The following is a 55845-nucleotide window of genomic DNA, read 5'->3' as shown; positions in this document are numbered from 1 at the left end:
TGCCGGGCCATACGCAGCCGCGCCGAATCCTCATAAGGTGAGAAGCATTGGAAGCCGGCGGCAGTCAGGGCCGCCGGTGGTCGCGAGGAGGACTGCGGTGAGCGAGACGAGCCCGAAGCTGCGCGCCGAGCTGGAGGGGATCCCCACCTACAAGCCGGGCAAGCCGGCCGCGGCCGGCGGCCCCGTGGCCTACAAGCTGTCCTCCAACGAGAACCCCTATCCGCCGCTGCCCGGCGTGATGGAGGCCGTGACGGCGGCGGCCTCGTCCTTCAACCGCTACCCGGACCTGGCCTGCACGGACCTGATGAACGAGCTGTCCGACCGGTTCGGCGTCCCTGTCTCGCATCTGGCCACCGGCACCGGCTCGGTCGGTGTCGCCCAGCAGTTGATCCAGGCCACCAGCGGCCCCGGTGACGAGGTGATCTATGCGTGGCGCTCCTTCGAGGCGTACCCGATCATCACGCAGATCAGCGGTGCGACGTCCGTGCAGGTACCGCTGACGCCGGGCGCGGTGCACGACCTGGACGCGATGGCGGACGCGATCACGGACCGGACCCGTCTGGTCATCGTCTGCAACCCCAACAACCCCACGGGCACCGTCGTCCGACGGGCCGAGCTCGAGCGCTTCCTCGACCGGGTGCCGAGCGACGTGGTCGTCGTGCTCGACGAGGCGTACCGCGAGTTCATCCGCGACCCCGAGGTGCCGGACGGTGTCGAGCTGTACCGGAACCGGCCCAATGTCTGTGTCCTGCGGACGTTCTCGAAGGCGTACGGGCTGGCCGGCCTGCGCGTCGGCTTCGCCATCGCCCACGAGCCGGTCGCGGCTGCGCTGCGCAAGACGGCCGTGCCGTTCGGGGTGAGCCGGATTGCCCAGGAGGCGGCGATCGCCTCGCTGCGCGCCGAGGACGAGCTGTTCGGACGGGTCGGTTCGCTGGTCGGCGAGCGCAACCGCGTGGTCGACGGGCTGCGCGGCCAGGGCTGGACGCTGCCCGAGTCCCAGGCCAACTTCGTGTGGCTGCCGCTGGGGGAGCGCGCGGTCGCCTTCACGGAGGCGTGTGAGGCGGCAGGTGTGGTCGTACGGCCGTTTCCCGGCGAGGGTGTGCGGGTGACGGTCGGGGAGACCGAGGCGAACGACATTCTCCTGAAGGTGGCGGAAGGGTTCCGCAAGGAGTTCTAGGCGGTCGCCGACGGCGTGGAACGGGCTCGCGAGGTGGCTCTCGCCGCTTCGCGAGCCCGGCGTAGGCCCGTGGGGGACCCCCCTTCGAGGCATCGAAAGCCAGTGCGCCATAATTGCTTGTGAATGTGAACGCGTTCACAAGCGCCCCCACGGCGACGTAAGGAGAGACGACGTGGACTTGGCTTTGGCGCCGGAGACGCTGGCGCGCTGGCAGTTCGGCATCACCACCGTCTACCACTTCCTGTTCGTCCCCCTGACGATCTCGCTCGCTGCCCTCACGGCCGGCCTGCAGACCGCGTGGGTGCGTACGGAGAAGGAGAAGTACCTCAAGGCGACCAAGTTCTGGGGCAAGCTCTTCCTGATCAACATCGCGATGGGTGTCGTCACCGGCATCGTGCAGGAGTTCCAGTTCGGCATGAACTGGTCCGCCTACTCGCGCTTCGTCGGCGATGTCTTCGGTGCTCCCCTCGCCTTCGAGGCCCTGATCGCCTTCTTCTTCGAGTCCACCTTCATCGGGCTGTGGATCTTCGGCTGGGACAAGCTGCCGAAGAAGATCCACCTGGCCTGCATCTGGATGGTCTCGATCGGCACGCTTCTGTCGGCGTACTTCATCCTCGCGGCGAACTCCTGGATGCAGCACCCGGTCGGCTACCGGATCAACGAGGAGAAGGGCCGCGCCGAGCTCACCGACTTCTGGCTGGTCCTCACCCAGAACACGACACTCAACCAGGTCTTCCACAGCTTCTCGGCCGCCTTCCTGACGGGTGGCGCCTTCATGGTGGGCATCGCCGCCTTCCACCTGATGCGCAAGAAGCACATCCCGGTGATGCGGACGTCGCTCCGGCTCGGCCTGGTCACCCTGGCGGTCGGCGGTCTGTTCACCGCGGTCAGCGGGGACACCCTCGGCAAGGTCATGTACGAGCAGCAGCCGATGAAGATGGCCGCCGCCGAGGCCCTGTGGGAGGGCGAGAGCCCGGCGCCGTTCTCCGTCTTCGCGTACGGGGACGTCGACAAGGGGCACAACAAGGTCGCCCTGGAGATACCCGGGCTGCTGTCCTTCCTGGCCCACAGCGACTTCGAGTCGTATGTGCCCGGCATCCACGACACCAACAAGGCCCTGCAGGAGAAGTTCGGGCCGGGTGACTACAAGCCCATCGTCCCCGTCGCCTACTGGGGCTTCCGGTGGATGATCGGCTTCGGCATGGCGTCCCTCTCCCTGGGCCTGCTGGGGCTGTGGCTCACGCGGAAGAAGTTCCTGCTGCCGGCTGCCCTGCGGACCGGGGAGGACGAGATGCCGCATCTGGTGCTGCTGAGGAAGCCACTAGGGTCGAGGCTCAGCCGGCTGTACTGGCTGCTCGCGCTCTGGACGATGGCGTTTCCGCTGATCGCCAACGCCTGGGGCTGGATCTTCACCGAGATGGGCCGTCAGCCGTGGGTCGTCTACGGCCTGTTCCAGACCCGCGACGCGGTCTCCCCGGGTGTCTCCACGGGCGAAGTGCTCACCTCGATGATCGTCTTCACGACGCTCTACGCGATCCTCGCCGTGATCGAGGTCAAGCTGCTCGCGAAGTACGTCAAGGCCGGCCCGCCCGAACTGACCGAGGCCGACCTCAACCCGCCCACGAAGATCGGCGGCGACTCCCGTGACGCCGACAAGCCGATGGCCTTCTCTTACTAGGCCGAGGGAGCTGCACAGTCATGGAACTGCACGACGTCTGGTTCGTCCTGATCGCCGTCCTGTGGATCGGCTACTTCTTCCTCGAGGGCTTCGACTTCGGGGTCGGCGTCCTCACCAAGCTGCTCGCCCGCAACCGGCCCGAGAAGCGGGTGCTGATCAACACGATCGGCCCGGTCTGGGACGGCAACGAGGTGTGGTTGATCTCGGCCGGCGGCGCGACCTTCGCCGCCTTTCCGGAGTGGTACGCCACGCTCTTCTCGGGCTTCTACCTGCCATTGCTGCTCATCCTGGTCTGCTTGATCGTCCGGGGTGTCGCCTTCGAGTACCGGCACAAGCGACCCGAGGAGAACTGGCAGCGCAACTGGGAGAACGCGATCTTCTGGTGCTCGCTCATCCCGGCGTTCCTGTGGGGCGTGGCCTTCGGCAACATCGTTCGCGGCGTGAAGATCGACCAGAACTTCGAGTACGTCGGAAACCTCTGGGACCTGCTCAACCCGTACGCGCTTCTCGGTGGCCTCGTGACGCTGACGCTGTTCACCTTCCACGGTGCGGTGTTCACGGCACTCAAGACCGTCGGGGAGATTCGGGAGCGGGCACGGAAGCTGGCGCTCCAGGTCGGTCTGCTCACGGCCGGGCTGGCCCTGGTCTTCCTGCTCTGGACCCAGGCCGACAGCGGGGACGGCAAGAGCCTTGTCGCGATGATCGTGGCGGTCGCCGCCCTGGTCGCGGCGCTGGTGGCGAACCAGGCCGGGCGTGAGGGCTGGGCGTTCGCGCTGTCCGGCGTCACCATCGTGGCCGCCGTCGCGATGCTCTTCCTGTCGCTCTTCCCCGACGTCATGCCGTCTTCGCTCAATGAGGAGTGGAGTCTCACGGTCACCAACGCCTCGTCGAGCCCGTACACCCTGAAGATCATGACCTGGTGCGCGGGCATCGCCGCGCCGATCATCGTGCTGTACCAGTCGTGGACCTACTGGGTGTTCCGCAAGCGGATCGGAACGCAGCACATCGCCGCGGATGCTGCCGCCGGCTCCGCACACTGAGTCCGAGAGAGGCATGTTTCATGTGAAACATGCCTCTTCAGGCCCCTTCAAGCTTCTTGAGAAGAGGGTGTGTTTCACGTGAAACCGATCGACCCGCGACTGCTCCGATACGCCCGCGCCACCCGGTTCTTCCTGGTGGCGGTCGTCGGCCTGGGTGCCGTCGGTGCCGGGTTGGTCATCGCGCAGGCGATGCTGATCGCCGAGACGGTGGTCGGTGCGTTCCAGCACGGGATGTCCGTCGCCGAACTGCGCACTCCCCTGCTGCTGTTGGTGGCCGTCGCCGGTGGCCGCGCGCTGGTCTCCTGGCTCACGGAGCTCGCCGCACACCGGGCGAGCGCGGCGGTGAAGTCGGAGCTTCGGAGGCGGCTGCTGGAGCGCTCCGCCCAACTGGGGCCGGGATGGCTGAGCGGGCAGCGCACCGGATCGCTGGTCGCCCTCGCCACGCGCGGAGTCGACGCCCTCGACGACTACTTCTCACGCTATCTGCCGCAGTTGGGGCTCGCGGTGGTCGTTCCCGTGGCGGTGCTCGCCCGGATCGTCACCGAGGACTGGGTCTCCGCCGCCATCATCGTCGGCACGCTGCCGCTCATCCCCGTTTTCATGATGCTGATCGGCTGGGCCACCGAGTCCCGGATGGACCGTCAGTGGCGGCTGCTGTCCCGGTTGTCCGGGCACTTCCTGGATGTGGTCGCCGGGCTTCCGACCCTGAAGGTGTTCGGAAGGGCCAAGGCGCAGGCCGAGTCGATCCGGCGTATCACCGGCGAGTACCGGCAGGCGACGATGCGAACGCTGCGGATCGCGTTCCTGTCGTCGTTCGCGCTGGAGCTGCTCGCCACGATCTCGGTCGCGCTGGTCGCCGTGACCATCGGCATGCGGCTCGTGCACGGCGACATGGATCTGTACATCGGCCTGGTCATCCTGATCCTCGCGCCGGAGGCGTATCTGCCGTTGCGGCAGGTGGGCGCGCAGTACCACGCGGCGGCCGAGGGGCTGGCCGCGGCCGAGGAGATCTTCTCGGTTCTGGAGACTCCGGTACCGGCGTCGGGAACCAGGGCCGTGCCGACGGGCGCGGTGGCCTTCGAGGGCGTGACGGTCCGGTATCCGGGCCGCACCGCCGAGGCCGTGTCCGATGCGACCTTCACCGTCGAGCCCGGGGAGACCGTCGCGCTCGTCGGGCCGAGCGGCGTGGGCAAGTCGACGCTGCTGAACGTACTGCTGGGGTTTGTGCGGCCGACCGAGGGCCGGGTGTGGGTCGGGGGAGTCGATCTCACCGAGGCCGACCTGGAGCAGTGGCGGTCGCGCATCGCGTGGGTGCCGCAGCGGCCGCACCTGTACGCCGGGACGATCGCCGAGAACGTACAGCTCGCCCGTCCCGACGCGGACGACGCAGCCGTACGGCAGGCGCTTCAGGACGCGGGAGCGCTCACGTTCGTGGACGCCCTCCCCCAGGGTGTCGAGACCGTACTGGGCGAGGACGGGGCCGGGCTGTCCGCCGGGCAGCGGCAGCGGCTCGCGCTGGCGCGGGCCTTCCTCGCCGACCGGCCTGTGCTGCTGCTCGACGAACCGACCGCCGCGCTCGACGGAGCGACCGAGGCCGAGGTGGTCGAGGCGGTGCGGCGACTGGCGGCAGGCCGGACCGTTCTGCTGGTGGTGCACCGGCCGGCGCTGCTGGACGTGGCGGACCGGGTGGTGCGGCTCGAGGAACCCGCACTCGCCTCGCGCGGGGAAACCGGGCCCCGGGCGTCCACGGCGCGTCCGATCGAGTCCACCCCAACACCCGAGGCCGTGCAGGAGGAGCCCGCGTCCGAACCCGCGGCGCACAGCGGCGGCGTACTCGCCCGCGTCCGGGCCATGTCCGGGGCCCGGCGCGGCCGGCTCGGACTCGCCCTCCTGCTCGGCAGCCTCGCGCTGGGCAGCGCCGTCGGGCTGATGGCCACGTCCGGATGGCTCATCTCCCGGGCCTCGCAGCACCCGCCCGTGCTGTATCTGATGGTCGCCGTGACGGCCACGCGGGCCTTCGGAATCGGTCGGGCGGTGTTCCGGTACGCGGAGCGGCTCGTGTCGCACGACGCCGTGCTGCGGATGCTGGCCGACACCCGGGTCGCCGTGTACCGCCGACTGGAGCGGCTCGCGCCCGCCGGGCTGCGCCGGGCCCGACGGGGCGACCTGCTGTCGCGGCTCGTGTCCGATGTGGACGCCCTGCAGGACTACTGGCTGCGGTGGCTGCTCCCGGCCGGCGCTGCGGTCGCCGTCTCCGCGGCCTCCGTCGGCTTCACCGCCTGGCTGCTGCCCGAGGCCGGGGCGGTGCTCGCCGTCGGGCTGCTCGCGGCCGGGGCCGGCGTCCCGCTGGTCACCGGTGCCGTGGCGCGGCGGGCGGAGCGCAGGCTGGCCCCCGCCCGAGGGGTGCTCGCGACCCGCGTGGCCGACCTGCTCACCGGCACCGCGGAGCTCACCGTCGCCGGGGCGCTGCCCGCCCGTACCGCCGAGACCCGGCGGGCCGACGCGACACTCACCCGGATCGCCTCGCGCGCCGCCACCGCCACTGCTCTGGGCGACGGACTCACCGCGCTGATCTCCGGCCTGACCGTCGCCGGAGCCGCCCTGGTGGGCGTCCAGGCGGTCGCCGACGCACGGCTGAGCGGCGTGACGCTGGCCGTGGTCGTCCTCACCCCGCTGGCCGCCTTCGAGGCCGTGCTCGGGATGCCGCTCGCCGTGCAGTTCCGGCAGCGGGTGTGCAGGAGCGCCGAGCGTGTCCACGAGGTGCTGGACGCCCCCGAGCCGGTACGCGAACCGGAGCAGCCCCGGCAGGCGCCCGTGTCGCCGTTCCCGCTCGTCCTCAAGGGCCTGGCCGCCCGGCACGCGGGACAGGACCGGGACGCACTCGCGGGGCTCGACCTGACGCTCGACAAGGGGCGCCGCATCGCGGTGGTCGGCCCGTCCGGGGCCGGCAAGACGACGCTGGCGCAGGTCCTGCTGCGGTTCCTGGACGCGCACGCAGGCTCGTACACGCTGGCCGGCGTGGACGCGTACGCCCTGGACAGCGACGACGTACGGCGACTGGTCGGACTGTGCGCGCAGGACGCGCACCTCTTCGACAGCTCGGTGCGGGAGAACCTGCTCCTCGCGAAGCGGGACGCGACCGAGGGCGAGCTGCGTGACGCGCTCACGCGGGCCCGACTGCTCGACTGGGCCGACGCACTGCCCGAGGGGCTCGACACGCTGGTCGGTGAGTACGGAGCGCGGCTGTCCGGCGGGCAGCGACAGCGGCTCGCACTGGCCCGGGCGCTGCTGGCGGACTTCCCCGTCCTCGTCCTCGACGAGCCCGCCGAGCACCTCGACCTGCCGACGGCGGACGCGCTCACCGCCGATCTGCTGGCCGCCACCGAGGGCCGTACGACGCTGCTCATCACACACCGGCTGGCCGGGCTGGAGACCGTGGACGAAGTGATCGTGCTCGACGAGGGGCGGGTGGTGCAGCGCGGTTCCTACGCGGAGCTGGTCGCCGTGGACGGGCCGCTGCGGGCGATGGCGACGCGGGAGGCGCAGTCCGAGCTGACCGAAGCAGCGTCGATCCTGTAGCCATTCGCCATATTTGCGCTGCTCCATCCGTAGGCGTTTGCGCGCCATGCGTACGACTGGAACGGGATCGGGCTGCCCGCGCGGGCCACGATCGCTGTCATGCGTTCATCTCGCCGCTGTCCGCTGCTTGTTTCGGTGCTGCTCTGTGCGTTCGCCTTGCTCGCGGCCCGGCCCGCCGAGGAGTCCCGGCACGGCCCGGAGGACGGCCGCGGGAACGTCGGCGTCGGCACCGAGGTGGCGCAGCTGTACGAGGAGACGGCCGTGGCCACGCAGCAGTACGAGGAGGGGCGGCGCGAGGCGAGGGTGCAGCGGGCACGGGCCCGGCGGCTCGAAGGGCTCCTCGACCGTGAGCGGCGGGAGATCGCAGTACTGCGTGAGGACCTGGGCCGGCTTGCGCGCGCCCAGTACCGCACCGGCGGGGACCTTCCCCTCACCGCGCGCATGATCCTCGCGGACGACCCGGAAAAACTGATGGAGCGTGAGCATGCCGTGAGGAAGGCGGATCTCGTCGTCGACAACGCGATCGACAAGAGCCGCCGCGCGGAGACCCGGCTCGCGGCGGACGAGGCGAGGGCCGCGGCGGCGTGGCAGGACCTGGAGAAACGGAACGCTGAACTAGCCAAGCTGAAGAAGAGCATCGAGCAGAAGCTCGAAGAGGCGCGGTGGCGGCTGCAGGGGCAGGCGAACGCCTCCGCCAGGGCGGGCGCCTGTCGTGGTGCGGTGCGGCTCGACCAGCCGAAGCTGTCCTTCACACGCGACTGGGTCGCGCCGCTGAAGACGTACGTGCTGTCCGCCGGGTTCGGCACTGGTGGTGCGCGATGGGCGAACCGGCACACGGGGCAGGATTTCGCGGTGCCGATCGGTACGCCGGTGCGGGCGGTCGGCGAGGGCAGGGTGATGAGGGTGTCGTGCGGGGGCGCCTTCGGGATCGAGATCGTGATCGAGCATCCGGGCGGCTACTACACGCAGTACGCGCATCTCGCCTCGGTCGCCGTCGACCAAGGGGATCGTGTGCTGCCGGGGCAGTGGATCGGGCAGTCGGGCACCACCGGCAACTCGACCGGCCCGCACCTGCACTTCGAGGTACGAGTTGCCCCCGAACTGGGTTCAGGGGTGGATCCGGTGCGGTGGCTGGCTGCACGGGGTGTGGAACTGTGACCCGGTGAAGGCACCGCCGGGGATGCCGACGGTGCGGGACGGCTACTGCACCCGCTCCGCCAGCAGCTGCTCGATCACGACCGCGACCCCGTCCTCGTTGTTCGCGACCGTCCGCCCCGAGGCCGCGGCAATCACGTCCGGGTGCGCGTTGCCCATGGCGTACGACTGGCCCGCCCAGGTGAGCATCTCGACGTCGTTGGGCATGTCACCGAAGGCGACGACCTCCTCGTGCGAGATGCCGCGCTCGGCACAGCACAAGGCGAGTGTGCTGGCCTTGGAGACACCAGGCCCACTGATCTCCAGCAGGGCGCTGGGACTGGAGCGGGTGACGTTGGCGCGATCGCCGATGGCGAGCCGGGCGAGGGTGAGGAAGGCGTCCGGGTCGATCTCGGGGTGATAGGCGAGGATCTTGAGCACCGGCTCGTCGGCGCCGGGCGCGTCGGGCGCCAGGAGCTGCTCGGCCGGAGCGAGCATGTCCGGCGTCTCCATGTGCAGCTTCGGATAGGCGGGCTCCTGGTAGAAGCCGTACGTCTGCTCGACGGCGTACACCGTGCCCGGGGCCGCGTCGCGCAGCAGCCGTACGGCGTCCAGGGCGTTCTCCCGTGCAAGCTCCCGGACCTTCACGAACCGGTGGGTGCCGGGGCCGCCGTGCAGGTCGACCACCGCGGCACCGTTGCCGCAGATCGCCAGGCCATGTCCATGGACATGGTCGCTGACGACGTCCATCCAGCGGGCCGGGCGGCCGGTGACGAAGAAGACCTCGATGCCCGCGTCCTCGGCGGCCGCGAGGGCGGCGACCGTGCGCGGCGACACCGACTTGTCGTCCCGCAGCAGCGTGCCGTCGAGGTCGGTGGCGATCAGCCGGGGCGGAACCATGGGGGAGGCCGGGGTCTCGGGCTGTCGAGTCGCTGAGGTCACCGCGCCATTCTCGCGCATATGCCTGCACTGGCGTGCAGGAGTCCGCACAGGTGAGTGGATACCGCCCTCACCTGTGCCGTTGCGTTTCGCGGGCTCAACCCAGCTGAGCCGGTGCCTCCATGGCGATCTGCTCGAAGACCTTGTCCTCCGCGGCGAAGTCCGAGTCGGGGATGGGCCAGTGGATCACGATCTCGGTGAAGCCCAGTTCCTGGTGCCGTCCCGCGAAGTCCACGAACGCCTCGAGGGACTGCAACGGCCGGCCACGGTCCGGGGTGAAACCGGTGAGCAGGATCTTGTCCATCGCCGAGGCGTCGCGGCCGATCTCGGCGCACGCAGCGGCGAGCTTCTCGGCCTGCCTGCGAATGGCCTGGACCGACTGCTCGGGGGTGCCGTTCTCGTACAGCTTGGGATCGCCGGTGGTCACCCACGCCTGCCCGTAGCGTGCCGCGAGCCGCAGCCCGCGCGGGCCGGTGGCGGCCACCGCGAAGGGCAGCCGGGGACGCTGTACACAGCCCGGGATGTTGCGTGCCTCGTGCGCCGAGTAGAAGTCGCCCTCGTACGACACCGCGTCCTCGGTCAGCAGCCGGTCCAGCAGCGGCACGAACTCGCCGAACCGGTCGGCACGCTCCCGCGGGGTCCAGGCCTCCTGCCCCAGGGCCGTGGCGTCGTAGCCGGTGCCGCCCGCGCCGATGCCGAGCGTGATCCGCCCGCCGGAGATGTCGTCGAGGGAGATCAGCTCCTTGGCGAGGGTCACCGGGTGGCGGAAGTTCGGTGAGGTGACCAGGGTGCCCAGACGCAGCCGGTCGGTGACGGCTGCGGCGGCGGTCAGCGTCGGCACGGCACCGAACCACGGGCCGTCCCGGAAGCTGCGCCAGGACAGGTGGTCGTAGGTGAAGGCGCCGTGGAAGCCGAGCTGCTCCGCGCGCTGCCATGTCGTACGGCCTCCCTCGTGCCAGCGGCGGTACGGGAGGATCACGGTGCTCAGGCGCAAGGTCATGCCATCGAGCCTAAGCGGCCCGAGCTGTTTCACGTGAAACAGCTCGACGTACGCGGCTGCTCAGCCGCGGGGTGAGCGTGATCATCGGGATCCACTCCTTGTGGGTGCGGTCGCCGGGCATCCGGTACGACCAGGGCGGTTCAGTGCGGCTCGGGGAAGTGCAGGTACTGCGGGGGGACGGCCTGCGTCAGCCACACCCCGTTCGCGCTGACCCTGAAGATGTGGCCGTCTCGGTGCATCGCACCGGCGTCCACCGACAGCACGACGGGACGGCCGCGGCGGGCGCCGACCCGGGTCGCGGTCTCGCGGTCGGCCGAGAGGTGCACGTCGTGGCGGTTCATGGGCCGGAGTCCGTCGGCGCGGATCGCGCCCAGGTTGCCGGCCACCGTGCCGTGGTAGAGGTACGGCGGCGGGGTCGCCGGGGGCAGCCCGAGGTCCACCTCGACGCTGTGCCCCTGGCTGGCGCGGATCCGCGGGCCCTCGATCGCGAAGCGCTTCTTGTCGTTGGTGGCGACCACGTGGTCGAGTTCCTCCCGGGTGAACCGGAAGCCGTGCGCGGCGGCCGCCGCGATCAGCGTGTCGATCTCGACCCAGCCGCCCTCGTCGAGCGTGAGCCCGATCAGCTCGGGCTGGTGGCGCAGATGCTTCGAGAGGTACTTCGACACCTTCACGGTGCGTCTTTCATCCATCCCACCAGCGTGCCGGGCGAGACGTGGATCACGCACATGATTTTGCTCATGATGTTTGATCCACAACCAAGTGGAGTTATCCACAGGAGAATGGGCGATGCTGTGGACAACTGGCCCTCAGCTTCACAGCCACTCACAACGGCGGTTCCACCCGCGCGATCCCCCGCAACGCCCGAGGCATGAACCGAGCGAGCAGATAGGCGCCGCGTGCCTCGGGCGTCACCGGAACGACCGCCTCGTTGCGGACCACCGCCCGCAGGATGGCGTCGGCGACCTTCTCCGGCGGGTAGTTCCGCAGCCCGTACAGGCGCGCGGCCCTCTTCTGGCGCCGCTTCTCCTCCTCCGCGTCCACGCCCGCGAACCGAGCCGTGGACGTGATGTTGGTGTTGACGAAGCCGGGGCATATCGCCGTGACGCCGATGCCCTGCCCGGCGAGTTCGGCGCGCAGGCACTCGCTCAGCATCAGCACGGCGGCCTTGGAGGTGCTGTACGCGGGCAGCGCCCTGGAGGGCTGGTACGCCGCCGCCGAGGCGACGTTGACGATGTGGCCGCCCTGTCCGCGCGCGGCCATCTGCCGGCCGAACAGCCGGCAGCCGTGGATCACGCCCCACAGATTGACGTCGAGGACCTTGCGCCAGTCCTCCGGTGTGGTGTCGAGGAAGGGGCCGGCCAGCCCGATTCCGGCGTTGTTCACCAGGACGTCCACCACGCCGTACTCGGTCGCGACTTTCTCCGTGAGCTTCTCCATGGCCTGCTCGTCGGAGACGTCGACGGTCTCCGCCCAGGCCGCCGGAGACCCGATCCGCCGGGACATCTCCGCCGTGCGGGCCGCGCCCTCCGCGTCCCGGTCGACGGCGATCACGCGCGCGCCGGACTGGGCGAACGCCAACGCCGTGGCTCGCCCGATGCCGCTGCCCGCGCCCGTGACCAGGACGAGCTGACCGCCGAAGCGGTCGGCGTACCGTCCGGTCGCCTCGATCACCGGCCTGCCCGACTCGTTCGCCAGCACGAACTCCTCGATCCAGGCGGCCAGCTGATCGGGGCGCGTGCGCGGGATCCAGTGCTTGGCCGGGAGCGTGCGGCGGGTCAACCGGGGAGCCCACCGTTCCAGTTCGTCGTAGAGCTTCTCGGACAGGAATGCGTCCCTCAGGGGCGTGATGAGCTGCACGGGCGCGTGCGCGTACGCGTCCGGGCGGGGCCTGCGCAGCCGGGCCCGTACGTTGTCCCGGTACAGCCACGCCCCGTGCGCCGCGTCGGTGGGCAGCGACGAGGTCGGGTAGTCGCCGCCGGGGAACTTCTCGACGCGTTCCAGGATGCGCGGCCAGTGCTTGCCGAGGGGGCCTCGCCAGGCCAGTTCGGGCAGCACGGGCGTGTGCAGCAGGTACACGTACCAGGACTTGGCGCCCTGGCTCAGGAGCTGGCCGACGCGGCGCGGGGTCGGGCGCTTGACGCGCCGCTGGATCCAGTGGCCGTAGTGGTCCAGCGAAGGACCGGACATCGAGGTGAAGGACGCGATCCGGCCCTCGGTGCGCCGAACGGTGACGAACTCCCAGGACTGCACCGAGCCCCAGTCGTGCCCCACGAGGTGCACCGGACGGTCCGGGCTGACCGCGTCCGCGACGGCGAGGAAGTCGTCCGTCAGCTTCTCCAGGGTGAATCCGCCGCGCAGGGGCTGCGGCGCCGTGGACCGGCCGTGGCCCCGCACGTCGTACAGCACGACATGGAAGTGGTCGGCGAGGCGGACGGCCACCTCGGACCAGACCTCCTTGCTGTCCGGGTAGCCGTGCACGAGCACGACCGTCGGCTGCTCCGGGTCCCCCAGCTCGGCCACGCACAGCTCGACCCCGCCCGTACGCACCCGGCGCTCCCGCGCGCCCTTCAGCACCGTCACTTCTCCTCCGCCCAGCGCCTGAGGTGCGGCACATCGTCGTCCGGTTGCGGTACGTGCTCGTCACGAGACATCGGCGAATCTGACAGTTGTTAGAGGCTGCGTCAACAGGCGTGGCCGTTCGACCTCAGGGGGACCCTCAGGGTCCCGTACTACTCGAGAGTGACTCCAAGACGGCTCTGCGGTCTGACGACTGGCGTGGTCCGCGTCACTACCGTCTACGACGTGACTGTGATCGCGACCGAAAGCCTGAGCAAGCGGTTCCCCAGGGTGACCGCGCTTGACCGGCTCTCCGTGGACGTCGGGCCCGGTGTGACCGGACTCGTCGGAGCCAACGGGGCCGGCAAGTCCACACTGATCAAGATCCTGCTGGGTCTGTCCCCTGCCACCGAGGGCCGTGCCGAAGTGCTCGGCCTCGACGTCGCCACCAAAGGCGCCGCCATCCGCGAGCGCGTGGGGTACATGCCGGAGCACGACTGTCTGCCGCCCGACGTCTCGGCCACCGAGTTCGTCGTCCACATGGCGCGCATGTCCGGCCTGCCGCCCACCGCCGCGCGTGAGCGCACCGCGGACACCCTGCGCCACGTCGGCCTGTACGAGGAGCGGTACCGCCCCATCGGCGGCTACTCGACCGGCATGAAGCAGCGCGTGAAGCTCGCGCAGGCCCTGGTCCACGACCCGCAGCTGGTCTTCCTGGACGAGCCGACCAACGGCCTGGACCCGGTCGGCCGCGACGAGATGCTCGGCCTGATCCGCCGCATCCACACCGACTTCGGCATCTCGGTCCTGGTCACCTCCCACCTCCTGGGCGAACTGGAACGCACCTGCGACCACGTCGTCGTCATCGACGGCGGCAAGCTCCTGCGCTCCAGCTCCACCACGGACTTCACCCAGACCACGACGACCCTCGCGATCGAGGTCACCGACACCGACGAACACCCGGACGGCACCCGCGCGGTGCGCGAAGCGCTCCACGCGCGCGGGGTGACCGTCGACGCCGGCAGCGGCCTGCCCGGCGCCGGACACGTCCTGCTGCTCACCGCGCAGGGCGAGGAGACCTACGACCTGGTCAGGGACACCGTCGCCGACCTCGGTCTCGGTCTGGTCCGCATGGAGCAGCGCCGGCACCACATCTCGGAGGTCTTCACGACCGACACCGACACCGACGAGCAGCGGAAGGAGGCGGTCGGCCATGGCAGTTGAGCACCCCGTAGCGTCCCCGCCGGGTGACCAGACCCGCATCCACAACATCGGCTACCGCACATACGACGGCCCGCGCCTGGGCCGCTCCTACGCCCGCCGCTCCCTCTACTCGCAGTCCCTGCGCGGCGCCTACGGCCTCGGCCGCTCGGTGAAGTCCAAGGTGCTGCCGATGCTGCTGTTCGTGGTGATGTGCGTGCCCGCGGCCATCATGGTCGCCGTCGCCGTCGCCACCAAGGCGAACGACCTGCCCGTCGAGTACACCCGCTACGCGATCATCATGCAGGCCGTCATCAGCCTGTACGTCGCCTCACAGGCACCCCAGTCCGTCTCGCGCGACCTGCGCTTCAAGACCGTGCCGCTGTACTTCTCACGGCCGATCGAGACGGCCGACTACGTCCGCGCGAAGTACGCGGCACTGGCCTCGGCGATGTTCATCCTCACCGCCGCCCCGCTGCTCGTCCTCTATGTGGGCGCTCTGCTGGCCAAGCTCGACTTCGCCGACCAGACCAAGGGATTCGCACAGGGACTCGTCTCCGTGGCACTGCTCTCGCTGCTCTTCGCCGGTCTCGGCCTGGTCATCGCGGCGGTCACTCCGCGCCGCGGCTTCGGCATCGCGGCCGTGATCGCCGTCCTGACCATCTCCTACGGCGCGGTCTCCACCCTTCAGGCCATCGCCGAGGTGCAGAACAGCAGCGGATCCATTGCATGGATCGGCCTCTTCTCACCGATCACGCTCATCGACGGCGTGCAGTCCGCGTTCCTCGGCGCGACTTCGGCGTTTCCCGGAGGCGTCGGCCCGACGAACGGGGAGGGCGTGGTCTACGTCCTCGTCGCCCTCGGCCTGATCGCCGCCTGCTACGGCCTCCTGATGCGCCGCTACCGAAAGGTCGGACTGTGACCACGCTCTCCATCGACCACGTCTCCCGCTGGTTCGGCAACGTGGTCGCCGTCAACGACATCACCATGACGATCGGCCCCGGCGTCACCGGCCTCCTGGGCCCCAACGGCGCCGGAAAGTCCACCCTGATCAACATGATGGGCGGCTTCCTGGCCCCGTCCACCGGCACGGTCACCCTCGACGGCCGGCAGGTGTGGCGCAACGAGTCGATCTACAAGCACATCGGCATCGTCCCCGAGCGCGAGGCGATGTACGACTTCCTCACCGGCCGCGAATTCGTCGTCGCCAACGCCGAGTTGCACGGCCTCGGGGCCACCGCGGCCCAAAAGGCCCTGGCCACCGTCGAGATGGAGTACGCGCAGGACCGCAAGATCGCCACGTACTCCAAGGGCATGCGTCAGCGCGTGAAGATGGCGTCCGCGCTGGTCCACGACCCGTCGCTGCTTCTGCTCGACGAGCCGTTCAACGGCATGGACCCGCGCCAGCGCATGCAGCTGATGGATCTGCTGCGGCGCATGGGCGACGAGGGCCGCACCGTGCTGTTCTCGTCCCACATCCTCGAAGAGGTCGAGCAACTCGCCTGGCACATCGAGGTCGTCGTCGCCGGACGGCACGCGGCCAGCGGCGACTTCCGCAAGATCCGCCGCCTGATGACCGACCGGCCGCACCGTTACCTGGTGCGTTCCAGCGACGACCGCGCCCTCGCGGCCGCGCTGATCGCCGACCCGTCGACGTCCGGCATCGAAGTCGACCTGACGGAGGGCGCGTTGCGTATCCAGGCCGTCGACTTCGGCCGTTTCACCGCCCTGCTGCCGCGGGTGGCCCGGGACCAGGGCATCCGTCTGCTGACGGTCTCGCCGTCCGACGAGTCCCTCGAGTCCGTGTTCTCGTATCTGGTCGCGGCGTAGGAGGCCGAAGATGTACGACCCCACAGTCGCCCGACTCACCTACCGGGCCCTGCTCGGCCGTCGCCGGGCCCTCATTCTCGGCGCGCTGCCGCTGCTGCTGATCGCCATCTCCGTGGTGGTGCGCGGCCTCGCCGGCGCGGACGACCAGACCGCCGCCGACCTGCTCGGCGGGCTGGCGCTCGCCACGATGGTGCCGATCATCGGCGTCATCGCGGGCACGGGCGCCATCGGGCCGGAGATCGACGACGGCTCGGTGGTGTACCTGCTGTCCAAGCCGGTGAAACGGCCGACGATCATCTTCACCAAGCTGATCGTCGCGATCGCCGTGACCATGGTGTTCTCGGCGGTGCCCACGCTCATCGCGGGCCTGATCCTGAACGGCAACGGCCAGCAGATCGCCGTCGCCTACACGGTGGCCGCGCTGGTCGCCTCCATCGCCTACGCGGCCCTGTTCCTGCTGCTCGGCACGGTGTCCCGGCACGCGGTCGTCTTCGGCCTCGTCTATGCGCTGGTCTGGGAGGCCCTGTTCGGCTCCCTCGTGGCCGGGGCGCGCACGCTGAGCGTCCAGCAGTGGTCGCTGGCGGTGGCCCACCGGGTCGGCGAGGGTGACCTGGTGACCTCGGACGTCGGGCTGCCGACCGCGACGGTGCTGCTGGTGGCGGTCACGGTGCTCGCCACCTGGTACGCCGGCCAGAAGCTGCGGTCGCTGACCCTGGCCGGGGAGGAGTGACCGGGGCCGCACGGCCGGCGGCTCGGCCTTGACGTGGGCTTCACCTCTGTCCGGGCACACTGGGCAAAGCGGAATGTACGGGGGAAGTACGGCTGGGAGGAACCGGGATGGCAGGGCAGACGCCGCAGGGCGAGGGTCGAGGTCGGTCCGGGAACGAGGCCGGGGATGGCGCCGGGTCCGAGACCTGGGACGACCTCGTCCTGGACGAGGACTTCATACGCGCCGCCGAGACGTCCGAGCCGTCCGCGCGGGCCCGGATGCTTGCCGAGCGCTGGCGCCGTGAGGAGCCCGAGCCGCAGCTGTGGCGCTCCGACGAGCCGCCTGCGGGGTGGTTCTTCAGCAAGGTGCGTCGGCGCAGGTGGCGCCGCCGGTAGCCACCGTGCGGCCCGCCCTTAATCAGTGGCGCCCAACTCGTCGTACCGGCAGAGTGGTTGTGTCCACGACGCCGGATCGAGCCGGCGCCATGTTCTGGGAGAGGAGTTGGGTGATGCCCATGCACGGCAGTACGTCCAGCTCCCGACAGGGCAGCCCGCGGCGGGCTCCGGAGTAGCCCCAACGCTCCGTCGAGCCCGTCCCGCACGGGGGGTGCCCGGGGCGGCCGCTTCGAGCACGTGAGCGTTGCGCTCGCGTGGGCCGCCTTCCCAGGTGTCGCCTCTTTGAGAGGCGCGCTGCGCTGGGGCGGCGGGGCGGGTGCGCAGCTCGGCACTACGAGGTGCCGCCTGCGCCCACCCGTGCCGCCCTGGGGGTCCCCCCAGGCCCTTAAGGCACTGGGGGAGGCACAGCTGCCCGCAGCTACGCACGTTAGACAGCAACTGCTAACCCAGCAACCGCTCCAGCACCACCGCGATGCCGTCCTCCTCGTTCGAGGACGTCACCTCGTCTGCCACCGCCCTCAGTTCCTCATGGGCGTTGGCCATCGCCACTCCCCGGGCCGCCCAGGCGAACATCGGGATGTCGTTGGGCATGTCGCCGAAGGCGATGGTGTCCGCGGCCTTCATGCCCAGGCGGCGGGCGGCCAGTGACAGCCCCGTGGCCTTCGAGAGGCCGAGGGGGAGGAGTTCGACGATGCCCTGGCCGGCCATGGCGACGGTGACGAAGCCGCCCGCAGCCCGGCGGGCCGCCTCGGCGAGTTCGTCGTCCGTCAGCGTCGGATGCTGGATGTAGATCTTGTTCAGCGGGGCGGCCCACAGATCGGACACATCGGTGAACGGAGTGGCCGGAAGGGCGCCCGTGACCGAGTAGCCGGGCCCGACCAGCACCTCGCCGTTCAGCCCGTCGCGGCTGGCCGCCAGATACAGCGGACCGACCTCCGCCTCGATCTTGGCCAGGGCCACCCCGGCCAGTTGCCGGTCCAGGGTCACCGACGTCAGCAGACGGTGTTCGCCGGCGTCGTAGACCTGCGCGCCCTGCCCGCAGACCGCGAGCCCGTGGTAGCCGAGGTCGTCGAGGATGTGCCGGGTCCACGGGACCGCACGGCCGGTGACGACGATGTGCGCGGCGCCCGCCGCGGTGGCCGCGGCGAGCGCGTCGCGGGTGCGCTGCGAGACCGACTCGTCGGAGCGCAGCAGCGTTCCGTCGAGGTCGGTGGCGATGAGGCGGTAGGGGAAGCCGGTGGTCACTTGGCCACCGGCTCCAGGACCTCCCGGCCGCCCAGATACGGGCGCAGGACCTCGGGCACGCGGACCGAGCCGTCGGCCTGCTGGTGGTTCTCCAGGATTGCCACGATCGTGCGCGGTACGGCGCACAGTGTGCCGTTGAGCGTGGCCAGCGGCCGCACCTTCTTGTCCTCGCGGACCCGGATCGACAGACGGCGGGACTGGAACTCGGTGCAGTCCGAGGTCGAGGTCAGCTCGCGGTACTTGCCCTGCGTCGGGATCCACGCCTCGCAGTCGAACTTGCGCGAGGCCGAGGCGCCGAGGTCACCGGAGGCGACGTCGATGACGCGGTACGGCAGCTCCAGCGACGTCAGCCACTGCTTCTCCCACTCCAGCAGGCGCTGGTGCTCGGCCTGCGAGTCCTCGGGGGCCACGTAGGAGAACATCTCGACCTTGTCGAACTGGTGGACGCGGAAGATGCCCCGTGTGTCCTTGCCGTGCGAGCCGGCCTCGCGGCGGAAGCAGGGCGAGAAGCCCGCGTAGCGCAGCGGGAGGCGGTCGGCGTCGAGGATCTCGTCCATGTGGTAGCCGGCGAGCGCCACCTCGGAGGTGCCGACCAGGTACAGGTCGTCGCTGTCGAGGTGGTAGACGTCCTGCGAGGCCTGGCCGAGGAAGCCCGTACCGCCCATGGCCTGCGGGCGGACCAGCGCCGGCGTCAGCATCGGCGTGAAGCCGGCCGCCGTGGCCTGCGCCAGCGCGGCGTTCACCAGGGCCAGCTCCAGCAGCGCGCCGACGCCCGTCAGGAAGTAGAAACGCGAGCCCGAGACCTTCGCGCCGCGCTCGACGTCGATGGCGCCGAGCAGCTGGCCGAGCTCCAGGTGGTCTTTGGGCTCGAAGCCCTCGGCGCCGAAGTCACGGATCGTGCCGTGCGTCTCCAGGGTGACGAAGTCCTCCTCGCCGCCCACGGGGACGTCTGGATGGACGAGGTTGCCCAGCCGGAGGAGGAGCTCCTGGGTCTCGGTGTCGGCCGCGTCGCGCTCGGCGTCGGCCGTCTTGACGTCGGCGGCGAGCTGGCTCGCCTTCTTCAGCAGCTCGGCCTTCTCGTCCCCGGTGGCCTTGGGGATCAGCTTGCCGAGCGCCTTCTGCTCGGCGCGCAGTTCGTCGAAGCGGACGCCGGACGACCTGCGCCGCTCGTCGGCAGACAGGAGAGCGTCGACGAGCGCGACGTCCTCTCCACGGGCGCGCTGGGAGGCGCGCACACGGTCGGGGTCCTCACGGAGCAGGCGAAGGTCAATCACGCGGTCAAGGCTACCGGTGCGGGGTGAGGGCCCACGACTCACTATTCCGAGATGCGGCTTACATACAGATGTGAGTGAATTGTCGTGCTGTCAGTAACGATCTTTGGGTTCCCTTGATCGGGGCATGAGAGGGGTGGCCGCTTGACTGGATTTCCTTGATGAGTACGGCACTTGGGGGTTCGGTTGTCCACAGGAATCCACACCCTCCGAAGAGTTATCCACAGGCTGTGTGAAGATCTGTGGATGTCGGAGTTGATCATTCCGAAACTCATGGATGAAGCTCAGGATTCCAGGGGTAAACGTCACTTATGTCCACTTCTGAGTGGAAATGCTTCGCTCCGAAGGGTGGCCCGAAGGAAAAGCATGGACGAAGGGTGGCCTGCGCCCCGGTGGACGCGATGAGGGCATGCAGGCCGATTTGTCGACCGAGTGGCACTCCCCTGTCGACTTGTCCCCAGGTCGAGAAGCGTACCTGTGGATAACGCCTGTGGATAACGAAAATAAGCTGGTAGGACCGACCGGAAGAGGGACTGCACAGGACTGGCCGAAGGAGCGCTAGAACCGGCCGTCCTGGCACCGAGCCACCCAGTCGGCCGCCGACGAGAACTCCTCGTCCGACGTGCCCGGCAGCAGCGGCCGTACGTCCGCCGTGGTCGCGTCCGCGCGCGGATACGAGCCGAGGAAGCGCACCTGGAGGCAGATCCGCTTGAGCCCCATCAGGGCCTCGGCGACCCGCCGGTCGGAGATATGGCCCTCGGCATCGATGCAGAAGCAGTAGTTGCCGATGCCGGCGCCGGTCGGCCGGGACTGCAGCAGCATCAGGTTGATGCCCCGGGTGGCGAACTCGCCGAGCAGATCGCGCAGCGCGCCGGGGTGATCGTCGCGCTGCCACAGCACGACGGACGTCTTGTCCGCGCCGGTGGGCGCCGCGGGCCGGGCGGGGCGGCCGACCAGCACGAACCGCGTCTGGGCGTTCTCCGCGTCGTGGATCCCGGTCTCCAGGGCCTCGAGGCCGTACCGGGCGGCTGCGAACTCGCCTGCGAAGGCCGCGTCGTACCGGCCCTCCTGCACCAGACGGGCGCCGTCCGCGTTCGAGGCCGCCGACTCCCAGACCGCGTCGGGCAGGTTCGCCTTCAGCCAGTTGCGCACCTGCGGCTGCGCGGCCGGGTGGGCGGTGACCGTCTTGATGTCCGACAGCTTGGTACCCGGCCTGACCAGCAGCGCGAAGGTGATCGACAGCAGCACCTCGCGGTAGATCATCAGCGGCTGGCCCGCGACCAGTTCGTCGAGCGTGGTGGTGATGCCGCCCTCGACGGAGTTCTCGATCGGCACGAACGCGGCCTCGGCCTCACCGGCGCGCACCGCGTCGAGCGCGGACTGCACGGACACGTACGGGATCAGCTCCCGGGTCGCCGCCTCCGGAAGCGTGCGCAGAGCGACTTCGGTGAAGGTGCCCTCGGGGCCGAGATACGCATAGCTCGCTGGCATGTCCTCACCCTAATGGGCACCCGGAAAACCGGCTCACGTGTCTCACGATCGCCGCTCCACCGGGTGACCCTCACCCCTCCAGCAACTCCTGCCCCACGTACTGCCCCTCCGCCGCCCCACCCGGCACCGCGAACAGCCCGCTCGCCTCGTGCCGGATGAACTGCGACAAGGCATCCCCCCGGTCCAGCTTGCGCTGTACCGTCACGAACCCGCGCAGCGGATCCGCCTGCCAGCAGATGAACAGCAGACCGGCGTCCGGCACCCCGTCGGTGCCGAAGCCGTCGTGGTACGAGAACGGGCGCCGCAGCATCGCGGCACCGCCGTTCTGGTCGGGCCGGGTGATCCGCGCGTGCGCGTTGACCGGGACGACCAGGTTGCCCTCGGCGTCCGTCTTCTCCAAGTCCATCTCGGTCGTCTCGGTGCCGCCCGACAGCGGCGCCCCGTCGGACTTGCGGCGCCCGATGACGTTCTCCTGCTCCTTGAGAGAGAGCTGTTCCCAGTCGTCGAGCAGCATGCGGATGCGTCGTACGACGGCGTAGGAGCCGTTCGCCATCCAGGCCGGGTCGTTCGAGCCGGACGTCGGCACGAAGATCCGCTGGTCGAAGTCGGAGTCGGCCGGCTTCGGATTGCGTGTGCCGTCGATCTGGCCCATCAGGTTGCGTGCCGTCATGGGGTGGGCGGTGGCGCCGGGTGAGCGGTTGAAGCCGTTCATCTGCCAGCGGAGGCGGGCCGCGCTGCCCGCGTCCTTCTGGATCGCGCGCAGGGCGTGGAAGGCGACCAGGGCGTCGTTGGCGCCGATCTGCACCCACAGGTCGCCGTTGCTGCGCGCCTTGTCGAGCTGGTCGGAGGAGAAGTCGGGCAGGGGGTCGAGGGCGACCGGGCGCTGCTTCTGAAGGCCCGTACGGCCGAAGAAGCTGTGCCCGAAGCCGAAGGTGATGGTCAGCGACGAAGGCCCCGCATCACGTGCCACATCCGTGTCGTCCTGGGTCGCCGGCTCGCCCGCCATCAGCCGCCGGGCCGTCTGGGACCAGCGGCGCAGCAGCGCGGCCGCCTTCTTGCGGCCCGCGCCCGCGGCCAGGTCGAAGGCGACGAGGTGGCCGCGGGCCTGCAGGGCGGTGGTGATGCCGGGCTGATGTTTCCCGTGAAACATCACCTGATCGGCGCCCAGCGAGGTGAGCGGCGTCGCCTGCGCGGGCGCGGCGGCATATCCGACGGCACCGCCCGCCGCGCCGAGCACGAGCCCGGTGGCGCCGGCGGTACCGAGCAGCGCACGCCGCGAGACGCCTTCCTTCTGGGCGGCTTCCGGGGAAACCGCCCCCTTGGGGCTCGCCTCGGGAGTACGGGCCTTAGGAATGGACTGGTCAGCCATGGTGGAGTCAGCCGATCTGCGCGTTCTTGGAGACGGTGGTCTGGTCGATGTCGGAGGTCCGCACGGTGACGGCGATGTTCCACTCGCCCGCCATGGGGATCTGCACTCCGTTCGCCGACCAGTGGCCGGTGGTGACGTGGTCCGGGACGACGGGCAGCGGTCCGATGTCCTTGGACTTCAGGGTGAAGGCGACCTTCACCTCGGGGATGTCGAAGGCGCGGCCGTTGGGCCGCTGCACATAGACGTGCATCTCGTTGCCGCCGACCCGCGCGGGGTCGATGTCGAGCCGTACGACGCCCTTGCCGTCCGCGCCGCCGGTGTCGAAGGTCATGTCGAGGGTCACGGCCCCGGCGTCGGAGGACGAGGACGACGAAGCCGACGTGGCCGCCTCGGCCTCCTCCACCGTGCGCCCCGGTTCGGCGGACGTCAGCAGGGTGGTCACCGTGAGCAGGACGACCGCGACTCCCGCCTCGGCCAGCACCGAGCGGCGCAGGCCGTGGCGGATCGGGTCGGCGTCCCGGACGCGCTTCTGGCGTGCGGTGTCCATGGCGGCCCGCTGCCGGGCGAGCTGGGCGGCACGCTTCGGATCTGCGGCATCCGTCCGCTTGGAGCCGGAGGCCGCCTGCTTGCCGTCCTCGGTATCCGCCCGTTTGCCGTCACCGGAAGCGGTACGTGCCGTGACCCGTTCCTTGGTGCGTTCCCGCTGTTTCCCGCCGGTCGCGGTGACCGTGTCCGTCAGCTGGGCGGTCCACCGCCGAGAGAGCCATGCGATGCCGACCAGCACCACCACGAGCCCGACCTTGACGAGCAGCAGCTGTCCGTACCGGGTCCCGGTGAGTGCCGTCCAGGAGCCGACCTGCCGCCAGGACTGGTAGAGGCCGGTCGCGACCAGCGCGACCACGCTGCCGAACGCGATCTGCGAGAACCGCCGTACGGCCCCCGCAGCCGGCGCAGCCTCCGCCGACGCCCAGTACAGCGAGACCAGCAGCGCACACAGCCCCCCGAGCCAGGCCGCCACGGCGAGCAGGTGGACGACGTCGACGGGCATCGCGATCCCGGCCTGGAGGCCGGTCGAGGCGTGCTCGGACATCGCCCAGGTCGCGGCGATCCCGGCGGCCACGACACCTCCGCCGACGGCCAGTCCGAACGTCAGGTCGCGCTTCTCGTCCTCCTCGCGTTTGTCATATGCACCGAAGAGCACGGCGATGAACAGCGCCGCCGCGGCGAGCAGCAGCAGCCGGGACACCAGGGCCGCGCCCGTCTTGGTCTGCAGCACCTGCCCGAGCAGGTCCAGGTCGAAGACGTCGCCGAACTTCCCGGAGCTGGTGTAGGAGCCGCGCAGGAGGAGCAGGCCGAGGGTGGCCGCGGTGAGCGCGACCCACCCCGAGACGACGAGCCGCTGCACGGCCCGTACGCCCGAGCCGCGCGGCCAGCAGGCGAGGACGAAGGCGGCGCCGCCGGCCAGCACGGTGAAGCCGGCGTACGACACATACCGCCCGAACCCGTACAGCCAGCCGACGACCCCGCCCCCCGCCGTCTGGTCCGACACCGTGACGGAGGTCGAGGAGGGGGCGCCGATGGAGAAGGTGTAGGCGCCGGCGACGGGATGGCTGTCGGCCGACACCACCTGGTAGGTGACGGTGTAGGTGCCGTCGGGCAGGCCCGAGTGCAGTTTCACGGCGTACGTCGTTCCGCTGACGTTGCTCGCCGCGCCGGTGTCGGCCCGCTTGCCCTTGGGGTCGAGCACGCGCAGCGAGTCGTCGGAGAGCGAGACGGTCTCGGAGAAGGTGAGCGAGACCTGTGCCGGGGCCTTGTCGACCACCGCCCCCTGCTGGGGGTCGCTGCCGGTCAGCGCGGCGTGCGCGGAGGCCGGTGCGGCGCCGGCGAGGAGCAGGCCGGCGGCGGCCAGGAGCAGCAGCACCAGGCTTCGGACGCGGGGGGCGATGGTCTGCGTCAAGGGGGTCCCTCCCTCAGTGCCCGGTCTTCGGGGTGTACGTCGCCGACTTCACCGGCATGTCCACGGTGACCACGGCCGTGGCGAAGTGCAGCTCGACGGAGACCGTCTCACCCTGCTTCGGCTTGCGCTTCAGCTTCTCGAACATCAGGTGGCTTCCGCCGCTTCTGAAGACGAGTCGACCGTGTGCGGGCACCGCGACCTCCTGGGCCTCGTGCATCGCCTGCCCGACGGTCTCGTGCACGGTGACCTCACCGATGTCGCTGGTGACCGAGGTCAGCTCGGCTGCCCTGCCGCTTGAGTTGGCGATCGTCAGGAAGCCCGCCGCCATGGAGTCTGAGACGGGTTGCGGCATGTAGGCGGAGCTGACGGAGAGGGCGCCCTCGGCGTCGTCGGAGTCGGCGCCGCAGCCGGTGAGGGCCAGCGCCCCGGCCGTCACCGCCGCCGCGACAGCGAGACGCCTCACGGGGTCTGCCCCTTGACGAGCTTGGGGAGGTCCTTGGTGTAGTCGTCGACGGTGGCGTCCTCGCCGTAGAGGACGTAACCCGCGTCGTTCTTCGGGGAGAAGGCGACGACCTGGGTGCCGTGCGTGGAGACGATCTTGCCCTTCTCCTTCTTCGGCGGATCGATCGAGATGCCGAGCGTGCGGGCGCCGGCCTGGATGGTGTCGAAGTCGCCGGACAGGCCGATGACTTGGGGGTCGATGCCCTTGAGCCACTTGCCGAGTGCGGCCGGGGTGTCCCGCTCCGGGTCGGTGGTGACGAACACGACCTGCAGCTCGTCCTGTTCCGCCTTGGGCAGCTGCTTCTTGGCGACGGCGATGTTGTTCATCGTCAGGGGGCAGACATCGGGGCAGTTGGTGTAGCCGAAGTAGATCAGCGTCGGCTTGCCCGCGGTCTCCTTGCGGAGGTCGTACTGCTTGCCCCGGGTGTCGGTCAGGACCAGGTCCGGCTTCTCGAAGGGCTGGTCGAGGACGGTGGCGGCCCGGTCGGAGCCGGCCTCCTCGGACACCATGGTGACGGGCGATCCGCCGTCGTCACCACTGCTGCAGGCGGACAGGGTCAGGGTTGCGGCGGCGAGCAGCGCAGCCACGGTGAACGTCTTCTTGCGCATGGAAAAGTCCCAGATGTGAGATCTCCGGTGCGCGCCGGGGTGCAGGACGACGCCTCATGCATCGTCCGGACCCGGCGCGCACCGACGGAGCGGAAGGCTTCAGGCGTTGCTGCGCCGACGGCCGGCCAGCACGCCGTACGCCACACCGGCCGCGCCGACGACGATGCCGACGACGGCGAGGACACGGGCCGTGGTGTCGGTGCTGTCGACGGGCTCGGCGGTGTCGGACGCGGTGTTCGCGGCGGCGGCCGAGGCGTCGTCGGTGCTCTCCTCGGAGCTCTCCTCCGCCGTCGAGGAGCCGTGGCTGTGGCCGTCCTCCTCGGCCTCGGACAGCGCGAGCACCGGCGCCGGGTTCTCCGGCTCCTCCTGGCCCTCCTGCGGGACCTCGATCCAGCGGACGACCTCGTCGTTGGAGTACGTCTGGATGGCCTTGAAGACCAGCTCGTCGGTGTCCTCGGGCAGCGCGCCGACGGAGACCGGGAACTTCTGGAAGAAACCGGGCTCGATGCCCTTGCCGTCGGCGGTCCAGGTGACCTTGCTGACGGCCTCGGTGATCTGTCGGCCGTGCGAGTCGATCGGCTTGTCCAGCTTGGACTTGGTGACCTTGACGTCCCAGCCCTGGACCGGCTCCGGCATCACGGAGGCCAGCGGGTGGTCGGCCGGGAAGTTGATCTCGAGCTTCGTGGTCGAGGCGTTGTCGCGCTCGTTGGGGACCTTGAAGTCGACGACCGCGTAGCCGCCCTTGGCGGCCGCGCCCTCGGGCTGCACGGAGACGTGCGCGAAGCAGGGGGAGGACAGAACGACGACGGCCGAGGCGGCGACGGCGCCGACGGTGGCGATACGGGAAGCCTTCATGGGCGGTGAGCACTCCACTTCGAGTGAGGATCCGGTGGTGGTGAAGAGGGGTACGCGCGCGTGCGGGTTGATTGCTCGACGACCCTGGACAAGGGCTGCACGCGCGTGTGCCGCGTGACGGCGGCAGGCACCCTCCGGCCGGATTCCGAACGAAGTGGCGGTCGCGTCGCGTCAGGCGGCGAGAGCGAGCGCGGCGGACGGCGGGCCGCGCCGGATCACCGTGTGCTGGAGTGCGGTCGTACGGGGCTGGGGGCAGGTGGGCGCGGCGGCGCGCCGGAAGCGCGGGCCGGCCTCGGGCGCCGCCGGGAGCCCGGTGCACAGGGCTCGCACCAGCGCGAGCGCCCCGCGCAGGGACCGTACGAGCGCCCCCTCCGTGACCGAGTACGCCGAGAGTTCCGCCAGGCGCAGCAGGGCGAGGTCCCCGCGGCGCAGCAGCCAGCCGGCGGCGATCGCCGCGAGGACATGGCCGAGCAGCATCGGCAGGGACGGCAGCAGCGCGACCGGGGAACCGGCGGCGGTGGCCATGGCGTCCGCCGGGTGGTGCGCGGCCTGCGCTCCCGCGCCGGGGGAGATCCCCGCGTCCGTGAGGATCCGCTGGGCCTGCGCCGGGCTGATCGCCGCCGCCGTGGTTCCGCACACCAGCCGCGCGGCCTGTTCGACCAGGGAGGCGTCGGACGCCGGCGTGGCGGAGGCCGTGAGCGGGGCCGACCCGTGCTGTCCCAGCCCGAACAGTGTGTGCAGCGCGATCTGTCCGGCCGCGAGCAGCGCCGCGATCCCGGGCAGCGAGCGCTCACGACCGGCGAGCGGCGCGGCGACCACGAGCACCGCGAGGAATCCCGCACCCAGCGTCCACGGCGGAACCCCGCCGGAGGCGAGCGCGTGCCCGCCCGCGGACAGCACGACGCAGACCGCGGCGAACACCGCGGCCCGCAGGATCCGGAGGTCGGTTCCGGAGCGCACCGTGCGCGGCTGGGGGGCAGTCATGGCGGGCTCATCATCGCACTGGCCGTGTCGCCGCCGTACGGCAGGTCCGCAAGGTTCCGTACCATCCGGAAGATCACCCGATGCCCCGGACCGGCCCGACTGGTACCCGACTGGTGTATGCAGGCCCCACATACACCTAGGGCCACCCCTGGCACATCCACCATATGGGCGGCATCACGTCGGTTTCGCGCTTACACCCGGGCACGCGCGGTAATACGTAACGGTATGTCGAGCCGCGGCCAGGAGGCTGGAGCATGAGCATCTGGTGGTCACTCCATCTTCGGCGCGAGGCCGCAAGCGTTTCGCTCGCCCGCCGCCTGCTGCTCGGCACCATGGAGACCGCGGGCGTCGACCCCGACGTCTCGTACGACCTCTCCGTCGCGCTCACCGAGGCCTGTGCGAACGCCGTGGAGCACGGCGGGGACACCGTGCACGGCTGCACCTCGGAGGCGTACCGGGTCACTGCCTACCTGGACGGCGAGAAGTGCCGTATCGAGGTCGCCGACTCGGGTCCGGGATTCGCCCGTCCCCAGGCCCGTCCGGTGCCCGCCCGCCCAGACGCCGAGCACGGCCGTGGCCTGTGCCTGATCGAGGAGCTCGCCGACCACGTCCACATCGGCAACAAGCCGGGACCGGGCGGGGCGGTGGTGAGCTTCGACAAGATCCTCAAGTGGCGTGACAACTCCCCGCTGATGACAGCGTCCTGAACCCGGCCGGGGAGCGGACCTCCGGCCGGGCACCCCGTAGGTACCCGGCCGTCAGTCCGAACGTCAGCCCTTCAACGAGGCCATCCACGCCTCGATCTCGGCGGAGCGACGAGGCAGCGCGGCCGACAGATTCCGGTTCCCGTCCGCGGTCACCAGGATGTCGTCCTCGATGCGGACACCGATACCGCGGTACTCCTCCGGCACCGTCAGGTCGTCGGCCTGGAAGTACAGGCCCGGCTCCACCGTCAGGCACATCCCGGGCTCCAGGACGCCCTCCACATACGTCTCGGTCCGCGCGGCAGCGCAGTCGTGGACGTCCATGCCGAGCATGTGCCCGGTCCCGTGCAGAGTCCACCGCCGCTGCAGTCCCAGCTCCAGCACCCGCTCGACCGGCCCTTCGACGAGCCCCCACTCGACCAGCTTCTCGGCGAGCACGCGCTGTGCGGCGTCATGGAAGTCCCGGTACTTCGCGCCCGGCTTCACCGCCGCGATCCCGGCCTCCTGGGCCTCGTACACCGCGTCGTAGATCTTCTTCTGGATCTCGCTGAAGCGCCCGTTGACCGGCAGCGTGCGCGTGACGTCGGCGGTGTAGTACGTGTGCGTCTCCACACCCGCGTCCAGCAGCAGCAGATCACCGGAGCGCACGGGCCCGTCGTTGCGCACCCAGTGCAGCGTGCAGGCGTGCGGGCCGGCCGCGCAGATGGAGCCGTAGCCGACGTCGTTGCCCTCCACGCGTGCGCGGAGGAAGAACGTGCCCTCGATGTAGCGCTCGGAGGTCGCCTCGGCCTTGTCGAGGACCCGCACCACGTCCTCGAAGCCACGCGCCGTGGAGTCGACGGCCTTCTGCAGCTCGCCGATCTCGAACTCGTCCTTGACCAGCCGCATCTCGGAGAGGAAAACCCGCAGCTCCTCGTCGCGCTCGGCGGTGACCTTGTCGGTCAGGGCCGCCTCGATGCCGGCGTCGTAGCCGCGGACGACCCGGACCGGGCCGGTGGCCTCGCGCAGGGCGTCGGCCAGCTCGCGCACGTCGGAGGCCGGGATGCCGTACAGCTGCTCCGCCTCGGTGAGCGAGTGCCGGCGGCCGACCCACAGCTCGCCCTGGCCGGAGAGCCAGAACTCGCCGTTCTCGCGGTCGGAGCGGGGCAGGAGATAGATCGTCGCCTGGTGGCCCTCACCCTTGGGCTCCATGACCAGGACGCCGTCCTCGGTCTGGTTGCCGGTGAGGTACGCGTACTCGACCGAGGCCCGGAAGGGGTACTCGGTGTCGTTCGAGCGGGTCTTCAGGTTGCCCGCGGGGATCACCAGACGCTCGCCGGGGAAGCGCGCGGACAGCGCGGCACGCCGGGCGGCGGTCTCGGCGGCCTGGGCGATCGGCTGCAGGTCGTGCAGCTCGGTGTCGGCCCAGCCGGACTTCATGTTCTCCGCCAGCTCGTCGGACACGCCCGGGTACAGGCCGTTCTTCCGCTGCTTGATCGGCTCTTCCTCAGAAGCTTCCACCGGGGTCTCCGGGAGCTCTTCGGCCACGGTCATCCTCCTAGATACGGCACTGGACCCCCTCCATCGTACGGTCGCACGGAAGGGGGCCCAGGGCCGAAAGACCTCTTACCGCCTCACTCGAAACGCGCCGCCAGCAGGACGACGTCCTCCTCGCTGTCCCCGGCGTCCAGCCCGTCCGGCAGGACGGTCCGCAGAATGTGGTCGACGATCGCCTCCGGGTCGCGCCGCTTGGTCCGGGAGAGTCCGGCCGCCGCCGCATGGAGCCGGGCGAAGGCGCGGTCGACGGGATCGCCGGTGCGCTGCAGCAGCCCGTCGGTGTAGAGCAGAACCGTCTCTCCCGCCGTCGCCTGCACCTCCACGCTCGGCGCCTCCCAGCAGGCGAGCATGCCCAGCGGGGCCGAGACGGAGGTCTCCACGAACTCCGTGCGCCGCTCCCCGATCAGCAGCGGCGGGGTGTGCCCGGCACCGGCCAGCGTGATCTTGTGAAGGTCGGGCTCGCAGTAGGCGAACAGCGCGGTGGCCGAGCGGGCGGGCTCGGTCAGCCGCAGCAGCAGCTCCAGGTCGGACAGGACGGCGACCGGGTCCTCGCCCTCCATCACGGCGTACGCCCGCAGCGACGCCCGCAGCCGTCCCATCGCGGCGACGGCGCTGGGCCCCGACCCGGTGACCGAGCCGACGGCGAGACTGAGGGCCGCGTCGGGCAGCGGCAGCGCGTCGTACCAGTCGCCGCCGCCGCGCGGGCCGGTGTGGTGCCGGGCGGCGAGCTGGACGCCGGAGATGCGGGGCAGCCGGGAGGGGAGCAGTTCCTCGGAGATCGTCGCCATGCACGCGCGCGTGCGCTCGACTTCGAGGAGCCGCGCGAGGTGTTCGGCTGCGTAGCGGGTGTACAGGCCGACGAGGTGCCGTTGCCGCTCGACCGGTTCGGCGGGCTCGTCGTAGACCCACATGGCGGCGCCGACCCGACCGGCGGTTTCGGCGGACAGGGGGAGTGCGTAGCTGGCGGCGTAGCCGAGGCGGGCGGCCACCTCGCGGTGGCGGGGGTCGAGCCCGTCCTCGGCGAACAGGTCGGGCCGGACGATCTCGCGTACCTCGGTGGGCGGCCCGGGCGGCGTGTCGAGCAGTTCGCCGTACGGCATCGAGGCGCGCGGCACGGTCTCGAGGTGACCGAGGTCGGCCTGGCCGAGGCCGAGCCCGAGGGTCGTGTGGGGGCCGAGTCCGTCGGCCGGTTCCAGAACGACAAGCCCGCGCGAGGCGCCCACCAGGGCGGCTCCGGCGCGCAGCAGTTCCTGGAGCGCTGCGGGCAGTGCGTCCGTGCGGGCCAGGCGTTCGGTGAGTTCGTGGAGGGTCGTGAGGTCCGAGACCCAGCCGGCGAGCCGGTCCTGGAGAAGGGCTCCCGGGCCGGTGGTGACGGCGGACGTGGTGGAGGCGGAGGGGGCGACAGTGTGTGCGGGCGCCGGAACCGTTGAATCGATTCCGGCCACTTTCGAAGGGTGCGGGGCGTTCATGGCGTCCGGCTTTCCGACCGGTGCGTTTTGCGCAAAAGCATCGCGAACCCCCATGTCATTCTGCGCCGCTAGCAGTGTCTCCACATGTACACGCACTCGTGAGGAGATGTCCAGCATTGTCCTGCTGGGATTCCTGGTGTCCGTGGGGCTGCCGTGGTCTTGGGATGGATCTCCTGGGAACTCTTGCGAAAAGCGGAAGTTGGCTGAAAACTGCCTCGGGTAAGGGCCTATTGCGGTCGACTGGGCTTGCTCGACGGAGCGTCACAGCGGTCGTGATGGGTACGTACTCGGAGAAGGCCAGGGGTGGTTGGGGGCCACCCGGAACCTGGCGACGGACCCGGGCGTCTTAACCACCGACGACCGAGCCCCATCCTCCCGTGGCGGCGGCGGAGAGAAATACTCGGGACGGCAAACGCCACACTTCGCCACCCCACGCCACGCCATGCTTTTGACAGACGCAGTATGGACGCGGACGCAGCCAACGCTCGGCCCATAGGGGTTCCCCGTGTTTGAAGAGCACGGGTGTGATGCGCCAACAGGTACGCACAGTGAAGTGATCGACACATGGTGTGATGTGGTCCACGGTGTTGCCAGGCGTGCAACGGAAAGGAACGAGCGCTCATGCGCGAGATCCTCGGAAGGCGACGCAGGCTCCTGTCCAGGCGGAACAACGGGAGGCCTGAGGTGCTCAGCGCGGCCCTGACCTTCGCGACGGAATGGAAGTGGCCGGTACTCCCGGGCGTCACGGCGGACCCGCAGGGACGGGCCCGCTGCGGCTGCCCCGACCCCGAGTGCACGGTGCCCGGAGCACACCCCTTCGACCCCGGCCTGCTCGCGGCCACCACCGACGAGCGCATGGTGCGCTGGTGGTGGACCAACCGGCCCACGGCGCCGATCATCCTCGCCACCGGCGGCCGGGCCCCCTGCGCGGTCAGTCTCCCCGCCCCCGCTGCGGCCCGCGCCCTCGACGTGCTGGACCACAAGGGAATGCGCCTCGGTCCGGTCCTCGCCTCCCGCACACGCTGGGCGCTGCTCGTCCGGCCGTACTCCATGGAGCAGTTGGGCGAACTGCTTTACGCCAAGGACTTCGTCCCCGGTTCGCTGCGCTTTCACAGTGAGGGCGGCTATCTCGCGCTGCCCCCGTCCGAGACCGGCCAGGGTCAGATTCGCTGGGAGCGGGCTCCGCTGCCCGGCTCGGCCGCTCCCTGGGTGCCCGACGTGGAGGCCGTGGTGGACGCGGTGGTCGAGGCTCTCACTCGTACGGGTGTGAGCGCGCCCGAGTTCTAGGGGTGTCGGGCGCGCACGGAACCGGGTGCGCCGGCCGGCTCGTTATCGTCCCTTCATGAATGTCCGCCTGCTCGCCCTCGCGGGCGTCGTGGCGTGCGCGGTCGCGCTGCCACTGGCCGTGGCGTCCGCGGGCCCCGTGGGCGAACCGGACCCCCTGACCGTACGGCTGTCCCCGCGCGGCGACGCCAAAGGTTTTGGCACCGTGGGTTCCCGCGACGGCACTGCGGGTTCCCGCCCTGACACCGGTGCTCCTCACGATGACGCCGCCGCCGTCGGTGAGGGCGCGGCGGCGTCCGCCGACCGGCCCGCGCCGAGGCGCTCCCCGTTCCTGCTCGGCCTGGGCCTGGCGACCGCCGCCCGCTGCGGCCCCGAACTCGCCTCCCCCGACGGCATCGAGGCGCAGACCTGTGTCCTGACACAGGGCGAACAGACCTGGGCGCGTACCTACTACCGCAATGCGACCGGCGACGCCCTGGACGCCGTACTGAGCCTGATGGGGCCGGGTGACCGCACGGTGCAGATGCGGTGCGCGGTGGGCGCGGAGGACGAGCCGGCCAGCTGCGAGACGCCCCGCGAGCGGACGCAGGGGGATCCCGGGGACTACTCGGCGGTCGCGGAGTACGCGGCGCGCGGCGGACGGGGTCCGCTGCTGCTGCGCTCGGGCAGCAACTTCAGTGCGCCTACGGGCAGTTGACACGTGGCGGCGTTCCGTGAGCGACGCCGCACATAGAAGGACCCGGTTGCTGGCGACGGGGGATGCACCAGCAACCGGGCTACTGGAACGGTAACAAGAGATCGGCTGTTCGCAAATTCGATCTCCGGTTTTCCTCGGCAATCCGGACACCGACTGGCCTGTTGGAAACGGGAGTTGTGGGCCGATGCGCCGTTTCGCCGGGTGGTTCGGCTGACCGACCGGTCAGCCGAACCCGGTGACTTCGCTGTGCGTCAGCTGAGAGTGACCTGTCGGTTGGTCAGACCGCCGCGCGCGCGGCGCTCGTCCGCCGTGAGCGGCGCGTCCGTGGCCAGGGCGGCGGCGAGACGCTCGGCGAACTCGACCGCCGGCTTCTCGATGGCCTCGGCGGTGACACCGCTCGGCAGGTCCCAGACCGGGACGGTGAGACCGTGCGCCCGGAAGGAGCCGACGAGCCGGGTGCCCTCCCCGAGGTTCGACCGGCCGGCCGCGTGCAGTCGAGCGAGGGCGTCCAGAAGCTGCTCCTCCGGGTGCGGCATGACCCAGCGAAGGTGGTTCTTCTCCGGGGTCTCGCACCAGTAGGCGGCGTCGACGCCCTGGAGCTTCACCGTCGGGATGGCGGCGGCGTTGGCCCGCTCCAGGGAGGCGGTCACCTCCGGCGTGGCGTTCTCCGGGTCCGGGACCCAGAACTCGAAGCCCGGGTGCACGACCGGCTCGAAGGCGCCCTTCGGGTCGAGCAGGTCCTGCAGTCGCGGGCCCTCGGCCGGGGCGCGGCGGCCCTGCACCGGCGTGCCCGGCTCGGCCTCCAGGGCGCGCTGCAGGGTGTCGGCGAGATCACGGCTGATGTCACCGGACGCCGTGTCGTTCTGCAGGCCGAGCAGGACCGAGCCGTCGTCGCGACGCAGGGCGGGCCAGGCCATCGGCAGAACGGTGGCCAGCGTGACCGACGGGACGCCCTCGGGGAGGCCGCTCTTCAGGGTCAGCTCGGCCGTGGCCGCCGGGACCAGCTCGCGCAGGGCCACCCAGTCGCACTCGCCGGGCAGGCCCTCGAACGGGCGGTGCACCAGCTCGGTCGCGGCCTGTGCGGCGGCCCTGCCGTGGCAGGCCTTGTACCGGCGTCCGCTGCCGCAGGGGCAGGGCTCACGGGCGCCGACGACCGGGATCTCTCCGTCCGTGAGCTGCGGGCGCGTGGCCTTCGTCTGGGGTCGCTTCTTGGCCATGGTGGGTGTCTCCCGGTTACGGCTCGTCTCGTACGGGCGGGAGCCTAGCCGTTCGTACGCGGGGTGACGGGAACCTGTGGATGACGGCGGCGTTGTGGACAACGGGAGCTGTCGGCGGGTGCCCGGTGCGAGGTGCTGCCCGGGTCGCCCCCGTCGACGGGGCGTTCAGTCCAGGTCGTCGAACGCGTCCGCGAAGTCCAGGTCCGGTATGGACGACACCGACGGGGCCGTGACACGCGTAGCGAAGTCGTCGCGTCGGTGCGCCGCGTCGGGATCGTGTACGTCGTCGTGGACCACGACCCACACCGTGACCTCGCCCCGGGTGTCGTCCCGGACGCCCCAGTCGTCGGCCAGTGCCGTGATGATGTTCAGCCCGCGGCCCCCGTGTGCGGTGACCGAAGGGGTCGCCGGGGCCGGCCGCGTCGGTCCGCCGCCGTCCGTCACCTCGACGACCAGCCGGCCCCCCGGGTCCACGCGCCATGCGGCCCGGACGTCGCCGTCACCGGCCAGGGCGTCGCCCAGTGGTCGGCCGTGTTTGCACGCGTTGCTCAAAAGTTCGGAAAGGATCAGTACGGCATCGTCGATGACCGATTCCGCAACGCCACCCCTGCGCAGCTGATCACGCATCCGGTGCCTTGCTTCCCCCACGCCCGCAGGGCCATGGGGTACGGCCATGCTCGACGACGTGGGCACCTCCTGTGCCACCACCAACGCCACCCCCGAGACCTCCTTCGCCCCACGCCACGGTGTGGATGCCCCAATGGCCTGTACCGGAAACCGGCCAATCCACCTCCGGTGACGCATTCGCAACGATCGAACACGGACCGAACGCGCCGGTGCACTCCCCGTGATGAGCCGGTCGGTGTGTGGCTGGATTTCGACGGTATGGCCGAGACGGGAGAATGGTGCAGGTGAACGATCGGGTCAAGGTTGGTTTCATGGGTCAGCGACCCAGCCACCCCAGTACCGTGCGGGGGCGGTTGGTGATGATGGCGTCAACGCCCAGGCCGAGGCAGAGATCCACGTCCCCGGGCTCGTTCACGGTCCACACGTGCACCTGGTGGCCGGCCCGCTTCAGGCGCTCGATGTACGTCGGGTGATTGCGCACGATCCGGATCGAGGGGCCCGCGATTCGGACACCCGCGGGGAGCCGTCCGTCGCGCAGCCGGGGCGAGACGAACTGCATCAGATAGACCGTCGGCAGCGTCGGCGAGGCCGCCCGGACGCGGTGCAGCGAGCGCGCGGAGAAGCTCATGACCCGTACCTGCGACTTCTCGGGGGCTGCCGGGGCGTCGAGCCCGAACCGCTTCAGGAGCAGCAGCAGCCGTTCCTCGACCTGCCCCGCCCAGCGCGTGGGGTGCTTCGTCTCGATGGCCAGTTCCACCTGCCGCCCGGCGTCGGCGACAAGCTCCAGCAGCCGCTCCAGGGTGAGGACGGAGGTCTCGGCCGGGTCCTCCGGACGGTGCTCCCAGTCGGGCTCCTCGTCCCGGTGACGCGGGGAGCCGCGGTGCTTCCAGGAACCGAAGTCCAGAGCGGTGAGGTCGGCGAGCTCCAGCGCGGAGACCGCGCCGCGACCGTTGGACGTACGGTCGACGCGGCGGTCGTGGACGCAGACGAGATGGCCGTCCGCGGTCAGGCGGACATCGCACTCGAGGGCGTCCGCCCCGTCCTCGATCGCCTTCTTGTACGCGGCCAGGGTGTGCTCGGGGGCGTCCTCGGAGGCACCACGGTGGGCGACGACCTGGATCCGGTGCTGTCGTGCGTGGGTCACCGCGTCATGGTGCCACCGGGAAGGGGTGGCCGTCGGCTCGGAGGCGTCCCCCCGGCGGTGGGAAGACATCCCTTTAGTCGGAGAGGTTCTATATAAAGGAGAATCGAACATCCACAGCGACCGCTTATGGTGCCCTGACAGCCTGTGGGAAAAGCTGACGGCATACAAAAGCACAAGCGAGCACATGCACAGCTGCATAGCCAGAACAACAGCCGTGGACCGAGGAGAAAAGCTGTGAGCACCGAGAACGAGGGCACTGCGGTACCCCCGGCCCCGTCTGCACCCCCGTGCCGGTGGACACCCCCGCAGCCTCCCCGCAGCCGGCCCCGCCCGCCGCCGACGCGCCGACGACCCCGATCCCGGCCGCACCGCCGGCGCCTGGGCCCCGGCTCCCGGCGCCCCTGCCCAAGGGGCGCCCGCCTACGCGTCGGCGACCCCCGAGGGCGGCTCCTCGAACCCGCACCCCGGACCGCGGCCTCCGGCTCCGCACCCGAGGGTGGCTGGCCGCCCCCGCCGCCGCCCACCCCGGCGTACGCCGCCGGCAGCGGCGGGGCGGGTGACGGCTCCGGCTGGGGGTCCTCGTACCAGCAGCCCGCACCGAAGCCCGACCGCAGGCGCGGCGGTCTGCTCGCCGCGGTCCTGGTGGCCGCGCTGGTCGCGGGCGGTCTGGGCGGCGGACTCGGCTACACGCTCGCCAAGAACGAGGACGACACCAGCTCCACCACCGTCTCCGCGTCCGACAGTGGCGGCGACCTCAAGCGGGACGCCGGTACGGTCGCGGCCGTGACCGCGAAGGCGCTGCCGAGCACGGTCACCATAGAAGCCGAGAGCAGCAGCGGCGAGGGCGGCACGGGCACCGGCTTCGTCTTCGACACCGAGGGCCACATCGTCACCAACAACCACGTGGTGGCGGACGCGGTCGACGGCGGCAAGCTCACGGCCACCTTCGCGAACGGCAAGAAGTACGACGCCCAGGTCGTCGGCAACGCACAGGGCTACGACGTGGCGGTCATCAAGCTCGAGGACGCCCCCTCGGGCCTCAAGCCGCTCACCCTGGGCGACTCCGACAAGGTGGCCGTCGGCGACTCGACGATCGCCATCGGCGCCCCCTTCGGCCTGTCCAACACGGTGACCACGGGCATCATCAGCGCCAAGAACCGCCCTGTGGCCTCCAGCGACGGCACCGGCAGCCAGGCGTCGTACATGAGCGCGCTGCAGACCGACGCCTCGATCAACCCCGGCAACTCCGGCGGCCCGCTGCTGGACGCGCAGGGCAATGTCATCGGCATCAACTCCGCGATCCAGTCCAGCAGCAACGGCGGGTTCGGCACCGGCCAGTCCGGCTCCATCGGCCTGGGCTTCGCCATCCCCATCAACCAGGCCGAGTACGTCGCCCAGGAGCTGATCAAGAACGGCAAGCCGGTGTACGCGAAGATCGGCGCGTCCGTCTCCCTGGAGGACTCGGGCGACGGCGCGAAGATCACCGACACGGGCGCCGGCGGCTCCGACCCCGTCGAGGCGGGCGGCCCCGCGGACGAGGCGGGCCTGAGGCCCGGCGACGTCATCACGAAGCTCGACGACACGGTGATCGACAGCGGCCCCACCCTGATCGGCGAGATCTGGACCCACAAGCCCGGCGACAAGGTCACGATCACCTACGAGCGCGACGGCAGGACCAACACCGTCGAACTCACCCTGGGCTCCCGAGTCGGCGACAACTGACCCGCACGGCGCGCGTGCCAACCGGTTACTCTTGTCCCGCGCCGCCCGTGATCGGCGGCGCGGGGTGGGTTGCCCGAGCGGCCTAAGGGAACGGTCTTGAAAACCGTCGTGGCGCGAGTCACCGTGGGTTCAAATCCCACACCCACCGCGTAGATGAGTGGCCCCTGACCTGGGATTGAGGTCGGGGGCTCGCTCACGTTCAGGTACCGCAGAACGCTGGGATTCCCCGTGAGTTCCCGACAGATCGGGCACGTGAGGGGCACGAGAGTGAGGGGGCACGATGAACGAAGATGAGATGGCGCGGGCAGTGACTCAGGGGCTGCATCAGTACCGGGAGGACCGTAGGGCCGAGGAACGTCGCCTCTACGTCAAGCGCGGGTTGATCTCCATCGGCGCTCTCCTGGTCTTCTGCCTCCTAGTTCTTGGGAGCTTCGGCAAGCTTGGCTGAGGCTCCACCCTCACCCCCACTCCACCCCAGCTCCCATCCCGTCTGCCGTCGACCCACACACCGTGGAGCGGGCGTGGTTCATGGCGTCCAGGTGGAGCGCGCCACTGTACGAACGACCTGGACGCCATGGGCCGCGTCTGCTCGGCTCTGCCTGGGTCGATGGCAGACGGGATGGGAGCTCCCCGCCCACGCCACAACTCGGCCGGCACTCGCGAACGGCGCCCCCGCCATCTCGGAGCCTGAGCGCCCCCGCCGGAGGCACTGCTTTGAGCGTTGCCGCGCTATGCGGTGATCGACTCATGGCCTCCGGCCCTATCCACATGTGGGCGCGCGTCGGCGGCGGCAGCGCCGAGCGGGCCGAAGGCAGGAGCGCGGGCGCAGCCAGAGCCGGGAAGCGCGCCCGGCGGAGCGGAGCGCAGCCGGGTGCCTTGATGAGGTAGAGAAACCTGTAACAGCACTCGCCTCGGTCAAGCCGAAGGCGCGTCGGTGGCCAGGAGTCGGCTCGTGTATCCGGCTTGGCATAGTCGCTCGTACGCCTCGGACACGTCGGCCGGGACCGGTTGGCTGATCATGAACCCTTGCTCCGGGTAGATCATCAGTCGCTGAAGCGCGCCAACCAGCATGTCGATCACTAGGCGGGCATTGCCGATGGAGTCGACGTACTGATCGAGTGTCATCGGAGTGGAAGCGCTGATGACCTCGACTTCGGCCCAGAGCTTGCGAGCCGTGGCGTACGCTCGCCGCTCCTCGTACGGCTTGCTGATCAGGAGCACCGAGGACACCTCAATGCCAGCCTCTTCCAACAGCTCTCGCGAGAAGCGGATGTTCTCGCCCGTGTTGCGGGCTCGCGGCTCCACGAGAACGGCCGTACTGGGGACACCCAGCTCAATCGCCCGCTCTTGGTAGTGGACAGCCTCACCGCGGGGCATGCGTTCCCGTGTCGTGGGGCTGGTGGCGCCGGTGAACAGGAGCAGGGGAGCCATGCCGCGCTTGTACAGGTCTACTGCCGTGTCGGCCACCCCAAGGTCGTGGCTGCCAAGCCCGATCGCAACCGAGCACGGCCGGGGTGAGTGGCCCATCTGGTGGTAGTCCCACACGCGCCGAGCATCTGCCCAATCCTGTGTCGAGATCACTGCTGACCCTTCCTGTCCTTCGCCGAGTCGGGCACCTTGAAGTCGTACTCCCACGCGAAGCGCGATGCCGCGTGTACCCCGATGGCGAATTCCACGACAGTGCCTGAGGCCGTATAGGTCGTCCGATGCAGCTCGACGACCGGTTCGCCCGACGGTAGCTGAAGAAGCTTCACCTCGTCCGGTGTGGCGGCACGGGCAAACAGTCGCTCCTTCATGTGATCGATCTCGTAACCCGCGTCGTACAGCACGCGAAATCCGCCGCCTCGGCCGGCGGGCCCTGGCGTAGGGTCCACCAGTCGCGTGCCTTCAACGTGTTCGGGCCGGTAGTAGCTGGTCAGCGTGTGGGTCGGCTGATCGCCTTCCTTGACCAGCCGCGCGCGGGCGTAGACCTCGGCGCCTTCCGGCAGTCCGTGTGCGGCTGCCACCTCCGGCGGCGCTACGACACGGGTAACCGTCTGGGTCTGCTCGTTCCGGCGGTATCCCCGGCCGGAAGCCACACGGTCCGCGATGAAGGCGACCTCGTCACCGTCGCGCCACTTGGCCTTGTCGTACCGGGCGATACCCAAGCGCTTGAGGGGAACTTGCTGACGCACGACTGTGCCGTGGCCGCGCGACGAGGTGACCAGGCCTTCGGCTTCCAGTGCTTTGTAGGCGGCATGAACGGTGGCCTTGGAGCCCGCGCCAGCCTCGACAAGCTCTCTGATGTGCGGCAGCTGCTGGCCGGGTGCGTAGTCACCCCTCTTGATCTGCTCAGCCAGCTTGTCTGCCAGCTCTCGCCACTTGGGCGCCATCTCGAACCCCTCTCGACGAGGTCTAGTGAAACATAGTCCTAGGACTGTTGACAGTCCTAGGACTGCGGTGCACTATCTCTCTTAGTTGCTCGCAGTCCTAGGACAGCGAACACCGAAAGGCCCTTTCGGGCTGTTCTGACGTCAACGCAGGGAGTACTGATGCCGTCCTTCAAGATCGACCTTTCCACCGCCGTGGTGTTCGTGGCGACCGCGCCGGAACCGAAGATGGCCAACAAGCGGACCGGTGAGCGTGCCATCGACCGTGAGACCGAGGCTCCGCTGTCGACCGTCGGCCTGCTGGTCTCGGACGAGGGTGAGGGCAACCTCTACCAGGTCACCGTTCCTGAGACGGGTGTCCCGGCCAGCCTGGCGCCGGGCATGCCGGTAGCCGTGACCGGACTGAAGGCCCGTGACTGGGAGAACGAGTTCAACGGGCAGAAGCGGCACGGGATCTCGTTCCGCGCGGTCGCGATCACGCCGCTGGGGGCCTGACCATGACGGACCTGGTCACCTGGCTGGAGCTGGGAGGGACTGCGGCCGGAGCCGGTGGGCTGTACGTCGCCAAGGAGCGTGCCCCGCGCGTGTACTGGTCGCTGGTCGGCCTGCCCGTCACCTGGGGCCGGTTCACCTGGACGTACGGCTCGACCATGGACGTGTGCGGGCTGACGGTGCAGCCGTCCCGACTGCGGGCCTTCATGACCCGCAATGTGGCCCGTCGCGAGGTGCGGCCGGTACCGCCCCGAGTGCGCCGAGTCCGCCCGACCTCGACCGGGCTGCGGGTCTCCCTCCGGCTTCCCGCCGGTCTGGAGCCCGCCGACATCGTCGCCTCCTCTGAACGCCTCCGGCACGCCTGGGGTGTGCACTCGGTGACCGTGGTGGAGACCCGGCCGGGCCACGTCGAGCTGCGTATGACGGGCTACGACGTTCTGGCCAGGGTCAGGATGCCGCGCCGGGCCGTCGCCCGTGACCTGGTCGTCCCGGTGGCGATGCGGGAGGACGGCACGGTCTTCGAGCGGGACTACCGAAAGATCCCGCACGCCCTGACCCTGGGCGCGAACCAGTCCGGCAAGTCCATGTACCAGCGCAACCTCATCAAGGGCCTGGCGCGGCTGCCGGTCGGCCTGGTCGGTATCGACTGCAAGCGCGGGGTCGAGCAGTCTCGCTACGCCCCTCGCTTGTCGGCGCTGGCCACCGACCGGGAGAGCGCCGGCCACCTCATCGACGCTCTGGTCCGGGAGATGGAGGACCGTTTCGACCTGCTCGCCCTGTACGGGGTCTCGGACCTGTGGGAGCTGCCGGAGAAGGTGCGGCCGGTGCCGCTGGTCGTGCTGATCGACGAGGTGGCAGAGCTGTTCTTCGTGACCTCCAAGAAGGATGAGTCCGCGCGGGATCACACGGTCATGCAGCTGGTCCGGCTGGGTCAGATGGCCCGTGCGGTCGGGATCTTCCTGGAAGCGTGCGGGCAGCGCTTCGGCTCCGATCTGGGCAAGGGCGCGACCGCCCTGCGCGCTCAGCTCACCGGCCGGGTGGTGCACCGGGTCAACGACAAGCAGACGGCGGAGATGGGCCTGGGCGACATCGCGCCGGACGCGGTGCTCTCGGTGACCGGGATCCGGGCGGACCGTCCCGGTGTCGCGGTGGCCGGTGATGCCTCCGGCTACTGGTCCCGCATCCGCACCCTCGAGACCACCCCGGCCGAGGCTGCCGCGGTTTGCCGCGAGTTCGCCCACCTCACCCCCGAGTTGCCGTTCCTCGCCCCATTCCGCCCGGTCGAGCAGATCGTCGTACCGCCCATGCCGACCGTGCCGCCGCTGGTCCCGGCGCAGTCCGTCACCGACTAGGCCGTCAGCTCGCCCCGATCGGCGCGACTGCTTCGCGCCCGACCTCCGCGAAGGGAGGTGAAGACCCGTGTCCCGACCGTTCCGCGTTGACGCAGTCCTGGTCCAAGCCGTGATCGCCGGTGCGCTGTCCTTCGCCCACCTGCACGACCTTGCTGAAGCCGCAGGGCAGACCGGATGGAAGGCGTGGGCTTACCCCGTCTCGGTCGACCTGCTCCTTGTCGCCGTGTGGCGGCGGCTGCGCACCGAGCGATCCGGGCTGGCCTGGTTCTGGTTCCTGGTCGCCCTGGTCGCATCCCTCGGCGCCAACGTCGCCACCGCCGGACTCCTCGACCTGGAACACGTCCCGGCCTGGCTGCGCATCGTCGTCGCTGGCTGGCCCGCGCTCGCATTCCTCGGCGGCACCCTGCTCGCCCACCAACCCACCAACCAAGCACCCGCACCCGCCCCGGAGCCTGAGCCCCAGCCCGCGCCGGTGATCGACCGCCCCGAGGCACCCGCCCCCTCACCGGAGCCGGTACCGGAGATCACCACACCGGAGCCTGCCCCGGCCCTGCCTGAAGCCATCGTGCCGGTCTCCATACCGGCGGTGCCCCCAGCCCTGATCGACCACGCCCGGAAACTCGCCGCCGAGCACCGCACCCGCACCGGCACCGAGATCGACACCGCCACCATGCGCGCCCGACTCGGGGTCCCGGAAGACCTCGCCGGAGCGATCGTCGCCCAACTCGCCTAGCAGACAAGGAGGTCCACCCGTGCGCCCGAACCGCTTCTACGACGTGATCCGCATCGGCCCGGTCAAGGTCGGCACGTTCCACAACGGCCGTGGCCAGACACGGCACACCGCCGCCTGCACCGCCCCGAAGTGCGGCTTCTCCACCGAGCACCGCGACCGCTCGGCCGCCGAACTCGCCGCCCGTACCCACCGCTGCAACCCCTGACGGCAAGGAGAGATCCCCATGCGCCTGCCTGACGAGCAGCTTCGCGCCGGGCACATCCCCGCCGACCTCTACCGGCAGATCCCGCCCGGCACCGACCTGCGCCGCGTTGTGATCGTCCAGGAAGCTCCCCGCTCCTACACCGGCCCGATCGTGCTGACCCTCGTCATCACCGCCGGATCCATCACGGTCCTGCTGGTGATCGCCTTCGTCACCCAGATCATCGCCGCGTCGATCGTCTCGGTCCTGTCGGCGAGCTGCGGCATCGGCTACACGCTCAGCCGCAGCTCAAAGCGCAAGAAGGCATCACGCGCACTCAGCAAGTAACGCCCTCCGGGGCGGCTCTCTCGCCAAAGATCCGCCGCCCCGGACGGCCTGCACCACTTCCAGACCCATCGATCCGAAAGGGCTCCACTCATCATGCCTGCCCGTGTCCCGAACCGTCCGGTCTGCCACCAGTGCGACGGCTTCCCCGTCGTCTACGTCACCACCGGCGACCGCCACCGCGACGGCTCCCGCGTCCTGCTCCGCGTCGTCTGCCACATCTGCCAGGGCACCGGCCACACCCGCCGCGCCACCCTCGCCTCGGCTGAGGCGGTGATCGCGTGAAGAGCCTCACCACGTCGGCACACATCGAGCCGGACACCCGCTTCCGCGTCAGCCCTTTCCCGGACAGCGCCAACCCCTTCGTAAGCCTCCGCGCTGAAGGCGAGTTCATCGCGGTCGCCTTGATCGCTTCCCTGGGCACATCCGAGGCACTGCGCAGCCTGGCCGCCGCAGCGACCGAAGCCGCCGCTGTCCTGGACGCCATGACCGTGGACACCCCGGAGGTGCCCGCGTGACCGACACCGCCACCATGGCGGGCCTGGACCCGGCCACCCTCACCGACGTGCTGAGGCTGGCCGGGTCCACCGGCTTCGACCGCATCCAAGACCAGATCCGCCGTACCGGCGGCTGCTCCGACCCGATCCACCTGCAAGGCACCACGGTCACCCGCGACGCGGTCACCGGACAGGTCCTGCACTCCTACTCGACCGACACCGAACCCGGCGGCCGTCTCCGCATCGCCTGCGGCAACCGCCGCGCCTCCCGCTGCCCTGCCTGCGCCTGGACCTACGCGGGCGACACCTACCACCTCATCCGCGCCGGCCTTGTCGGCGACCCCGACAAGGGCACCCCGGACACCATCCGCGACCACCCCCGCGTGTTCGCCACCCTCACCGCACCCTCGTTCGGCCCCGTCCACAACCGCCCCGGCAACCGGCCCTGCGCCTGCGGCACCCGCCACCCAGAAGACGCACCCGAGTTGGGCGCCCCGCTCGACCCGGAGACGTACGACTACGCAGGCGCGGTGCTGTGGAACAACCACGCCTCCGAACTCTGGCGCTACTTCACGATCTACCTCCGCCGGGAGATCGCCAAGCGGGCCGGGCTCACCCAGAAGGCTGCCCGTGAACAGTCGCGAGTGTCCTTCGGCAAGGTCGCCGAGTACCAGAAGCGCGGGGCCGTGCACTTCCACGCCGTCATCCGCTTCGACGGCCCCGACGGACCCGACTCCCCGCCGCCGGCCTGGGCCACCCTGGACCTGCTCACCGACGCCATCCGCGCCGCCGCGGCCCGCGTCGAAGTCGACGTACCCCCGGCCGGGGACCAGCCCGCCCGAACCCTGCGCTGGGGCACCCAGCTCGACGTACGGCCCATCCGCGCCTTCGGCGACGGCGAGGACATCACCGAACAGGCCGTCGCCTCCTACGTCGCCAAGTACGCCACCAAAGCCGCCGAGACCACCGGCACCGTCGACCGCCGCATCGGCAACAAAGAGGCCTTAGCCCTGCTCGGTGTGCCAGACCATCCCGCCCGGCTCATCGCCGCCTGCCTCGACCTCCATGCCCTTTACCCGGATCGCAAGCTCCGGGACTGGGCTCACATGCTCGGCTTCCGCGGCCACTTCTCCACCAAGTCCCGGCGCTACTCCACCACCCTCGGCGCCCTCCGCCAGGTCCGCGCCGACTACCGCGCCGCCCAGCAACGCGCCGTCCTCGGCCTGCCCGACCTCGACGACACCGAGGCGACCACGCTGACCCTCGCCCACTGGACCTATGCCGGACACGGCCACACCCCCGGCGAATCCTGGCTCGCCGCCAACATCCGCCGGGACATTCAACTCAACCGCGAAACGGCACGCGAGGCAGCCGCAGATCTGCGCAACGACGAGGGGGGCTGGTGACCATGGACCGACTTCTCAGCGTGCAGCAAGTCGCCGAACGCCTCGGCACGGGCGTGCGGTTTCCTCGTCGCCTCATCGAAGAACGCCGCATCACCTTCGTGAAGGTCGGCCGACACGTCCGCATCCCTGAGAGCGCGGTCGAGGCATACGTGACTGCGAACACGGTGCAACCGATCGTCCTACGGCCGACGGGTCTGAGGAGGGCTGCCTGATGCCGGGCAAGCGCAGGTCCCGCCGGCCCTTCGGTCGTGTCCGTAAGCTTCCGTCCGGCCGCTTCCAAGCCCGGTATCCGGGGCCTGACGGCGTGCTCCGGCCTGCGGATCGAACGTTCGCTACGTCGACGGACGCTGACCGATGGCTGATGAAGAAGCGCATCGAGATCGAGGATGGGCGCTGGCTTGACCCTGCCGAGGGACAGACGACCGTACGTGACTGGGCGGCTCGATGGCTCGCCGCCGTTTCCCCGCAGCTCAAGCACAAGACCCAAGCCTCGTACCGGTCTCTGATCAACTCCCTGATCAATCCGGCGCTCGGGGACCGGGAGTTGTCGAGCCTGCGGCCGATCACGATCGCTGAGTGGGTCGGCGGGATGAAGAAAAAGGGCCTCAGTGCCTCGCGTATCCGCCAGGCGTACCGGGTCCTGTCGCAGATCATGCGGGCGGCCGTCGACAACGACATGATCCCGCAGACGCCGTGCCGGGGCGTGAAGTTGCCCAGGATGCCGCAGACGGAGCCGCACATCCTCACCCCCGTTGAAGCCTCCCGAATCGTGCGGAGTGCCACCAAGCCGCATGACCTGCTGATCGCGCTTCTCGCGTACGCGGGCCTTCGGGTTGGTGAGGCGTTCGCCCTTCGGCGGGTGGACATCGACGTATCCGGCGGCTTCGTCCTGGTCGACGAGAACCTGGCCGAAGCCAACGGTGCCTTGGTCTTCGACACCCCGAAATCGCACCAGAAGCGGCTCCTTCGGGTCGGTCCGTCGCTCGCGAAGCGTCTCGGCCGGCACTTGGAGACTCTGCCCGGTGGGGATGACGCGCTCCTGTTCACCACGCCCGCAGGGAAACCACTGCGCTACAACCAGTGGCGTAAGGCGTACTTCGACCCCGCGGTGTCGGCGGCCGGGCTGACCGACGTGACCCCGCACGACCTCCGGGCCTCGCACGGCACCTGGGTCGCCGACCGGTACGGCGTGATGACCGCTGCTCACCGCCTCGGCCACTCGAACGCGAGCGTCACCACCCGGCACTACGCTCGGCCGGTCGCCGGTCGCGACGACCAGGTTGCCGAAGCGGCCGATGCATGGCTCGGAGGGCAAGAAGGGATTGGTTCTTCCGAAGTGCATAAGTCGCTCTGAGACACCTGCACTTGTGACGCCCCTGGCCAGAAGCACGGTCAGGGGCGTCGTGCTGTGCGGCACCCGAGCGCCGTGTGATGCCCCTCTGCTCCGTGATCGCTCACGACGCCTGGCGCGCATTGGCGCGTGTCTTATTCACGTCTATGCGATGCGCATATGCGCCACTACTCTGCGTGCTCATGGGGAAAGTGGTGCGTCTGTACTGGGGATACATGGTGGCTGCTGCCTTGGTCGTTGCTTGGAGCCAGCAATGGTCATTGCCGGTGATCGTGGCTCTGTCAGTCGGTGTCTCGGCCTATGCCGCCTTCCAGGTGCCGGTCTGGTGTGGAGCGGTCAACCGAGACGGGCAGACCTACTGCCGCAACAACGCTTATGGCGTGTTGATGGGCTGCTCGAAGCGTCAGCATAGGTGGCAGAAGATCAAGATGATCGTCCTGCGCAGCAAGGTTGGGAGCGTCAGCCGCTCCGTGTTCCCAACGGCCAAAGAGAAGTTCAATGGCGCTCTCGCTGTAGGGGGCCTGCTGTCTGCTGTCGCCGCAGTGATCGTTCCCGTTGTGACTGGTGGTTGAGCGGGCACGATCGTGCACCTGGGGCACGTAGCGGGCACGACGGGCGTGGCTGCGACTGTGGCGGCGCGGTTTCGCAGGTCTGACCTGCGCGGGAGCGGAGAACCCGCCCGACCCCCAAAAGGTCTTGAAAACCGTCGTGGCAGCGATGTCACCGTGGGTTCAAATCCCACACCCACCGCAGTGATAGAGAGCCTCTGACCAGCAAGAATGGTCGGAGGCTCTCGGTTTCTCCACTTACCGTGGTTCCCCGTGATTTCCCGCCCGATGGCCGTTTCAGGGCCGTACGGACCTCACTGCCGCTGCTGCGTCAACCGTGCCGCGGACGCGATCGTCGCCCGGGCCTCCCGTTCGCTCAGGCCCGTTCCCCGGGCCGCCTCGATCAGGGCGGGGACCAGTTCGGGGCCCAGGCCGTTCTCGTAGGCGCGGCAGGCTGCCCAGAAGAGGCGGGTGTTGCGCTGGCCCTCGTGTGCCGCGAGGACGAACTGGACCAGGCCCTGGCCGTGTCCGGCGGTCGATGGACCCGCCGTGCGGTGGGGCGGGCGCGGCGGTGGGAGCAGGAGGCGCAACAGGGCCGGCGGGCACGGGGCCGGCGCCAGGTGGGCGGTGCCCGGTGCGGTGCCGTACACGCCGTGGTCGGTGCGGGAGCCGGGGCCGACGAGGTAGCCGCCGGCGCCCCGGACATCGATACCGGGGGCGAGGCGGCCGGCCGAGTTGGGGACGGCAACGTCGGGCGGTCCGGTCAGCCACAGGTGGCGGCCGCCGCTGGGCGTCAGGACGACCACCGTCGCGGGGATCGTGAACAGGTGGCGCAGGGCCAGTTCGCGCAGAGCGGCGGAGGAGTCGGTGCCCGACTTGGTGTCCAGGTCGATGCCGATCAGGTGGTGCGGGGGCAGGCCGCAGGCGATGCCGTAGCCGGTGGCCCAGGGGGCAGCGGCAAAGAGTTCGCGGATGCGGCGCGGGTCGGTCGAGGCGTCGTACACACCGTGTCCGAAGCGGCCGCATTCGCCGTGGCACACGGGGGCGGCGGGGTCGTCCCGGTGCGGGGAGCGCAGGGCCGGGAGTTTCGTCCGGGTCAGGGGGATGACGGCCAGTCCGCGTTCGGCGGCTGACAGGGCGTGTGCGAGGGCCAGCGTCGTGGCCTGCCGGTGGGTGGTGGCCATGGCTTCATTTTCGTACGTACGTTCGAAGAAGGGAAGAGGGGTGGGCGTGGCGCACCGCTCGACGGGAGGTTGGCCGGATATGTGGCGGAACCTTTTGCCTGTTGCGGTGCTTGGGTCGGATCCGTCTGTCCCGTCCTGCCCTGTGGGGGCAACATGGTGAAAGGGGTTTATCGACTTGTCATCACGCTTGAGGGCGAATCACGGCTTCCGGGGTGGTTCGCCGGGGATTCGGTGGGCAACTCTGGTCTCGCGACGTCGTGCTCACAGCACCGAGGCGGTCGGCCAACTGCCCTGGTGAAAGCCGTACTTCAGCGCTCTCGGCCGCCCGGCCGGTGCGTATTTGGTTCTGGAGGAAACACACATGGCAAACATCCGTACCGCCCGCGTTGTGGCCGCACTGTCCGCCCTTCCGCTCGCAGCCGCTCTCTTCACCGGTGTCGCGACGGCGGACAACGGCTCGTTCGCGGACAACGGATCGAGCGCCTCGACCGCCGTCGCGGGCGTCGTCGGCAGCGGTGTCGGCGACGACAACAACGGCAACTCGTCCACCACCCAGCAGCAGGCCGTCGGCTCCGGCGCCTCGAACCAGTCCAACACCGCGCAGGTCGACGGCTCCGCGTTCACGGCCATCAACCAGGGCAACGACAACACGGCCGTCTACTTCACCCCCCTCTGGTGGTGACGCGCGGGGGCCGGTGCCGGCCCCCGCGGCTTCTGTGTGGGGTGTGCTCTGTGGGGTGAGCAAGGTCCGTCCGCGCGGCGGTGCTTCGGCACCGCCGCGCAGGCGTGTGCGCCGACCTTGACACCGAGCCCTACCTGACGGACAGTCAGAAACTCGTCACGGGAAGCACGAGAAGCATCGAGAAGTGCCGGCAAGGGCAGGCAAGGACCGGACGTGCGGGAGGGGATACGACCGTGGAGGATGACGCCGCCGACCTGTCCGCGCGCCTCAAGGCCTACGAAGGCATGCCCGCCACCGTCGCCGGGAGGGGCAAGGACCCCGTCAACCTGCCCATGATCCGCCACTGGTGCGAGGCCCTCGGCGACACCAACCCGGCGTACACCGGCCCTGACGCCATCGCCCCGCCCACCATGCTCCAGGCCTGGACCATGGGCGGCCTTGCCGGGCATACGGCGCGTACGACGGCGTACGACGAACTCCTCGGCCTGCTGGACATGGCGGGCTGTACCGCGGTGGTCGCCACCGACTGCGAGCAGGAGTATCTGCGGCCGCTGCGACCCGGCGACGAGCTCACCTTCGACACGGTGATCGAGTCGGTCTCCGACCGGAAGACGACAAAACTGGGCGCCGGGTACTTCGTCACGACCCGCACGGACATCCGTGCGGCCGGCGAACTCGCCGGCACGCACCGCTTCCGCATCCTCAAGTACGCGCCCGCACGGCAGCAGCAACCCCCGTCGCGGGACCGCCGCCCCCGCCCCGTCGTCAACCGCGACAACGCCGGCTTCTGGGCAGGCGTCGAGCGGCACGAGCTGCTGATCCAGCGCTGCACGGACTGCCGGAGCCTGCGTTTCCCCTGGCTGCCCGGCTGCACCGCCTGCGGCTGCCTCGACTGGGACACCGTCCGCGCGGTCGGCGAGGGCACGGTCCACTCGTACGTCGTCATGCACCATCCCCCCTTCCCGGCGTTCGACCCCCCGTACGCGGTGGGGCTGATCGAGCTCGCGGAGGGCGTGCGGATGGTGAGCAACGTGATCGGAGTGCCGTACGACAAGGTGCGGATCGGGATGCCGGTGCGGCTCGAATTCCGGCGGTACGACGAGGAGTTGGTGCTGCCTGTGTTCCGAGGGGGGACGGTGTGAGCGTGCGTGTGGGCGACGAACTGCCGCCGCTGGAGATCGAGATCACCCGGACGCTGATCGTCGCGGGGGCGATCGCCTCGCGCGACTACCAGGATGTGCACCACGACCCGGAGTCGGCCCGGCAGAAGGGCTCCCCCGACATCTTCATGAACATCCTGACGACGAACGGCCTGGTCGGCCGCTACATCACCGACCACTTCGGCCCCACGGCGGCCCTCCGCAAGGTGGCCGTCCGGCTTGGCGCGCCCAACCACCCCGGCGACACGATGGTGCTGACCGGCCGGGTCGAGGCGGTCGACGCGGACACGGCCGTGGTGCGGGTGACCGGCGACAACGGCATCGGCAGACATGTGACCGGCACGGTCACGGTCACGCTTCCCGCTCGGGGCCCCGCATGAGCGGGCGTGCCGCGATCGCCGGTATCGGCGCCACCGAGTTCTCCAAGGACTCCGGGCGCAGCGAGCTGCGACTGGCCGTGGAGGCGGTGCGGGCGGCCCTCGACGACGCCGGGCTGACGCCGGCCGACGTGGACGGCATGGTCACGTTCACCATGGACACCAACCCGGAGATCACCGTCGCCCAGGCCTGCGGCATGGGCGAGCTGTCCTTCTTCTCCCGCGTCCACTACGGGGGCGGCGCGGCGTGCGCGACCGTGCAGCAGGCGGCGCTGGCGGTGGCAGCGGGCGTGGCGGAGGTCGTCGTCTGCTACCGCGCGTTCAATGAACGCTCGGGCCGGCGCTTCGGTTCCGGCGTACGGCACCGGGAGCCGTCGGCGGAGGGCGCGGCGCTCGGCTGGGTGATGCCGTTCGGGCTGCTCACCCCGGCCTCCTGGGTGGCGATGGCGGCCCAGCGCTATCTGCACACGTACGGGCTGACCGCTCAGGAGGCGTTCGGGCCGGTGGCGGTCACCGCCCGCCGCCATGCCGCCACCAACCCGGCGGCGTACTTCCACGGCCGCCCGATCACCCTCGCCGACCACGCCGCCTCCCGCTGGATCGCGGAGCCGCTGCGGCTGCTGGACTGCTGCCAGGAGACAGACGGCGGCCAGGCCCTCGTCGTCACGTCCGTGGAGCGGGCCCGCGACCTGCCGCATCCCCCGGCCGTGATCGCGGCGGCCGCCCAGGGCGCGGGCCGGGCGCAGGAGCAGATGACGAGCTTCCACCGGAGCGACCTGACCGGGCTGCCGGAGGCGGCAGTTGTGGCACGGCAACTATGGCGGACCTCCGGCCTGCGCCCGGCCGACATCGATGTGGGCATCCTCTACGACCACTTCACGCCGTATGTGCTCATGCAGCTGGAGGAGTACGGGTTCTGCGCCCCCGGGGAGGCAGCCGGCTTCGTCGCCGCGGACCGGCTGCCGCTGAACACGCACGGCGGCCAGCTGGGAGAGGCGTACCTGCACGGTATGAACGGCATCGCGGAGGCGGTACGGCAGCTGCGCGGCACCTCCGTGAACCAGGTGCCGGGTGCGGCACGGGCGCTGGTGACGGCGGGGACGGGAGTGCCGACCTCGGGGCTGGTCCTCACCGCGGACGGGTGAGCCCCCAGGGGTAAACCCGCAGTACGTCTCCTCCCCTCGTCCACCTCCAGGAGGTGCAGCCGGCACCACCCCTACAACCTGAGGGGGACTCGTCTTCGGCACCTGCGGCCGATCCGCCCGAGGCGGTCGCGAACCTAGCGTTGAGCCATGACCACACCCGTCTGCACCAGCGCTTCGACCGCCGCTGCTTCAGCGAGGCAGGGCCATCCGTGCGCGACGTACCCGTCGTTCTCGTCGTACGTACGGGCCCGCCAGCCGGTGCTGCTGCGTACCGCCCGGTCGCTCACCGCGAACCCGAGCGACGCGGAGGACCTGCTGCAGACCGCGCTCACCAAGACGTACGTCGCCTGGGAGCGTATCGAGGACCATCGCGCGCTGGACGGCTATGTCCGCCGCGCGCTGCTGAACACCCGCACCTCGCAGTGGCGCAAGCGCAAGGTGGACGAGTTCGCCTGCGACGAGCTGCCCGAGCCGGAGCCGGTGCCCGGCGGCGACGACCCGGCCGAGCAGCAGGCGCTGCACGATGCGATGTGGCGGGCGATCATGCGGCTGCCCGCGCGGCAGCGGGCGATGGTCGTCCTCAGGTACTACGAGGATCTGAGCGAGGCCCAGACGGCCGAGGTGCTCGGCGTGTCCGTGGGAACTGTGAAGTCGGCGGTGTCGCGGGCGCTCGGCAAGCTTCGGGAGGATCCTGAGCTGGGGCTTGTTCGATAGCGCGGCGTCGTGTCCGTAGCAGCGCGCTGTTGTGTCCGGCAACGTGATGTGATCGATCGCCCGGATCTAGTGACATACCGCGCGGTACGTGCGCAGAATCAGCGCAAACCTTACCGCCGCGTAGGCAATGTCGCCCCGGGAGGAACCGTGCTGAGCACCATGCAGGACGTACCGCTGCTGATCTCAAGGATCCTGACCCATGGATCCACGATCCACGGATCGTCTCAGGTGATCACCTGGACCGGCGAGGGTGAACCGCACCGCCGTTCCTTCGCCGAGGTCGGCACCCGCGCGGCCCAGCTGGCGCACGCGCTGCGCGACGACCTCGATGTCACCGCGGACGACCGCGTCGCCACTTTGATGTGGAACAACGCCGAGCACGTCGAGGCCTACTTCGCGATCCCCTCCATGGGCGCGATCCTGCACACCCTCAACCTCCGTCTGCCCCCCGAACAGCTGGCCTGGATCGTCAACCACGCCGCCGACCGGGTCGTGATCGCCAACGGTTCCCTGCTGCCGCTGCTCGCCCCGCTGCTGCCGCACCTGAAGACCGTCAAGCACATCGTCGTCACCGGCCCCGGTGACCGCTCGCTGCTCGCCGACGCGGCCGTCCAGGTGCACGAGTACGAGGACCTGATCGCCGGCAAGCCGACCGCGTACGACTGGCCGGAGCTGGACGAGCGCCAGGCCGCCGCCATGTGCTACACCTCCGGCACGACGGGCGACCCCAAGGGCGTGGTCTACAGCCACCGTTCGGTCTACCTGCACTCCATGCAGGTCAACATGACCCAGTCGATGGGCCTGACCGACCAGGACACCTCCCTCGTGGTGGTCCCCCAGTTCCATGTCAACGCCTGGGGCCTGCCCCACGCGACCTTCATGACCGGCGTCAACATGCTGATGCCGGACCGCTTCCTGCAGCCCGCCCCCCTCGCCGAGATGATCGAGCGCGAGAAGCCGACGCACGCCGCCGCCGTCCCCACCATCTGGCAGGGCCTGCTCGCCGAGCTGACCGCCCGTCCCCGCGACGTCTCCACCCTCACCCAGGTCACCATCGGCGGCTCCGCCTGTCCGCCCTCCCTCATGGAGGCGTTCGACAAGCTGGGTATGCGGGTCTGCCACGCCTGGGGCATGACGGAGACCTCGCCGCTCGGCACGGTCGCCCGCCCGCCGGCCCACGCGGTCGGCACGGCGGAGGAGTTCGCGTACCGGCTCACCCAGGGCCGCTTCCCGACGAGCGTCGAGGCCCGCCTCACCGGCCCCGGTGGCGAACGCCTCCCCTGGGACGGCGAGTCCGCCGGTGAGCTGGAGGTCCGCGGCCCGTGGATCGCCGGCGCCTACTACAACGGCCCCGACGCCGAACCCCTGCGCCCCGCCGACAAGTTCAGCGAGGACGGCTGGCTGAAGACGGGCGACGTCGGCACGATCTCCCCCGACGGCTTCCTCACCCTCACCGACCGCGCCAAGGACGTCATCAAGTCCGGCGGCGAGTGGATCTCGTCGGTGGAGCTGGAGAACGCCCTGATGTCCCACCCGGACGTGGCGGAAGCCGCCGTCGTCGCCGTCCCCGACGAGAAGTGGGGCGAACGCCCGCTGGCCACCGTCGTGTTGCGGGAGGACGCCACCGCCGACTTCGAGACACTGCGGGCCTTCCTCGCCGACGAGGGAAAGATCGCCAAGTGGCAGCTCCCGGAACGCTGGACGATCGTCCCGGCGGTGCCGAAGACGAGCGTCGGAAAGTTCGACAAGAAGGTGCTGCGCAGGCAGTACGCGGAGGGGGAGCTGGACGTCACGCAGCTCTGACGGGTGACGGCCACAGTGGTACGGCGGCCTGCACCGCCGTACCGCCGTGGCCGCCCACCGGCATACTGCCGTGGCCGCCCACCGCTGTAGCGCCGTGGCCGCCCACCGGCGTGCCACAGCGGCCGGTCACCGTCGTGCGGCAGCGGCCGGTCACCGTCGTACGGCCGTCGTCGTCCACCCCAGCACCAGCCACACCCCGCCACAGCACACACGCCACCCCAGCCCCAGTGGCTGAAGGCGGAGCCGGCGAGGGCGGACGCGGCGGCGCCGCCCGCGAAGCCGGCGACCACGTAGGCGGTGTTGGCGGTGGCCGGGGTGGAGGTGGTGGTCAGGGCCAGGGTCTGGTTGGCGACGTGCGAGGCGACCAGCGCGGTGTGGATGACGACCGCCGCCACGAACAGGGCCCACATCACCTGCCCGCCCAGCCAGAACAGCGGCACGGCGACGGCGGCGAGCAGATACGCGGACCGTACGACCCTGGCGGCGCCGAAACGGTCCACCAGACCGCCCGCCAGCGGAGCCACCACGCTGGCCGCGAGCCCGAAGAGGCCGAAGAGCCCGGCGGTGGCGGTGGACAGGCCGTACTCCGGCCCTGTCAGCAGCAGCGCGAGCGAGGTCCACAGGGCGCTCCACGCGCCGAACATTCCCGCCTGCCGCACGCACGCCCGCCACAGGTCGGGGGAGCGGCGGACCAGGCCGGGCAGCGCGGGGATGCCGGAGAACAGACCGCCGGTACGCGGTCGGCGCTCCGACGGCAGCACCAGGGCCGTGGCCAGGCCGAGGGCGAGGGTGAGCACGCCCGCGCCCAGGAACACCGCCCGCCAGCCGAACGCCTGACCGGCCAGTCCGCCGACCACGCGGGCCGCGACGATGCCGGCGAACAGTCCCGCTATCACCGCCGCGACATGACGGGCCCGGCGATCGGCCGGGGCGCGCTCGGCGACCAGCGGGACGAGAAGCTGCGGGACGACGGTCGCCGCGGACGTCACGAACACGGCGGCCGCGAGGGCGGCCGTGCCGGGGGCGGCGGCGGAGGCGGCCAGTGCGGCCGTGGTGACCACGGTCAGGCCGGTGACCAGCCGACGCCGGTTGACGCTGTCGCCGAGCGGGGCGAACAGCAGCAGGCCCACCGCGTAGCCGAACTGCGCGACCGAGGCGATCCACGCCACGGCCGAGGGGGCCGAGCCGAAGTCGCGGGCGATGAGGGAGAGCAGCGGGGCGGCGAGGTAGATGTTGGCGGCCGTGACCGCGCTGCAGACGGCGATGAGGGTGAGGAAGAGGGCGGGGGCGGTGGAACCGGGCTTCCCTGCGGGGGCCGGTGTCGCTTGGTGGGCAGTGGGTGTCGTCTGGTCGGCGGTGGTTGCTGAGGGCATGAGCGGAAGGACTCCTTCGAGTCGGACTCGTTCGAGCCCGCTCTAGCAACTAACTGGTTGGTTGACTTCCGGGTCAACGGCCTGTGAGGCGCATCGATTCCCTCTCAACCAAACAGTTGGTTATTTCTGCCCGCTACCCTGTGCCCATGGCAGTCAGGGACCCCGAGGCCACCAAGGCCCGCATCTTCGAGGCGGCCGTCGCCGAGTTCGCCCG

53 protein-coding genes, 1 tRNA gene and 1 pseudogene (1 of these 55 running past the window's edge) are annotated in these 55845 nt (G+C 70.2%); 33 read left to right on the top strand and 22 right to left on the bottom strand.

The genetic code is table 11. The features are described 5' to 3' along the window. Positions 1 to 97: 97 nt before the first annotated feature. The 5 genes from hisC (at position 98) to StrepF001_RS15330 (ending at position 8632) form a co-directional block, all read left to right on the top strand. Positions 98 to 1177: a histidinol-phosphate transaminase gene (hisC, locus tag StrepF001_RS15350; protein WP_129798791.1), complete on the top strand. Its 1080-nt coding sequence runs from the start codon at positions 98 to 100 to the stop codon at positions 1175 to 1177. A gap of 172 nt (positions 1178 to 1349) precedes the next feature. After that, entirely contained in the window at positions 1350 to 2855 is a 1506-nt protein-coding gene (locus StrepF001_RS15345) for a cytochrome ubiquinol oxidase subunit I (protein ID WP_129798790.1), read from the top strand. Positions 2856 to 2875: 20 nt separating this feature from the next. Then, entirely contained in the window at positions 2876 to 3895 is a 1020-nt protein-coding gene (gene cydB, locus StrepF001_RS15340; RefSeq protein WP_129798789.1) for a cytochrome d ubiquinol oxidase subunit II, read from the top strand. Between the two features lie 78 nt (positions 3896 to 3973). Next, positions 3974 to 7474, top strand: a complete 3501-nt coding sequence (cydD, locus tag StrepF001_RS15335; protein WP_129798788.1) for a thiol reductant ABC exporter subunit CydD — start codon at positions 3974 to 3976, stop codon at positions 7472 to 7474. A gap of 99 nt (positions 7475 to 7573) precedes the next feature. Further along, the gene (locus StrepF001_RS15330) at positions 7574 to 8632 is read left to right on the top strand and encodes a M23 family metallopeptidase (RefSeq protein ID WP_129798787.1); all 1059 of its coding nucleotides are present in this window, start codon (positions 7574 to 7576) and stop codon (positions 8630 to 8632) included. A gap of 42 nt (positions 8633 to 8674) precedes the next feature. Here StrepF001_RS15330 and StrepF001_RS15325 read toward each other — a convergent pair whose 3' ends face one another. The 4 genes from StrepF001_RS15325 to StrepF001_RS15310 form a co-directional block, all read right to left on the bottom strand. After that, on the bottom strand, positions 8675 to 9568 hold the full coding sequence (locus StrepF001_RS15325) for a Cof-type HAD-IIB family hydrolase (RefSeq protein WP_206306863.1): 894 nt from the start codon (positions 9566 to 9568) through the stop codon (positions 8675 to 8677). A gap of 76 nt (positions 9569 to 9644) precedes the next feature. Further along, positions 9645 to 10547 (bottom strand): LLM class flavin-dependent oxidoreductase, encoded by a 903-nt coding sequence (locus StrepF001_RS15320; protein ID WP_129798785.1) that lies wholly within the window; start codon positions 10545 to 10547, stop codon positions 9645 to 9647. A 140-nt stretch (positions 10548 to 10687) separates the two neighbouring features. Further along, positions 10688 to 11236, bottom strand: coding sequence for an RNA 2'-phosphotransferase (locus StrepF001_RS15315; RefSeq protein ID WP_129798784.1), 549 nt, complete (start codon positions 11234 to 11236; stop codon positions 10688 to 10690). A 133-nt stretch (positions 11237 to 11369) separates the two neighbouring features. Beyond that, entirely contained in the window at positions 11370 to 13127 is a 1758-nt protein-coding gene (locus StrepF001_RS15310) for an SDR family oxidoreductase (protein WP_129798783.1), read from the bottom strand. A 228-nt stretch (positions 13128 to 13355) separates the two neighbouring features. On the opposite strand from StrepF001_RS15310, the gene StrepF001_RS15305 reads away from it, so the two are divergent. The 5 genes from StrepF001_RS15305 to StrepF001_RS15285 all read left to right on the top strand — a co-directional run bounded on the left by StrepF001_RS15305 (position 13356) and on the right by StrepF001_RS15285 (position 17237). Then, positions 13356 to 14327, top strand: a complete 972-nt coding sequence (locus StrepF001_RS15305) for an ABC transporter ATP-binding protein (RefSeq protein ID WP_129799116.1) — start codon at positions 13356 to 13358, stop codon at positions 14325 to 14327. Beyond that, a complete protein-coding gene (locus StrepF001_RS15300) occupies positions 14317 to 15225 on the top strand; it encodes an ABC transporter permease (RefSeq protein WP_129798782.1) in 909 nt (302 codons plus the stop codon). The genes StrepF001_RS15305 and StrepF001_RS15300 overlap by 11 nt, the downstream gene beginning before the upstream one ends. Next, on the top strand, positions 15222 to 16133 hold the full coding sequence (locus StrepF001_RS15295; RefSeq protein ID WP_129798781.1) for an ABC transporter ATP-binding protein: 912 nt from the start codon (positions 15222 to 15224) through the stop codon (positions 16131 to 16133). Before StrepF001_RS15300 ends, StrepF001_RS15295 begins: the two co-directional genes overlap by 4 nt. A gap of 10 nt (positions 16134 to 16143) precedes the next feature. Continuing rightward, complete coding sequence (locus StrepF001_RS15290; protein WP_129798780.1) at positions 16144 to 16863, top strand: ABC transporter permease; 720 nt, start codon at positions 16144 to 16146, stop codon at positions 16861 to 16863. A gap of 107 nt (positions 16864 to 16970) precedes the next feature. Beyond that, positions 16971 to 17237, top strand: a complete 267-nt coding sequence (locus StrepF001_RS15285; protein ID WP_129798779.1) for a hypothetical protein — start codon at positions 16971 to 16973, stop codon at positions 17235 to 17237. A 441-nt stretch (positions 17238 to 17678) separates the two neighbouring features. Here the strand turns inward: StrepF001_RS15285 and StrepF001_RS15280 are convergent, their stop codons facing one another. From StrepF001_RS15280 to StrepF001_RS15240, 9 genes are all read right to left on the bottom strand, one after another. Next, positions 17679 to 18482 (bottom strand): HAD family hydrolase, encoded by an 804-nt coding sequence (locus StrepF001_RS15280; protein ID WP_129798778.1) that lies wholly within the window; start codon positions 18480 to 18482, stop codon positions 17679 to 17681. Beyond that, positions 18479 to 19756 (bottom strand): serine--tRNA ligase, encoded by a 1278-nt coding sequence (gene serS / locus StrepF001_RS15275; RefSeq protein ID WP_129798777.1) that lies wholly within the window; start codon positions 19754 to 19756, stop codon positions 18479 to 18481. The genes StrepF001_RS15280 and serS overlap by 4 nt, the downstream gene beginning before the upstream one ends. Before the next feature lie 555 nt (positions 19757 to 20311). Continuing rightward, positions 20312 to 21244 carry a prephenate dehydratase gene (gene pheA / locus StrepF001_RS15270; protein WP_129798776.1) on the bottom strand — a complete coding sequence of 311 codons (933 nt, stop codon included), beginning with the start codon at positions 21242 to 21244 and terminating at the stop codon, positions 20312 to 20314. A 70-nt stretch (positions 21245 to 21314) separates the two neighbouring features. Next, positions 21315 to 22613: an iron uptake transporter deferrochelatase/peroxidase subunit gene (gene efeB, locus StrepF001_RS15265; RefSeq protein ID WP_129798775.1), complete on the bottom strand. Its 1299-nt coding sequence runs from the start codon at positions 22611 to 22613 to the stop codon at positions 21315 to 21317. 7 nt (positions 22614 to 22620) lie between these two features. Then, positions 22621 to 24570, bottom strand: a complete 1950-nt coding sequence (locus StrepF001_RS15260) for a copper resistance protein CopC (RefSeq protein ID WP_129798774.1) — start codon at positions 24568 to 24570, stop codon at positions 22621 to 22623. Positions 24571 to 24583: 13 nt separating this feature from the next. Next, positions 24584 to 25033 carry a copper chaperone PCu(A)C gene (locus StrepF001_RS15255; RefSeq protein ID WP_129798773.1) on the bottom strand — a complete coding sequence of 150 codons (450 nt, stop codon included), beginning with the start codon at positions 25031 to 25033 and terminating at the stop codon, positions 24584 to 24586. After that, entirely contained in the window at positions 25030 to 25680 is a 651-nt protein-coding gene (locus StrepF001_RS15250) for an SCO family protein (protein WP_129798772.1), read from the bottom strand. The genes StrepF001_RS15255 and StrepF001_RS15250 overlap by 4 nt, the downstream gene beginning before the upstream one ends. Before the next feature lie 99 nt (positions 25681 to 25779). Then, positions 25780 to 26535 carry a YcnI family protein gene (locus tag StrepF001_RS15245; RefSeq protein WP_129798771.1) on the bottom strand — a complete coding sequence of 252 codons (756 nt, stop codon included), beginning with the start codon at positions 26533 to 26535 and terminating at the stop codon, positions 25780 to 25782. 171 nt (positions 26536 to 26706) lie between these two features. Beyond that, positions 26707 to 27519 carry a hypothetical protein gene (locus StrepF001_RS15240; protein ID WP_129798770.1) on the bottom strand — a complete coding sequence of 271 codons (813 nt, stop codon included), beginning with the start codon at positions 27517 to 27519 and terminating at the stop codon, positions 26707 to 26709. A gap of 254 nt (positions 27520 to 27773) precedes the next feature. Between StrepF001_RS15240 and StrepF001_RS15235 the strand changes: the two genes are divergently transcribed. Beyond that, positions 27774 to 28226, top strand: a complete 453-nt coding sequence (locus StrepF001_RS15235) for an ATP-binding protein (RefSeq protein ID WP_129798769.1) — start codon at positions 27774 to 27776, stop codon at positions 28224 to 28226. A gap of 63 nt (positions 28227 to 28289) precedes the next feature. On the opposite strand, the gene StrepF001_RS15230 is transcribed toward StrepF001_RS15235, so the two are convergent. Continuing rightward, entirely contained in the window at positions 28290 to 29756 is a 1467-nt protein-coding gene (locus tag StrepF001_RS15230) for an aminopeptidase P family protein (protein ID WP_129798768.1), read from the bottom strand. A gap of 80 nt (positions 29757 to 29836) precedes the next feature. Next, positions 29837 to 31345, bottom strand: a complete 1509-nt coding sequence (locus StrepF001_RS15225; protein WP_129798767.1) for a PP2C family protein-serine/threonine phosphatase — start codon at positions 31343 to 31345, stop codon at positions 29837 to 29839. A gap of 504 nt (positions 31346 to 31849) precedes the next feature. On the opposite strand from StrepF001_RS15225, the gene StrepF001_RS15220 reads away from it, so the two are divergent. After that, positions 31850 to 32515 carry a bifunctional DNA primase/polymerase gene (locus tag StrepF001_RS15220; RefSeq protein WP_129798766.1) on the top strand — a complete coding sequence of 222 codons (666 nt, stop codon included), beginning with the start codon at positions 31850 to 31852 and terminating at the stop codon, positions 32513 to 32515. A 55-nt stretch (positions 32516 to 32570) separates the two neighbouring features. After that, the gene (locus tag StrepF001_RS15215; protein ID WP_129798765.1) at positions 32571 to 33209 is read left to right on the top strand and encodes a hypothetical protein; all 639 of its coding nucleotides are present in this window, start codon (positions 32571 to 32573) and stop codon (positions 33207 to 33209) included. 251 nt (positions 33210 to 33460) lie between these two features. Here the strand turns inward: StrepF001_RS15215 and StrepF001_RS15210 are convergent, their stop codons facing one another. The 3 genes from StrepF001_RS15210 to StrepF001_RS15200 form a co-directional block, all read right to left on the bottom strand. After that, the gene (locus tag StrepF001_RS15210; RefSeq protein ID WP_129798764.1) at positions 33461 to 34426 is read right to left on the bottom strand and encodes a DUF5926 family protein; all 966 of its coding nucleotides are present in this window, start codon (positions 34424 to 34426) and stop codon (positions 33461 to 33463) included. Between the two features lie 165 nt (positions 34427 to 34591). Further along, positions 34592 to 35230 (bottom strand): ATP-binding protein, encoded by a 639-nt coding sequence (locus StrepF001_RS15205; protein ID WP_129798763.1) that lies wholly within the window; start codon positions 35228 to 35230, stop codon positions 34592 to 34594. A gap of 139 nt (positions 35231 to 35369) precedes the next feature. Next, positions 35370 to 36197: a glycerophosphodiester phosphodiesterase gene (locus StrepF001_RS15200; protein ID WP_129798762.1), complete on the bottom strand. Its 828-nt coding sequence runs from the start codon at positions 36195 to 36197 to the stop codon at positions 35370 to 35372. A 234-nt stretch (positions 36198 to 36431) separates the two neighbouring features. Between StrepF001_RS15200 and StrepF001_RS15190 the strand changes: the two genes are divergently transcribed. Together StrepF001_RS15190 and StrepF001_RS15185 are read left to right on the top strand one after the other, a co-directional pair. Next, positions 36432 to 37919 (top strand): trypsin-like peptidase domain-containing protein, encoded by a 1488-nt coding sequence (locus tag StrepF001_RS15190; protein ID WP_240797512.1) that lies wholly within the window; start codon positions 36432 to 36434, stop codon positions 37917 to 37919. 63 nt (positions 37920 to 37982) lie between these two features. Next, positions 37983 to 38067, top strand: a tRNA-Ser gene (locus StrepF001_RS15185). A gap of 767 nt (positions 38068 to 38834) precedes the next feature. Here the strand turns inward: StrepF001_RS15185 and StrepF001_RS15180 are convergent. Further along, positions 38835 to 39500, bottom strand: coding sequence for a YdcF family protein (locus StrepF001_RS15180; protein WP_129798761.1), 666 nt, complete (start codon positions 39498 to 39500; stop codon positions 38835 to 38837). Continuing rightward, complete coding sequence (locus StrepF001_RS15175; protein WP_129798760.1) at positions 39497 to 40291, bottom strand: GntR family transcriptional regulator; 795 nt, start codon at positions 40289 to 40291, stop codon at positions 39497 to 39499. The genes StrepF001_RS15180 and StrepF001_RS15175 overlap by 4 nt, the downstream gene beginning before the upstream one ends. 159 nt (positions 40292 to 40450) lie before the next feature. Between StrepF001_RS15175 and StrepF001_RS15170 the strand changes: the two genes are divergently transcribed. The 11 genes from StrepF001_RS15170 (at position 40451) to StrepF001_RS15120 (ending at position 47217) form a co-directional block, all read left to right on the top strand. Next, the gene (locus StrepF001_RS15170; protein WP_129798759.1) at positions 40451 to 40783 is read left to right on the top strand and encodes a hypothetical protein; all 333 of its coding nucleotides are present in this window, start codon (positions 40451 to 40453) and stop codon (positions 40781 to 40783) included. A 2-nt stretch (positions 40784 to 40785) separates the two neighbouring features. Further along, positions 40786 to 42132, top strand: a complete 1347-nt coding sequence (locus StrepF001_RS15165; RefSeq protein WP_129798758.1) for an FtsK/SpoIIIE domain-containing protein — start codon at positions 40786 to 40788, stop codon at positions 42130 to 42132. A gap of 67 nt (positions 42133 to 42199) precedes the next feature. Continuing rightward, entirely contained in the window at positions 42200 to 42865 is a 666-nt protein-coding gene (locus StrepF001_RS15160) for a DUF2637 domain-containing protein (RefSeq protein WP_129798757.1), read from the top strand. 19 nt (positions 42866 to 42884) lie between these two features. Next, positions 42885 to 43070 (top strand): mobile element transfer protein, encoded by a 186-nt coding sequence (locus tag StrepF001_RS15155; protein ID WP_129798756.1) that lies wholly within the window; start codon positions 42885 to 42887, stop codon positions 43068 to 43070. Between the two features lie 18 nt (positions 43071 to 43088). Then, on the top strand, positions 43089 to 43394 hold the full coding sequence (locus tag StrepF001_RS15150) for a hypothetical protein (RefSeq protein WP_129798755.1): 306 nt from the start codon (positions 43089 to 43091) through the stop codon (positions 43392 to 43394). Positions 43395 to 43487: 93 nt separating this feature from the next. Next, positions 43488 to 43676 carry a hypothetical protein gene (locus tag StrepF001_RS15145; protein ID WP_129798754.1) on the top strand — a complete coding sequence of 63 codons (189 nt, stop codon included), beginning with the start codon at positions 43488 to 43490 and terminating at the stop codon, positions 43674 to 43676. After that, on the top strand, positions 43673 to 43909 hold the full coding sequence (locus tag StrepF001_RS15140; protein ID WP_129798753.1) for a hypothetical protein: 237 nt from the start codon (positions 43673 to 43675) through the stop codon (positions 43907 to 43909). The genes StrepF001_RS15145 and StrepF001_RS15140 overlap by 4 nt, the downstream gene beginning before the upstream one ends. Next, positions 43906 to 45294 (top strand): replication initiator protein RepSA, encoded by a 1389-nt coding sequence (repSA, locus tag StrepF001_RS15135; RefSeq protein WP_129798752.1) that lies wholly within the window; start codon positions 43906 to 43908, stop codon positions 45292 to 45294. The genes StrepF001_RS15140 and repSA overlap by 4 nt, the downstream gene beginning before the upstream one ends. A gap of 2 nt (positions 45295 to 45296) precedes the next feature. Then, complete coding sequence (locus tag StrepF001_RS15130) at positions 45297 to 45506, top strand: helix-turn-helix domain-containing protein (RefSeq protein WP_129798751.1); 210 nt, start codon at positions 45297 to 45299, stop codon at positions 45504 to 45506. Then, positions 45506 to 46648, top strand: a complete 1143-nt coding sequence (locus StrepF001_RS15125; RefSeq protein WP_129798750.1) for a tyrosine-type recombinase/integrase — start codon at positions 45506 to 45508, stop codon at positions 46646 to 46648. Before StrepF001_RS15130 ends, StrepF001_RS15125 begins: the two co-directional genes overlap by 1 nt. 179 nt (positions 46649 to 46827) lie before the next feature. Then, on the top strand, positions 46828 to 47217 hold the full coding sequence (locus StrepF001_RS15120) for a hypothetical protein (protein ID WP_129798749.1): 390 nt from the start codon (positions 46828 to 46830) through the stop codon (positions 47215 to 47217). 290 nt (positions 47218 to 47507) lie between these two features. Here the strand turns inward: StrepF001_RS15120 and StrepF001_RS15115 are convergent, their stop codons facing one another. Further along, positions 47508 to 48377: a bifunctional DNA primase/polymerase gene (locus StrepF001_RS15115; protein WP_129798748.1), complete on the bottom strand. Its 870-nt coding sequence runs from the start codon at positions 48375 to 48377 to the stop codon at positions 47508 to 47510. 361 nt (positions 48378 to 48738) lie between these two features. Here StrepF001_RS15115 and StrepF001_RS15110 point away from each other — a divergent pair, with 361 nt between their 5' ends. The 6 genes from StrepF001_RS15110 (at position 48739) to StrepF001_RS15085 (ending at position 54258) form a co-directional block, all read left to right on the top strand. Further along, complete coding sequence (locus tag StrepF001_RS15110) at positions 48739 to 49059, top strand: hypothetical protein (RefSeq protein ID WP_129798747.1); 321 nt, start codon at positions 48739 to 48741, stop codon at positions 49057 to 49059. A gap of 284 nt (positions 49060 to 49343) precedes the next feature. After that, a complete protein-coding gene (locus tag StrepF001_RS15105; RefSeq protein ID WP_129799114.1) occupies positions 49344 to 50201 on the top strand; it encodes a bifunctional MaoC family dehydratase N-terminal/OB-fold nucleic acid binding domain-containing protein in 858 nt (285 codons plus the stop codon). Between the two features lie 2 nt (positions 50202 to 50203). Next, complete coding sequence (locus tag StrepF001_RS15100; protein WP_206306880.1) at positions 50204 to 50599, top strand: MaoC family dehydratase; 396 nt, start codon at positions 50204 to 50206, stop codon at positions 50597 to 50599. Next, positions 50596 to 51741 carry a lipid-transfer protein gene (locus tag StrepF001_RS15095; protein WP_129798745.1) on the top strand — a complete coding sequence of 382 codons (1146 nt, stop codon included), beginning with the start codon at positions 50596 to 50598 and terminating at the stop codon, positions 51739 to 51741. Before StrepF001_RS15100 ends, StrepF001_RS15095 begins: the two co-directional genes overlap by 4 nt. 147 nt (positions 51742 to 51888) lie before the next feature. Next, positions 51889 to 52455, top strand: coding sequence for a SigE family RNA polymerase sigma factor (locus StrepF001_RS15090; protein ID WP_129798744.1), 567 nt, complete (start codon positions 51889 to 51891; stop codon positions 52453 to 52455). Positions 52456 to 52602: 147 nt separating this feature from the next. Continuing rightward, positions 52603 to 54258 (top strand): long-chain fatty acid--CoA ligase, encoded by a 1656-nt coding sequence (locus StrepF001_RS15085; RefSeq protein WP_129798743.1) that lies wholly within the window; start codon positions 52603 to 52605, stop codon positions 54256 to 54258. A gap of 150 nt (positions 54259 to 54408) precedes the next feature. Here the strand turns inward: StrepF001_RS15085 and StrepF001_RS15080 are convergent. Next, positions 54409 to 55631: pseudogene (locus StrepF001_RS15080) on the bottom strand (MFS transporter). Positions 55632 to 55777: 146 nt separating this feature from the next. Between StrepF001_RS15080 and StrepF001_RS15075 the strand changes: the two are divergent. Then, a protein-coding gene (locus StrepF001_RS15075) for a TetR family transcriptional regulator (RefSeq protein WP_129798742.1) crosses the window boundary here: on the top strand, positions 55778 to 55845 show its start. 511 nt of this gene lie beyond the right edge of the window; the window shows 68 of its 579 coding nt (coding positions 1-68); the start codon lies at positions 55778 to 55780; its stop codon lies beyond the right edge, outside the window.

Origin of the sequence: Streptomyces sp. F001, from assembly GCF_004187715.1 — a bacterium.
GTDB lineage: Bacteria > Actinomycetota > Actinomycetes > Streptomycetales > Streptomycetaceae > Streptomyces > Streptomyces flavusporus.
This window is presented reverse-complemented; position numbering and strand designations above follow the sequence as displayed.

What these genes read in the sequence shown, in the direction of transcription:
- StrepF001_RS15215 (WP_129798765.1), top strand. Translation starts at nt 32,571, where the DNA reads ATGAATGTCCGCCTGCTCGCCCTCGCGGGCGTCGTGGCGTGCGCGGTC.
- StrepF001_RS15125 (WP_129798750.1), top strand. Translation starts at nt 45,506, where the DNA reads ATGCCGGGCAAGCGCAGGTCCCGCCGGCCCTTCGGTCGTGTCCGTAAG.
- StrepF001_RS15220 (WP_129798766.1), top strand. Translation starts at nt 31,850, where the DNA reads ATGCGCGAGATCCTCGGAAGGCGACGCAGGCTCCTGTCCAGGCGGAAC.
- StrepF001_RS15105 (WP_129799114.1), top strand. Translation starts at nt 49,344, where the DNA reads ATGCCCGCCACCGTCGCCGGGAGGGGCAAGGACCCCGTCAACCTGCCC.
- StrepF001_RS15290 (WP_129798780.1), top strand. Translation starts at nt 16,144, where the DNA reads ATGTACGACCCCACAGTCGCCCGACTCACCTACCGGGCCCTGCTCGGC.
- cydB (WP_129798789.1), top strand. Translation starts at nt 2,876, where the DNA reads ATGGAACTGCACGACGTCTGGTTCGTCCTGATCGCCGTCCTGTGGATC.
- StrepF001_RS15285 (WP_129798779.1), top strand. Translation starts at nt 16,971, where the DNA reads ATGGCAGGGCAGACGCCGCAGGGCGAGGGTCGAGGTCGGTCCGGGAAC.
- StrepF001_RS15110 (WP_129798747.1), top strand. Translation starts at nt 48,739, where the DNA reads ATGGCAAACATCCGTACCGCCCGCGTTGTGGCCGCACTGTCCGCCCTT.
- StrepF001_RS15300 (WP_129798782.1), top strand. Translation starts at nt 14,317, where the DNA reads ATGGCAGTTGAGCACCCCGTAGCGTCCCCGCCGGGTGACCAGACCCGC.
- StrepF001_RS15210 (WP_129798764.1), bottom strand. Translation starts at nt 34,426, where the DNA reads ATGGCCAAGAAGCGACCCCAGACGAAGGCCACGCGCCCGCAGCTCACG.
- StrepF001_RS15145 (WP_129798754.1), top strand. Translation starts at nt 43,488, where the DNA reads ATGCCTGCCCGTGTCCCGAACCGTCCGGTCTGCCACCAGTGCGACGGC.
- StrepF001_RS15235 (WP_129798769.1), top strand. Translation starts at nt 27,774, where the DNA reads ATGAGCATCTGGTGGTCACTCCATCTTCGGCGCGAGGCCGCAAGCGTT.
- StrepF001_RS15115 (WP_129798748.1), bottom strand. Translation starts at nt 48,377, where the DNA reads ATGGCCACCACCCACCGGCAGGCCACGACGCTGGCCCTCGCACACGCC.
- StrepF001_RS15230 (WP_129798768.1), bottom strand. Translation starts at nt 29,756, where the DNA reads ATGACCGTGGCCGAAGAGCTCCCGGAGACCCCGGTGGAAGCTTCTGAG.
- efeB (WP_129798775.1), bottom strand. Translation starts at nt 22,613, where the DNA reads ATGGCTGACCAGTCCATTCCTAAGGCCCGTACTCCCGAGGCGAGCCCC.
- StrepF001_RS15320 (WP_129798785.1), bottom strand. Translation starts at nt 10,547, where the DNA reads ATGACCTTGCGCCTGAGCACCGTGATCCTCCCGTACCGCCGCTGGCAC.
- StrepF001_RS15150 (WP_129798755.1), top strand. Translation starts at nt 43,089, where the DNA reads ATGCGCCTGCCTGACGAGCAGCTTCGCGCCGGGCACATCCCCGCCGAC.
- StrepF001_RS15250 (WP_129798772.1), bottom strand. Translation starts at nt 25,680, where the DNA reads ATGCGCAAGAAGACGTTCACCGTGGCTGCGCTGCTCGCCGCCGCAACC.
- StrepF001_RS15130 (WP_129798751.1), top strand. Translation starts at nt 45,297, where the DNA reads ATGGACCGACTTCTCAGCGTGCAGCAAGTCGCCGAACGCCTCGGCACG.
- StrepF001_RS15315 (WP_129798784.1), bottom strand. Translation starts at nt 11,236, where the DNA reads ATGGATGAAAGACGCACCGTGAAGGTGTCGAAGTACCTCTCGAAGCAT.
- StrepF001_RS15175 (WP_129798760.1), bottom strand. Translation starts at nt 40,291, where the DNA reads ATGGCGCCCAAGTGGCGAGAGCTGGCAGACAAGCTGGCTGAGCAGATC.
- StrepF001_RS15240 (WP_129798770.1), bottom strand. Translation starts at nt 27,519, where the DNA reads ATGACTGCCCCCCAGCCGCGCACGGTGCGCTCCGGAACCGACCTCCGG.
- pheA (WP_129798776.1), bottom strand. Translation starts at nt 21,244, where the DNA reads ATGCCAGCGAGCTATGCGTATCTCGGCCCCGAGGGCACCTTCACCGAA.
- StrepF001_RS15330 (WP_129798787.1), top strand. Translation starts at nt 7,574, where the DNA reads ATGCGTTCATCTCGCCGCTGTCCGCTGCTTGTTTCGGTGCTGCTCTGT.
- StrepF001_RS15225 (WP_129798767.1), bottom strand. Translation starts at nt 31,345, where the DNA reads ATGCTGGACATCTCCTCACGAGTGCGTGTACATGTGGAGACACTGCTA.
- StrepF001_RS15095 (WP_129798745.1), top strand. Translation starts at nt 50,596, where the DNA reads ATGAGCGGGCGTGCCGCGATCGCCGGTATCGGCGCCACCGAGTTCTCC.
- StrepF001_RS15245 (WP_129798771.1), bottom strand. Translation starts at nt 26,535, where the DNA reads ATGAAGGCTTCCCGTATCGCCACCGTCGGCGCCGTCGCCGCCTCGGCC.
- StrepF001_RS15205 (WP_129798763.1), bottom strand. Translation starts at nt 35,230, where the DNA reads ATGCGTCACCGGAGGTGGATTGGCCGGTTTCCGGTACAGGCCATTGGG.
- StrepF001_RS15090 (WP_129798744.1), top strand. Translation starts at nt 51,889, where the DNA reads ATGACCACACCCGTCTGCACCAGCGCTTCGACCGCCGCTGCTTCAGCG.
- StrepF001_RS15325 (WP_206306863.1), bottom strand. Translation starts at nt 9,568, where the DNA reads ATGCGCGAGAATGGCGCGGTGACCTCAGCGACTCGACAGCCCGAGACC.
- StrepF001_RS15120 (WP_129798749.1), top strand. Translation starts at nt 46,828, where the DNA reads ATGGGGAAAGTGGTGCGTCTGTACTGGGGATACATGGTGGCTGCTGCC.
- StrepF001_RS15165 (WP_129798758.1), top strand. Translation starts at nt 40,786, where the DNA reads ATGACGGACCTGGTCACCTGGCTGGAGCTGGGAGGGACTGCGGCCGGA.
- StrepF001_RS15170 (WP_129798759.1), top strand. Translation starts at nt 40,451, where the DNA reads ATGCCGTCCTTCAAGATCGACCTTTCCACCGCCGTGGTGTTCGTGGCG.